Source organism: Arsenicibacter sp. R0_47 (genome assembly GCF_057652235.1).
The window spans coordinates 112,299-163,016 of the sequence record NZ_JBYFCJ010000016.1 but is presented as its reverse complement, the minus strand read 5'-3'; the positions used below and the strand labels follow the sequence as shown (position 1 = coordinate 163,016).

The following is a 50,718-nucleotide window of genomic DNA, read 5'->3' as shown; positions in this document are numbered from 1 at the left end:
AACTCAAACAAGGGTTATTGGACGATTATATGCGCCAGCAATTAGTTAAACCAACCTTAGCCTTTGCGTAAGTCCTAATAGGTATAATACACTTCGTTACGCTGATAGATCCAGCCTTTTTCCCTGCCCATGTTGAGCAGCCGAAATACGCCATATTCAGCCTTGCCGCTGAGGAAATCGCGTTGGCATAACTCCTCCAGCGTCGCTGGTTTGATCCAGAGCGAAGCGGCTATTTCCATAATATTCTCCCTTATCGTTGCCATACAGTACTTTACCTTTTACCTATCTGAAATTAACGATTTTTGATAGAAAAGGCCATCGTCGGCTCTCGTTGCCCAACCTTTTATGACCCTGTTGTTTTAATATTTCTCCCCTTGATTCTTCATTTCCTGACACCGCATTGGGTGTCAGGATTTGGTGATTATTTGTAGCGGGGCTGTCCGGTGGCTTCGTTGTACCCCTTCCACGTTTCATACGCTTTGTTGCGCTCGTAGGGGGTAAACTTCTCGTCAATCCATTTATAGCCTTCGTTTGGCAATACCAGTGAATTATACATATCTGCCGGAATCAGATAGCCTTTTCCTGCGGGATCATCTATTGAATAACCTTGGCTATTGGCTGGGCTGGCTACTTTGGTTTCAACGTAAACCTGACCGTTTGGCACATCAAAATACCGGTCGCTAAACGCCCCATTGACGTACTCTGTACCCATATGGCTATGGCGGTCCAGGTGGCGCACTTTCAGGGGTGATTCACTGGGTAAGAGGGTAAAGCCGGTCTGTTCTTCAAAGGCTTTCCAATAGTAGTTTGCCAGTGTGGCAATGGCAATTTCCTGCATCTGACGGGTAAACAGATGACGATTAAAAAAGACGGGAATAGCCCAATCGCTATCCTGCTCGTAACGATCCATCCGCAAGGCTTCCGGAATGTTTTGTTGTACGGATTCATCGACGTAATAAAACCCGTGTGTACCGTCGTCGTCGTACTCAAATCCTTTTGGTAAGATAGATGTGTTAAAGCGGCCTGTCGCTGAAATGAGTGCGTTGAATAGTCGTTTCATGGTCGTATAGAGGTTGATTTTATTGGGCTTGCTGGTACTGGTTGTTTAGTAACTCGGCTTCTTCACTGGCCACATAGTCCGGATCATTCATGTAGATCGTTGTCTGACGGGTGGGCGGTAACATATCGACCGTCGCCATGACTACTTCCAGTTCCGTAGTACCGGCTTTGGGGCGGCTGCTGTGCTGGCCAATCTGAAAACTTTCCACCGACTGACACAGGAAAATGACGTTATCGGCAGTAAACGGTAAGACCATACCGGTTTCGGATATAATCCATTTGGCTCCTGCATGATACTGGTTCAGTTCGGTGAACAAATCCTGTTCCGTTGGATACCAGCATTCAGCACTGTCCATTTTTGCCGGTCCCAGAATCGGGGCTATGATTGCCTTTACCATTCGTCGGTTGCCAGATAACGCCCTGACTTGCATTTCGTTATATCAAAGATACAGCAATCCGCCGAACCCTGCAATGGCTATTCAACAGGCACCTTCCTTTATTGACCCACTTGTTTCTATTCAAAAAGCCCTGATTTACGCCAACTACGGAGGGCGATTCAGGAACGGTTCTACCTCTCGGTAGACCATCTCAACGCTCGTCGCTGCACCCAGCAAATCCCGCTCTGAACTGGTGGGATGCCGAAGGATGCGCCGGACTACCGTATCCGTATATACGTTCAACCGGATTTCGTAGGGCACCAGCTCCATGCGCTCCATTTCAAAGGCCAGCCGTTCACGGGGGGTCAGCATTATTCGGGGAGCCATCAACAGACCTCCCACAAAGATGGATTCCAGTTCCGGATCGCCTACGGGCAGGCCGTGCCGACTCAACAGGCGTTGCAGCATCCGGCAAACGATCTCGATTTCGACCTGATCCAACTCACTCAGCGGAAACGCCATCGACTCGGTGAGGGTTGCAAGGGCGCTCTGCACGGCGGCTAACGGCCCATCGGGTTCGACGCTGGGCGACACATCGCCGGATGGGGCTGGTTCCTCCGCTTCGGCCAATGGGTAAACCTCGTCAAACTCGGGCAGGGGCGGCTCCATTTCGGTTTCGTCTGAAAAACGCACGGTAGGGGTCGAATCACCATCCATCAGGCTGTATAGTGTGATAAGCTGCGACCGGGTGAGTTCGCGGAGTTCTCTGGCTTCGGCAAGCTGATCTTCGTCGTACACGTCCCGAAAATCGGGTATTTCGACCGTGTAAGAGTAAGGCATTAAGCCCACCGATGAATCAGCCTTGAAGCACACGACCGCGTGAAACGGGGGTGGTGATTGAACCATTGCGATTCCGGTTTAACGCAACCGGTCGGCTTTAGATGAACAATTGGGATTGGGAAAGGGGCACTATCGTTTATGGAAACTGCCAGCGACGGGCTTCCGTCGGCTGACGGCTCCCCCAATGGGGCGAACGGTGGTAGCCCCTGCGACAGTGGCCGTGCTGGTGGCTCCGCCAACCGATTTTCGTTTGGCGGGAGGGGTGTTGCCCACACCGGCCTGAACGGGTACAACAAACATCAGCATGAATAGAAAGCAAAGGAACAGTTTCATAAAAAATGGGGGGGGGAATTGGGTCACAGTGGACCCGGTTCGTGTTTCGTTTACCCTATAAAGATCGGCAAAAACGCCCCCCTCATCAATAGTAAACCACTAACTGTCAGACTTTTATACCCCTTTTGATTGCGTAAGAAATCGGACAGGAACGGAATCTTTTCATTGATTTCCCCTTGTTTCTTCCCCTCCATCAGCCGTCGGACTGGCGGGGCAAAAAAAATGAACCGGCCCAAACGGAGCCGGTTCATTAGGCACTTCAACCGCTTCGGCGCGGGGCCGCCCTTGCGGTCCGATTTGATTTAAAGCCCTAATTACGCGGTTGCGTAGGTATTGAGCATCACTGGCATAGCCAGCATCAGAATATCTTCGTTCTCGTCTTTATCCAGCGGGATAATCAGACCGGCCCGATTGGGGGCTGACATTTCAAGGTTCACCATTTTGGCGCTCAGGTTGTTGAGCATTTCGATCATCAGCTTGGCATTGAAACCAATGTCTAAATCCTCTCCCTCATAATCGCATAACAGCGATTCGTTGGCTTCATTGGCATAGTCGAGGTCTTCGGCTGAAATTGTCAGCTTTTTGCCTTTGATGCTAATTCTGATCTGGTGGGTCGTTCGGTTCGCATAGATCATAATACGCTTCAAGGTGTTGAGTAAATCAGAACGGCCAATGGTCAGAATATTGGGATTATGGGTCGGGATTGCGTTTTGATAGTCGGGGAACCGCTCGTCAATCAACCGGCATACCAGTGTCGTCACCCCAAACGTAAACGAAGCGTTGCCCAGACCCAAACCAGCCGTTACCTGCTCACCGCTATTGAGGGCATTTTTAAGCAGTTGGAGAGCCTTACGCGGGATAATGACTGATTTTGGGGACACGGCACCTTCCACGCCAGCCGGAGTTTGAATGTCGGTGCGGGTGTAGCGAATCAGGCGATGTCCATCGGTGCCGACAAAGGTGGCTTTGTCGGGTTCAAAGTTCACGAATACCCCTGTCATGGCAGGGCGTAAATCATCCGTACTGGTGGCAAATGCCGTGCTGTTAATGGCACTTAACAGCGCATCTGCCGACAGTTCGACCGAACGGGTCTTGTTGACAACGGGCAGCTTGGGAAAATCAATCGGGTTCTCACCGGCCAGCTTAAAGCGGCCATTGTCGGTATTGATCGTGGCCGAAAATACGTCGAGGTCAATCTCAACATTGATCGGCTGTTCGGGCAACACCCTTAGGGTGTCCAGGAGCAGTTTCGCCGGAATCGCAATGGCTCCGCTCTCGGTGGCATCGACTTGAATTACCGTCGTCATTGTCGTTTGCAGGTCGGACGCGGTGGCCGTCAGAGTCGCATTGGATTCCTTATCTACGTTGATTCGGAAAAGGAAGTTTTCTAAGATCGGTACGATGGGGTTTGTCGCAACCACCCCGTTAATGCTGTTGAGGCTCTTTAGCAGAACCGAAGATGAAACGGTAAATTTCATGATGCTGTTCAAAAGGTTTTAAGTGTTCCTGTATCGTCTATTAAAGATCGGCATAATCCAGCCGCCAACCAAACTCGTTATGGGGTCGTCAGGCCTTTTATGACCCTGTTGATTTCAGGGAGCAACCCCTGTCCGGTTGGGAAAAAGGGAGGGAAGGTGGGGGTCTGCGATTTATTTCTCTTTTACTTCCCCTTGATTCGTCCAGTGCCAACGCCTGCGCGTTGGCCTGGTCACACCCGGCCTTAATTCGCCATCATGGGCATAACGGTTCGGGCCTCCATCGCTCGCCAGTGGCGGGATTTGGCACCCGTCAGATGGGTACAGGTTGGCTCAGGATTGACATGAAACATCAGGTTAAGAATCCGAACCTCCTGAATATTGACTGGCTGGATCATGGGTTTTTCGGCTCTGGGAGTCCAGTACCGTAACAAAAGGGTCGAGTCGTCCAGTTGCTGTAAAACGCTGGCATGAATTACCTGATCGGGATTGGAGGGGAACGTAAACCGGACTTCTCCCCGAATGCGAATGTCCAGCCCTTTAATGGCGTAAAGCTGATTGAGCAAATGCCGGTACTGTTGCCGTTGGAACTTGTACTCGTTGTTTTTGCCCTTTCGTTCCTCAAAGTTCTCTTCGAGGTCGTAGACGGGGTAAGCATCAAGTTTAGCTTCCCAGTCGGTTAGGGTCTTGTCGAGGTCGGTAAAATAAACCGGACTTCCAAAAAGGTCGAATACCTGATAAACTGCGGGTTTGGCTTCGCTGGGGCGGCTTTCTGCCGGTTGGCTCTCCGTCGTTTTCATTCGATGTGCCGCCAATACGGGGGCGGCTCCCATTTCTTTCTTCAACAAATATACGCTTTAAGTGCCTGATATGAAAGCAATTACCTGAATTAATCCACTTTTTATGCCCCTGTTGATTATGCCATTGGCTTTCTTCCCCTTGATTCAAATTCTCTTTTTTTGAGTCCCCAGCCGGAACGCCGGGGACTCCTTGCGGGGGCGTTAGCTCTGGCGAACGGCATCAATGATGCGCTGAACTTCGTGCATTTCACCCGATGAAAGGTATTTCTTAACGGTCTTAACGCCTTTTAGCTTGAAGCTACGAATCAGAAATTTCATGTCATATTCTGCGTCGTCAGCCTTCTGAAAGTTCCGGTTTAAACAGTGCTGAACAAGGCTGTATGCTTTCAATTCGAGCAATGCCTGCGGGCTGGCTGTCTTACCAATGTTTTTGGCTTCCATCTTCCAGATTTCCCCAAAGAACTGGATCGCCTGCCGGTTACCGGCTTTGGCTCCGGCGTTCACATAGTCAATATTGGCGGCTGTGTCATGAATAAAGAGTTCCTTTTGGGAAGGATCGAAAATCAGATAATCGGTATCTTCGGTGTACCGGCTTGAGCCTAAATTCCGTAATGCTGTGCCGCCAATCAGTATCGTTTCCATCGTGGTCTATTGCCTTTTGCGATGGTATAAAGATACGGCTGGAACGTCTCACATGAAACACTAACTAACTGTATATCAGCCTTTTATCTCCCAATTGATTGATTCTTTTTTCGGTTTTTCTATCGCATCGTCAGCGACTCCAGACTGACACCCGTCAGATCAAAAATCAGATTTTGCAGATGATGAACGCCGTCGAGTGGTGTAAGGTCGATGGGGGTTTCGACGGATGGGGATGCCACACAGAGCGTTGGGGGCTGCTGGCGGGAAATATCATATCGGACCAGCAGATTACGGCCCCGTTCTCCGCATTCGGCGGGTAATTTGAGCCAGACCACGGATTCCTGCTGCTGGCTGGTACTGAGCCGCAAATCCCTCAGCGCATCATAGGTGAGCGGCATGGGCTGTACGTAATCCGAGAATGGACGTTTGGTTCTGGTGTTCTCCCCAAGGGGGATCATGAAAGGTTCTTTTAGCGGCTGGTTGCAGTGTTTAACGAATACGCTATGGCATAGATTCTCACGAACCATAATAGGCGCATAGGGTTCACTGGCGTGTTGTCTGCCCAGAAAAAAGTTACCCGGACGAAGGTGATGAAAGGTAAGATTACTCATGCTTCAATATGACTTAGGGTTGCCGTTTAGGGTTTCGGGCGGCAAAATGGGCAATTGGCATGAGTTTCGGAAGGAGCCTTGAAGATAAAAGCCGCATGGGCAACAATTACCAGCGGCTCCTGATGCGGTAAGCGTTTTTTTTATCGGCCAACTGGCCATCCTGAAACAGACTAACGGTTCCTTGCCACAGATCGCCGTTGATCTTATCAAATTTGGCTTTTGCCGCTCCGGCACGATCTTTTCGCACCACAGTCCATTGGCTACTCATTTAGGATTGGTTTCTGAGACCAGACATTACCCGTGCGGGTTTCGAGTTCAACGGGGGTATCAAACCACTGAACAAGGTGGGCTTTACTTGCGAGTTCCCAATTCGACTGAACGGGGGAAACGCCCTCAGCGCAGGACAGGGTAATATGGGGAAACTCGTTGAGGCCAAAATAGGTGGCCCGGTCGATGATCAGACAGTCTACCTTGTCCGTGATCAGCCGACCAACGGCCCGAATGGTGTGGCGCAGACCGTCCAGAATTGGCTCAGCGGGCCTGAACGCTACCGTACAGTGGTGCGAAAAGATCGTGCCGTGAACAGCCCCAAATTGGGCTTGAATCAAGTTCCGGGCGGTATCTGTTAAGAGAAAAGCCGAAAAGAGCAGGCGGTCCGTCGAATCGGTTGTTGTCATGGCCGAACAGTTGGGGGGCTGGTCCAACAAAGATACCGCTTTAGCGGGGGTCTGTAAAGACCAACGCGATAAGAATCAATCCTTTACGACCCTATTGATTCGCCGTTCTCTCCCCTTGATTCGATCCTTGGGAAATCAAAAAAGAGGCCCGGAGCCTATTTTGGTGTACCCGAACATGGTCGGTTTGTTTAATTGCTCTGAGCTACCGGATCGGCAGATTTCGCAAACTGCATGATCGTGGGAGCCAGTATCCGTTTATTGCCCAGCACCCTCAAACAGAAATCAATCAGACGGGCGTAGTCCGGCTGCTTAAAGTCCACGGGTTGAAAGCCCTGTGTGTACCCTGATACTGTTCCATCGGCCCCTATCGTAGCGTCGCGGAAAATATGGAACCCCCGTGCCCGGCGGATAAGCACCAGCGGGTACTCGACCTGTTTTTTTGGCTCCTGGGCGATGAGTGAACGAAGGGGATGGTTGGCGAACGGATCATCGAACGGAAAGGCGTAGGTATCGCCCGGCTGTTGCAGGCCCCGCCGTATGATCCGGTCGAGCCGCTCTTTTCGGGGCTTTTCGACGGGATCAATAATTCGGGTGCCCTTCCCCGAATCATAGGCCGAATGAATACGGATTATGCGGTTGACATGATCGACCAGCGCCAGAAAAGGTCCAAACTGATCCTTTAATTCTTCGTTTAGATTGGCTTCAAAAGGAACGGGCAGATCAAACACCCATTCCCGGGGTTCTACCTCTTCCTTATCGTAAAACTGATACTTCCGTTTCATGTCCCTGTGACGGGGGCAAACCCCTTTTTTGAATGATTAGACGGATAACTCGACCAAATGTTCCGCCAGTACCCCGAAAAGAATCGTTTCGCCGGCTACTTCGCTAACGGTTGTCATGATTGTGAAGATGGTCGGTCCCCGACGGTAGGGACGGTTGTTATGTCTACTTTTGGTCAGCTTAATAGAGTACCTGAACAGGGTCACCCGTCCAGCCCCCGGCGAAGTAGGCAATATCAACAACTCTTGGGTTAATATATCCCCGTGATCTTGCCAGTACTTCAGCCTCTTCAACGTTCAGTGCCGATACGTTTAACATGGCATTATCAGCGTCAATGCCATATTTATTTGGACCACAATTCATATCTGGAAACGTCTATTTCGAGTCCATAGGATTAGTTATTAGGAAACATAGCTCTTAATTTTAACATATGGTGTGGTCTGACGAGCTTAAAGAACTCACATCGCCCAAAATCAATGTAATCCTGAACGCTCATTTTCTTTTGCTCAGTCGTAAGTCTTTGCGGGGAAACGCACCGTCTTTGAGGCCCTTCACCAACTAAGGCAAAATAGTCAACCTCACACTGACTATTACCTACATTTCTAGTCATTATGGCAACCAGCTCAACGTTAGTATTAATGGTTAACGTTTTACGCATTTTCTGCTCCCTTCCTTTTTTGGTTTTCTCTTATAAATTTACTTCATTCTGAGAGGACAATCAAGATAACTAAGCTCATTACCAACCGTTTATGGTCCTGTTGATTCAACGATTGTTCTCCCCTTGATTCTTTTCTTTCGTGCATAGACCAGCGTGGGGCTGATCTATGACAGATCTGGTTTTATTTCTTTTTCAGGTCGTTCATTCGTCCCCTCACAATTTTGAACACGCTCAGCCCGAAACTACCAGCCCGGTAATAGGAGCCTTTAAAAGGGTGGTACTCGGTTCCGTCCGTGCAATCCTTAAGCTGCTTTAAAAAATCTTCGGTAAGCATAAAGTAAAAAAGTTTATTGCTCTTCGACTGCACCCGAATCGGTGCGTTAGCTCGTTGGGGCCCGGGCCGTTTGCGGGTGCAGGACATCACAAAACCACCTAAATAATTGGCTTTGTTTCTTTTGATTTCCGCGACATAGACCACCCATGTTGAAGTTCAGAATATAAATAGTCTTTCGTTTCAAGGTTATCCGTTGCGGTAAAGCCACCTGTAAACACGTCAATTACTGTCCACTTATGTGAATTACATTGATCAATATAGAACAGAATATCACCTGGTGCCAGAAATTTTTCTATTAACTCCAGCTCATTTGCACCCTCAGAGGTAGTGTTTAAAAACATACAATTGTTCTCGTTTTAATATATACAAATATGCGGCTACCAAAACCAGCGTTCGGTTTAATCTGTGTGTTCATAAAAGAATTGGTTACAGGTTTTGAAGGGCTTTAAAGCAGGAGCCTTGTCGCTCTATTATTTGCATCGCTTTTTTGGTGTCTACTTTCCGGCGGATGCAGTTTTTAATATGGCGAAGAATACATTCTTTTTGAATGCCCAGGTATCCGGCAATACCCTCGGCAAATTGCTTAACAGAGCGGTTACCGCGTGAACTGTTGCACTTGGAACAACAGGTAACAAGGTTATCGGATTCGTTACTACCTCCCAAACTGTAAGGGGTTAAGTGGTCAAGGGTTAACTTAACGCCATCGGTTATACTCGTACCGCAATACGCGCAGGCTAACCCGTCCCGCATGTAGATCGCCAATCGGCGGTGTTGACTAATCCAGTTCATACCCTGATTTTTCTCTTTACGGCTTGCGGGTTTAGTCGATACACACATGATAGATGCCGGATTACGCCCCGATGCTGGCTTTACGTTGAAGGGCTTTTCTGTCCCTTTCTCATGCTATAAAGGTACGGCTAAAACGTTACACATGAAACAGCAACTACCTGTATATCAATCTTTTATCTCCCTGTTGATTGTTCTTTTTTCAACCTTTTTTCAGCATTTCGAGAAACGATTCCATGCTCTCGACCGCATGAGGGGCACGGCTGTTGGGGTTGCCGTTGCGGGGGCCATGCTCGGCGCATATCCGCTGAAGTTTATTCCAGAAATCACGGTTGGCCTTGATTGCCATATTGGGGGTTACCAGTTGGCCCGGTCGTATGGCTCGATGACGGCAGGATCTGGGTTTTTGGCGAAGATGAACTCATTCCACTGGTCATTGGTATAGCTGTTGACATTAAAATCAACAAAGTCCTGATCGGTGGCCATCCGTACTGCAACGCCATAAAGCGAAATAGACCCACTGTAAGGATTATACGGGGAGCCGGTTTTCGCTTTTCCCTGTAGTACCCGCAGGACACCCGAAGCGTGTAAAATTTCTGCGGACATGGGCGTTTCTTCGCGGACTAATGCCAATGTATGTTCTTCGATGACAACGAATTTGATTTTGTATTTTTGATGGGAGACCGGTGCTGGTTCGACTGCGTTCATGATTTGGTCGGGATTAACGGCCCCGCTGCCTTTGTTTTCTTTCCTAAAGATACCCACCAAAACGCGGCGGTAAAAGGCCGGTAGGTAGCCCTCCTGCCTTTTATAACCCTCTTGATTATTTCCTCCCCTTGATTCTTATTGTTGCCCTACCCGTCCTTCGCCATTGGGCAGGATCGGGGGGCACATTGAGTTTCAGCGTTAAATTAGACCGCCGAATCAGGCGCAAAATGCAGGGAATAATACATCGTCAGTCGAGAAAAATCACCCGTCACATACATATCATAAACGGTAGTATCCTTGTACTGATCGAGTAGAGCTGAATTGAAGCCGACCCGTTTGTATCCATTCAGGGTAAGTGCTTTGTACACCAACGGAAACGCCCTGTCACCAAATACCCGCCGTTTGTGTTTAAGCTGTTCGGCCTCGGTGGTGGGGACCTCCACCACATAGCACAAACAAACCTGGTCAAACGCATCATAGCCGTTGGGTTTACCGCCAAACCAGGCATCGTCCGGAATGCTGTTGGCCTTCATAAAATCAATCAGAGCCGCCGGTTTTACGTCTTCAATGTTGACGTACTTTGTTTCCTTTTTGGTCTGGGGGGGTGTCTTTTCGACCAATGCCAGCGTTTCCGCTAAAGGTGTTTCAATTAATTCCCGAATGGTTTTGGCGGTTGCTTCAACTACGCTCATGATTTGGTCGGGATTAACGGCCCCGCTGCCTTTACGATACAGTAAAGATACCGCCTTTTGATTGGTCTGTAAAGGGCTTTACACTGTTGGTCAGCCTTTTATACCCCTGTTGATTAAATTTTAATACATTCCGCAGGACTGTTCCCAGAGACATTCGGCGATAAGCCCCGCGTCGTCTGTATCCGTCGAAGCCATCAGCCGTTCGACCTCCCGAGCATCAAAATAAGTGATCAGGTCGTCCTTTATTTCATCTGCCGGGTGTTTGGCCAGATCAATTTCGCCCGATTCCCAGACGGGGCTATTTTCCCGGTAGCGGGGGGTACTAGTAAACCCTTCGGGGTTACGTTTATAGGCGTTGACAAACCGCTTGAACTGGCCCGGATAATTAAACCGGTCGAATTCCTTAAACTCCCAGATGTGCCGCCGGAACTGCAAGCTATCGGGGTCAATACAAATCCAGGAGCTTGCGGCCACCCCGGATTTCGTTTCGACAATGGATTGAAGGGTTGTGTTCATAAAAACGTTGCGTTTTTTGCGAATTGCTATTCCTAAAATTACGACAATTCAGCCCCTTCTTCAACTTCAATAGACTAAAAATCAACCCTTTATAGCCCTTTTGATTATAAAAAAAGAAATGGGTAGAAAAGTCGGACCGCCGAAGCGGGAGCATTTTTTCCATTTAGCCGTTTTCCCCTTGCTTCTATTTGGGCATGTACAACAAAAAATGCTGGCCTTCAGCGAGGGCCAGCATTCCCAAAAAACAACCTAAATTATGAACAATCATTCGCCTCGTTGACTTTGGCTGCAATTGCAGAGACCGCCTGGGCGGGGATTTCAGAAAAAATCAAGTAAGGTCAGGTGGGTAGCCTTGTCAGCAACCTCCTCATACATCTGCCGATTCGACCGCGCGGCGGACCGTTCGGCAATCTGATCAGCTTGCTCCTGAGTCTGCTCTGCTCCGGCAGCCCGGCCAGACTTCGATATTTCGGATAGACGGAAGCTCCCGGTTTCGTTTAATCTGCCGTTTGGCGGTAAGCTCATCCGGCGCGAAAATCGGCCCGTAGGCGTTCCCGCTGCCTTTGAAGGTGAATAGAAAGCGCCGGTTGGGGGCTGGTGGGCCGATGGGGGTGGCGTTGGTCTTTTTCATGGCCGAACGCGATTGATTTGCTCTTCGGTATATCCTTGGCCCAGAAGCCATTCCTTATGCAGCTCCAGCGTCCTGGCTTCCTCGGCTTTCTTCTCGGCGTACTTATTCTTTTCCCTTGCGGCCCAATCAAGAACGTATTGCTGCGCTGGCTGCGGTAAATTTTTGACCCGCCAGCTAATTACTTCCCCGTCTTCGGAAATATGGGCTACAATCGGATAATCCCGATTAACTTCTACGGCCCGATTCCAGATAGTCAGGCCATTGCCAAGGTGGCCGCAACCCAGCGAAAAGCCGGGTATCTCGCAGACGGGGTAAACCGGGGCGGGGGCGTTTGTTGTTTGTGTCGTGCTCATGAAAGTATCGGAAAGATCAGGGTTTCAACATCACCCGTTTGCTCATTGACCAAAATAACCCGCTGCCCGTCGGCGGACCAGATTTGGTATCCGCTCAGTAACAGTTCGGTATATTGAAACAGTGTTTGCATATCGGTTGTGTTTATCGTTCTTGATGATATAAAGGTAGGCAGATTTGCCGACCCCTACAATATCAACCATCTGTCTATCAATCTTTTATATCCCAGTTGATTCTTCTTAAAGACGGCGTTTTGTTTGGACTGAGCGGGAGAAAATGAGGGATCAGGGTGCAGTCTGAAAGTGATCCAGCATCAGCCGGTAGATCGCCAGCGGGTTTTCAAAGGAGATCTGAACGCCATTCCAGTTTTCTGCCGATACAAAGCCGGTTGGCGTGATCCGGAAATACAGTTCAAGACCATTCGGAAAGACGATCTCCGCGACCAGATCGGTGCCCGACTCGTTATGTTCTTCCTCAACGATTCGGGACTTTTCCTTGACGGCTTGCCCCCAGCGGGTAAAGGCCAGCCCGGTGATTTGTTGAATGATCGGCAGGGTAAGCCCGTGATAGATCGGCTCGTTTTCTTCGGTGGTGTTCGCTTCGTTCAGCATGGTTTTTTGATTGAAAAAAGCCGTTCCTCCGGCTGGCGCAGTTAACTACCGGATTCGTATATACGTCTGGCATTAGGCGGGTGTTTGACCTGCGTGATGGGCATCAATCAAGGCCTTTTGATTACGCCAGATAGACACGGGAACTTCATCGAATACGTATATAAAATCGGCGCTGATCAATCGAAGTCGGTCCCAGCCAACGCTTTTAACGATGACGGTAATCATACGACCCTGAAAGGCGAACAGGGTGCTATCTCCTTCCCTGATGCCCTCTGAAGGGCGCGGCTCGTCGGTTTTCTGATCCATGATTTTCGCTGCCGGTCAATGATCAAACAATCGGTTCCGGATGATCTGCTCATTGATCTGGGCGGAAAGCGCGATGAGGTATTGTAAGAACAACCCTTCAGAATAGTTGGCCATGCCGGCATCGAAGTAGTGATGAGCCAGTTTGAAACCAAGGTCATGGGCCATCTCAAAATAATCATCGAGTTGATCGGCATCCATCGGTAAGAGCAGGGCATGAAGCAGATCAGCGACGCCCAGCGGAGTCAGGATCGTGGTGTTGTGTGCTTCAGCGATTTCCTCACCTTGTCCGGTCTGGCCCTGCCCTGCCAGATGCGGATACTCCGGATGAATCCCTTGTTGAATCTGCTCCAGCCGGTTAATCAGCGCCGGTTTGTCGAGTAAGCTGGCCGTAAGGTTCCAGATTCGAATTAATGCAGCCAGGGCAACCGGATTGAAGGCATGAACGGTCATGGGTAGCTCAATCAGCTCCCGCAGTGCCCGGGGGACTTTGACAGGGATGATTGAGTGCGCTTCGTCTGTGTCTGATTCCTCGGGATGCGTCAGCAGACTATGCATCAGAGCATTATAGAGTTGTTCTTCCTGAGCAAGTGTTAAAATCATTGTTTGGGTTTGGTTAGGTCAACCAATACAGGTTGAGGAGTTTTCGATGTTTTTCGGCGGTAAATCTGGTAGGTGGGCATTTCCACGCCCGGGCGATACCATTTCTGGGTTGTGTAATTAAAGGCAATGACATCGACCAGGATCTCCTGCCACATCACATTGCCGTTTCGTTCAATAAAGTAGTTCCCATCCGAGGGGTAACCCAGCGTATGGGTCCGGTACGTTACGTCATGAGCCGTGGCACCGACAGGGCCATACGCGTCCACGACATTGCGGTGATTGATCTCCAGCACAAATTGCCAGCTTGCAGCATAGATCGGGTTGCCGGCAAAGGTATGTGGGTTTTCGTCCATAAAGAGACTGGTCGAAGCAAACCACCCCGAACCCGGGGGCAGGGGGTTCACCCAGTTCAGATTCGACAGGGTAGCCCGCCGATCATCCTGCTGAAACTCAATCACCATTCCCTCGGGCAGGAGGGAAAAGTAGCCCTGTTCATTGGGACGGATCGCGACGGCCTTTCGGCGACGACCCTTGTCGATGACGTAACACTCTCCGGCGACCCACTGGCCGTACAGCGCTGCCAGGGGCTTTTCAGACCGGACAGGTGTTGGCTGGGCCGGTCTGCCAGGGAGAACGTTCCGCTGAGTTGACTGAGTATGACTCCGTAACCCGCAAAGGACTACGAGCCATACCAACAATGGGGAATGCAATAGGGATTTCACGGTGAGCTGTCTGTTTAAAAGGCAAGGCCATTGAACCAATCCAGCCAGTCTGGATTGAGTATAAAATGCAATCGGATTTTATCTTCGAGGGTGCCGTTGATTGCATACTGTTCATCAATCTCCCGGCAGTTTTCGGCGTAATCGTCGTTGGTGAGCAGTTCATGGACAGCCATCTCAAACGCGGTCACGTCCTCCCATTGCTGCACGTCCATGCGCCGGATCAAGTCCCCGTAGCTGACCTGTTGGCGGGTGCTTTTACTTCCCAGTGAACTGATCAGGTGCAGTTCAAATTCATGCAGCACCTCAAGCTTGTGCCGCACAACCTTACCGTCGTGGCGGACATAGGTATAATGGCGACCATGCAGGCCCTGAATCTGGGTTAGGGGCAGAAGCGAATACAACTCAATCACAGTCAACGGAAGCGGTTCCGAATAATACACCGAACCAAACCCCTGTTTCACCCAAGGCTCCAGATTATCGTCGGTAAATCGTCTGCCGGTTCCTTTAGGCGTGGTGCCAATATCGACCGGACGCGTTGTAAGCTGATAGCGATATTCCATGCGTTGCTGCGCCATGACGGGGGCGGCTCCCATACGTTTTTCCTATACCCTAAAGATCGGCAGAAAAAACGCCTGATCCAACCAGAACACCCCGTGCATCCGCCTTTAATTACCCTGTTGGATTAACAGACAGGTGTTGATTATCAAGGCATTCGGATTCTTTTTTCCCCTTGATTAAGGAAATCCATCAGGAACTTCTTGAAGTTCCTGATGGATGCCCGGCCCCCTGCTTAATCACTTTCCGCAAACACGGCGGTAGTGGGGTTAATCAGTAGCCAGTAGTGGCCGTTTCCGCAATCTTTAAACTCCTGCGAGAAGTACCCGACAAAATGACCATCCCCGTTAAACTGCAAGGAAACGGTATAGTCGTACTTCTCACGCCACTTCCAGCGTCCTTCCTGCTTCTGCTCGATGGCCGTCTTGATTTCAAGTAACCATTGCTCCCGGCGATTAGGCGGCATGGTATTGCCGATCTGCGTACTCTTGTAATCGTTCTCCGAAAGAACCTCGGGCAAATTCCGCATAACGTGGTAAAACCGTAAGCTGTCATCGGATGTAGCGGCCTCGATCAGCCCGGCACGGACTGTTTCCGGATCGGCATTTCGATACCCCTGCTGGACATGGGGCCAAAGGTTGGGGTGCGCTTGTTCGGTAAACTTTTTGCGGAAATTCATGAAGTTCCGGTAGGGTTTTTCCCACGCTTCTTTGGCGCTGGTGCTGGCTCCGATTTCGCGAAACGAAACGATTCCGTTGCTGGACAGCACATAGCCATGTCGCCGGCTTTTGGGGCCGAGGTAGCAAAGATCACCCGCTGTTGAATAAAACAGACGAAGGTTTTTTTTCTCGCCGTCGCTGTACGTTAGCTGAACGGGTACAACGGCTGCGCTGCCTTTCTGGGTAATGAGTTGGGTTAACTGCTGATAAATGGATAGTTGCATGGTTGTTTACCGTTCGTTTTTAATTCAAAAATGGGTTCGATTAAGGTTAGACTTTACGGGGGGGGGGCTATCCCAAGTTGATAGCAGATGGTGAGTGTCGTCCGAACGACCTCTTCACCGTTATAGGCTAAATTGCCTTTATTGGCCAATAAACCGCAAGCGACGTACACGACAATGACCGGGTTGTTTTCGACGGCTTTCCGGGTCTTGGGGTCATTGAACATCTGAATCGCCGTGAAATAATAGATGATTTTCTCCCGCTGCTGACCAACAGTAAGCCCATTGAAGGGAACCGATGGCTGGTGGGTCACATCAAAAAAATCGCTTACACTCAGTTTGGGGGCTTTCATTTTTCTAATGGAAAGAAGGGAAAAACACACTCCCGTTCCGGTTTTTCCTTGATTCAGATTCCTCCCGGCGGGGAAGAATCTGAATCCTGTTTCCTGTTTTATGCGCGTGGCAAGGTGGTAATTAGTCCCTGTTGAATGTAGCCGTTGATCAGGGAAAGGGATTCATTGGCATGGTCCATAAAATCAGCTACGGTCAGCCAGCGATCCATCGTAGAACGACACGACTCCATTAGGTTGAAAAAATTCCAAACCGAGTGCCAGGCACTTTTGTCGTTGATCCGTAGGGGTTCAAGGTTCCAGCCGGGAACCTGCTCAAAAAAGTTTTCGAGCGTGACCGCTTCAAGCGGCTGTTGGGTTGAGGTCTGATTCATGGTCGGCACGTTGTTTTTTGGCGTTCAGGGTATAGCACATACCGCTGACGCGCATGAAAGCGATTTCGGAGATTTTCAGCGTTTGTCCGGTTCCTTTAATGTCGCTTTCGAGGGCAACCATCGGGGCATCGTTGCGGCTTTTGTTATAGAACCAGTGAACCTCCGTCAGGGCTGTTTCCCGAAGCGGGGTCCGGGCGGGGTCGGTAAACACAACATCGACGGCCAGCGGCATATCTCCGCTGGACAAAATCTCCTGTTCAGCTCCACTATCCAGCCCGAAATCATGCAGAAAAAGTAGGGGATATGTACCGGTTGAGGTCATGGTCTGTGGAAAGCTTAACGGCCTTTCCTGCCCTTTTCAATGAGAATTTGATTACAACTCAAGCACGATCCCAAAGGGTTTCAAATCCTTTATGTAGATCATCATTTCGGACAACTCCTGTTCGATGGACCAGCGAATATCCTCGGCCTCTTCCCGGTTATTGGCCGGGGTGGCTTTCCAAATCTCCAGCCGTCCTTTGGCTTCGTTAAACAGCTTCGTCGTCAAATCAATAAACGCCTGTTGTTGTTCGGAGAAAGCCGGGACCGGGCGAAGAAACTCCGGCAGCTCAAAGGCGAGGCTGCTGTCTTCGTTGAACAGGCTGGAAAAATCAAGTGCTGGAACCATGACGGCTAGGGCGGTTTGCTGTGCGTTTAATTCTTGTATAAAGATACTCCCTTTTTAAGGCCCTCACAACCAATAACTATCTGATAAACAACTTTTTACACCCTATTGATTCTTACCTGAAAAGGTTGTATTTTTAATGATAAAACCATGAATATGATGCAGGAATCTACAGCCTTAGACGGTATCCCTGACCACGAACTTACCCTGTTAAGCCAGGCCAACACATCAGCCGCAAACCTTTCGTTTGCCGAAATCTGCTATCTGATCGACTTCAATTTCCTCTCCGAGAGAAAAGATACCTATGTGTGGAATCTACAGAACAAGGAAGCGCAGACCTGGCTTAGTCCGGTTTTCAGCGAAATAGCCAATCAGAACTCCGACATCCGTCTCTATCACTACACCCTGATCCACGCGATTGCCTTGTTTTATACTGCACATCAGACAGGTATCATCAAAGCCTATTGTGATGAGCCGGAAAACCTGTCGGGAAGACACCTCCTGGCGCTGGCGGATCGTTCGTCAATGACCATTAAGCAGATTAGAGATGCGCTTAATCTGGATGGACAGCAAAAAAACCTCCAGAAGATACTCTGGACTTACGCAGTATACAAGGTGCCCTATCTGGAATTAATGCACCATCAAGTTGTTGTTGACCACATTTGGGCGGTTTTCAAAACCGACCCCGCGCTTGTGGGGCAAAAGACGCAGGCGCTTCTGGATCAACTGTTCCTGAGTATATAGGGATACTTTGGGTCGCCGGCTTTCCCCTTGGTTCATTATTGCCGGCGATTGCAATCTAACAAAAAAATGCACCAGCTCAACCCGACTGGTGCATTCCGTTGACAATCATGTAATTTTCCGGATCGGAGAATTAATAAAAGAAAGCCACGATCCGGAAAGTGAAAGTTTTTAACAGAATGTCAGTTTGAAGGAGTTGAGGTGGTTATATGTCTTCCCGTCGCTGTTGCGGGTGTTGATAAAGTGGTTGCCTTCTACCTCCAACAACTCGCCGGTCTGAATCACGCTTTTCAGCTTGGTATGGCTGGTTCGTACCGTAAACCATGTTTTAGTATCCTTACCATTCTCGTCTTTACCATTGACACACAAGTCAAAAGCTAAGAATTCATCGCCTTCGCGGTTGGTCTGGATGGTGGCGTTCTCCATGTTGCCCGCATTACCTTTCAGTGTCTTGCGCCCAATTTTCTGGCTGGTATACTCGCCTTTGCCAGCCGTTGTATCTACGCGTATCGTAGCGGTCTCTGGGGTAGCCTGAACCATAGGGGTTGCAGTAGCGGTTTCAGATTTTGCAGAAGTGGTTGACTTTGCCATAGTAGTGATGGGACATAACGGCATCCCGGGCCAGTGTTGTGTTTAACGGTCCGCCGTAGCGGTTGTTTGTGTGACTCATTTAACTTGTAATAAAGATAGCAGGTTTTTGCCCCCCTAGCAATAGTAATGCGTTGTGAATCAGCCTTTTATTGCCCGATTGATTCGAATATTCGTACATGCACCCTTCAGCAATCCGGTTCCTGTACGAACCGGCAAGGCTTTTTCCCCTTGATTCTTATTGATTAAAGATTAGCCCCCGCCCGAATGGGTGGGGGCAATACTGAGTCGAACTAAAACAACTACATGATAGGAGTAGGGGGCCGTGCCCCCGGTATCTTAGCAGAACGACACTTTATAGGCGTTCAGTCGATTGTATTTCTTTCCGTCGGTATTGCGGGTATTGATGAAGTGGTTGCCTTCTACCTGTAGCAAATCCCCTTTCCGAATCACTTCCTGCAATTTTACATGGCTGGTCCGAACGGTGTACCACGTTTTAACATCCTGCCCGTTTTCATCTTTACCATTGACGCACAGATCGAAGGTCAGGAATTTTTCGCCCTCGGCGTTGGTGTGAACCGTCATGTTGTCGGTGTTGCCGACATTCCCCTTAATGACTTTATGGCCAATTTTCTCGGAAGTGTATTCAGCCGGTGCCGCTGTTGACGACGTGACCGGCAAGGCTGTTTCTACCGGCATGGTAGCGGCCTCTGGCTGGGCCTTAACAGTTCTTGTTTTTTTAGGCTTTGCAGTGGCAGGGGTAGCAGTAGCAGAATTGGCGGTCGTTGCAGTTGACATTTCCATGATTGTAAGGGGGGGACTTAACGGCATCCCGGGCCGATGTTTGTGTTTGTCTCTCTTTGAACTTGATATAAAGATAGTGGGTTTTTGCCCCCTCAGCAATAGTAATGCGTTGTCAATCAGCCTTTTATTGCCCGGTTGATTCAGGATATTTTTTCATGCACGCTACAGCATGATCCGCTTTTCGTAGGATTGAGACGGGCCATTTCCCCTTGATTCCCATTTTTTTGATCATCCGTCCGGCATATCCGAACGGATGAATATATACGTCAGGCGCTGGCTGATCTGAAACAGGGCATCAGCAATGTACGTCAAAGTAGTAATACGGAATGCCGTCCTCCGCTTCCCTGCGGATTTGCCGGATGGTTTCGGGGTTCTCCGGAACAATATTATCCCTCTCCTCTAACAGTGAAGCCAGATTATCGACAGTAACGCGGTAGAAGTGGCCGGTATGACCATCGAACTCATCCTTAATCTCCTGTAGCCTTTGCTCCGGTATAATGTTCTGACACAGGTGAATTTAAATAACGTGCATGGCGTTGCGGTCGTTTTGGGGATTCTGATCGGTTAGTGAGTTGAAACTAAATCGGTGATTCTATTATCCCGTTTAGGGGGCGCTTGCAGCTCATCCAGCACAATGATTCGGCTGTATCCCCCCAGACGGGTCAACTTGGACAGATAGCCCCAGTTGATAAGCCGCCCGTGCGGGAAGGCTACCATAACCGGTTCATCCTGACAGTGCGGCAACCCCAGTATCTCTGCAACCTTTATTGCAGAGTCTCCATAGGCTTCATACTTGCCATCTAAACCGAATAAGATCACGGGCAAATAGTCCTGATCATTAATTCGGTTGGTGTGAGCGTCCTGAAGTTTGGACATTGCCGCAAGGCGTTGTTCTCGGGTTTTCATCAGATAAAGGGGTAAACAAATGGTCGAATCACCGAAGGCTCTGGGATAAACACCTAAACGGGTCAGGCTCCGGTGAAACCTGACCCGATTGGTTAAGCTCTTAGCAGAACGTCACTTTGTAGGCGTTCAGGCGGTTGTAGCTCTTGCCGTCGCTGTTGCGGGTGCTGATAAAGTGGTTGCCTTCCACCTCCAACAACTCGCCGGTCTGAATCACGCTTTTCAGCTTGGTATGGCTGGTGCGTACCGTGTACCACGTTTTGGTGTCCTGACCGTTCTCGTCCTTGCCATTCACGCAAAGATCGAAGGCTAAGAACTCAACGCCCTCCCCGTTGGTCTGGATGGTGGCGTTCTCCATATTGCCCACATTGCCTTTGAGGGTCTTGCGGCCAATTTTCTCGGTGGTGTACTCGCCGTTGCCGGTCGTTGTTTCAACGGGCATCGTGGCGGTTTCTGGGGTAGCCTGTACCGTAGCAGTAGCAGTTGTAGATTTTGCGGAAGTGGTTGACTTTGCCATAGTAGTAAGTGGGACATAACGGCATCCCGGGCCAGTATTGTGTTTAACGGTCCGCCGTAGCGGTTGTTTGTGTTTGTGTGACTCATTTAACTTGATATAAAGATAGTGGGTTTTAGCTCCCACGGCAATGGTAATGCGTTGTGATTCAGCCTTTTATTGCCCTATTGATTCGGGTATTCATTCAGGCACTTTACGCACGATCCGCTTGCTGGACGAATCGGCAGGCTCTTTTCCCCTTGATTGGATTGGGTCCGAACGATAAAGAGCCGACCTGACAGGTCGGCTCACGATGGCTGAATTTGAAAATGGAAAGTTAAATTTTAAATTGGGGGGAATCCCTGATATATTTTGTGTGATCTCTAAAACCCTTTTCCTTTAAGAGATTGACCAACTGCTCCTGGGTGAATGCATCGGGCAAGGTCGTCAGAGATTGTAGAATCGGCTGAAGCTCCAGTAACAAGCTAAAAGTTTCGCTATAGCATTCCAGCCGTGGAATCATTTGATTGCCAAGCGTATACCAGCGTATGGCCATTTCTCCTTCGCACCCTCCCTCTTTATAATACCGGCCAAACATCACTTCGGCGGGATGATCGACCGTATCGACGTACCATGCTTTGGCGGTCCAGACATAAGCCAGTTGGGGTTTTTCCTCTTCTTCAGAAGGTGGACCACTCAGCAGTACAATCAGCCCCGCTTTCCAGGCCTCAAAGTCGGCAAAGCGCATGGCGTAGTCAAACGGCACCAGAAACAGCAGCGAAATGCGGTCCCTTGAGTTATCATCGCGCAGAATCATGCCCCCTATTTCGGCAAAGAGCGGATCGAGTGTTTCCTGGATAGTTGCTGCGGCCTTTTCGGCGGCTTCTTCGTCCGGATATAATCCTTCTTCGCCATCGGTAGAGGCTGCATTGAGCCAATCGAATTCCATCGTCGGGGCCAGCCACTTCCTGCCCTGGTACACCACACTGTAGCCCATGTAGGCCCATGCTGTAGTTCCTTCTGCCAGGTCTTCGCCTATGTAGACGCTTTCCTCTTTCGTGAGCGGATAAAATTCACCATCGAACTCGCCCCCGGAGAGTCCCAACAGGGCAAACAGTTCCGGACTGCCCCAGGCGTTTTCACAGGCTCCACTGGTCAGAAAGACAGGCGTTTTACGCTGTGAACTGGCCAGATCGTTGGGGTGGGTTGATAAACAATGTGTAGCCATGATAAAGGGGCCAGCCAACCTCATGGGTTATGACTGGCTATTGTAATGTCGATAAAAAAAGATTGATCCTGCAAAAAAACACCCTTTCAAGCCTTTGATGCGTCGATCATCAGGGTTTCGGGATTTATGACCAGTGGCCTGAGAAAATCGCTCAGGGCCTCAGAAATACCGCAAAAAGTCAGCCCGGAAATATCACGCCGGTTGAAACTGTCTACGGTTGGGTATACTGTAACGCGATCCAGCCACCCGTCGAGTGACGTCTTATGCTGACGGATATATAGCTTACCTGTTTTGCCTTCAAAAACAGGGGTATCGGTTGTTCTGGCTGCGGTCTGTTTCATACCACAAAGCTATTGATTAATTACCCGCCAGAACAAGTAAGCCGGTTGACCCTTACTGGATGGTGATGGGGTTGATACACAAATGGTCAAACCGGGCTGGATCGTTACGGTATGGTCAATGATCGTTTTTCCGGGTGGACCGTCATGGCTCCGCTTCCGGCGACTGGCCGGATACTCGGAATGATACGTATCGAAATAGGCCTTGATGGCGGCTTCCTGCTCCTTGCTGAGGAGCTGAACAGATGCCCTTTCCCATTTTCGAAGGGCTTTAAGCGTAGCTCCATCGTAAGCCTCTATAAACTCGTTGGTGGCTTCATTGCGCCCTTCCGTGATCAGGTAGCCTACCGGCTGGCCAACAGGCGCTACCGTCCGCAACCCCGACACAATCACCTGGTTGTCCAGCGGTGAACCGGCCTCGCTGGAGAGTTTTGAGGTGTCTACCTCAACAACCGTCCAAACGCGGCCTACTTCCGTCTCGTGCATGGAATCGACGTATTGCCGCTGTGGGCCTTCTACGGCAAACAGACAGTTGTCAATAAAAGGGGTTCCGGCAGGCTCCGTCCGAATTGGGTTGGGAATAGGCCTGTATATCTGTTGCCATTGGTCTTTGGTAATCTGCTTGTACAAGCGTTGTTTCATTTTTCTTTGCTTTCCAGTTATATAAAAATAACCATTATATCACTTCTATTCAATACAACCAATTCCAAATCAACCATTTATAACCCTCTTGATTCGATCATCCGCTTTCGGTATACTCGTCGGTATATGCTGCCACAACCAGATCACACACCTCTTTCAAGGTCAGCTTCAGTTCGTAATCAGACGGGTGCTGGAAAAAGCCGTTGAAGTATTCATCGAGTCCGTCCAGTTCATCTTCGTCTACTCCGGCATCCCGAATGCGTTGTTCAACATCCTTATAAACCGCTGTCATGCCCTCGCCATACAGGTTGTAGAGAAATGTATAGTGTTTGTCCCGCCCGGCTTTCCGGAGTTTGGCAAGCTGCCTGTAATGGGCTTTGTCGGCAGGAGCCGCGTTGGCAGCTTCACCATTGGCCTGCTCCTCCAATTTATCAAAGGGCAACACGTACCCATCATAGAGCCGGTAATACAGCGAAATGATGTCGTGCAGGGTACGGATGTACCAGTCGGCAGGAGTGCCGATCTCTTTCTGTAACCATTCCTCCTGACTTTGACCCTGCCCGGCCTCATCCGGCCCTTCGGCGGTCGCGCCGGCTTCGTGAGTGGGAAGAAAGAGGTTCAGTTGAAACGGGGCGGCTGCGCTGGATCGGGCACTACGCCCATGACGGGATTTCATAGCCGGGGGCGGTTAGGGTTGGTTTTCCAGTCGGTCATCAGGGCCGCAACCCCGACGATCACCATAAAAATGAGCAGTTTCATCGGGCGGGGGTATTATCAACAGATCGGGTGAAGACAAGATCAATCCGTTCGGCATTGGCCTCGACGGGTTCAGCCGTCAATTCGTCCCGGTTCAGGGTCAACAAACGGTCGAGAGCGCCAAAAAGCCGTTGCAGAACTTCCTCACGGGAGGGGGCAACAGCGATCACTGGCCGAATCTCCAGCAGGAATGCCGTATACAGACCCGTTTTCGGGTCAAACGACACTTCTGCCGTCAGCTTCAGTTCAGCACCCGCTTTGGGTGTCGGCAACACCTGGGCAACGAAAGCGGCCCCCTGCGGTCGGGGAGGGAGCGGCCCGGCTGGCACCAGACAGCAATAGGGTTCTACATTCATCAGGCCGACCAACCGGCCCTCAGCGGTAACCCCTTTGCAGGTTTGCAGCACCAATGCCTTTGTCGCGGCATCGCGGCAATTTGTAGCAATAAACAGATCGCCTTTCTGAACGGGGGCCGTCAGCGACAGCACCGGCACAAAGAGCGCTTCGAGGGGTTGATCCCGGCAATCGTCGTAGACGAAGGCCAGACGCTGAGCTTGAACAGCAGACATAGGTATGACAGAAAAGGGATGTTGAAAACCTGTCCTGGACGGTCGGGATTACGCGCCCGTTCGCCTGTTTGGATACCCTAAAGATCGGGCTTTTAGCCCGGTTAGGCAATCGCTCAGGCGACTGCGCTGACCTTTTATACCCCTGTTGGTTGGGGGCGGATGTGGTGAAAACAGGAGGGCCGCTGGCGAAGCGGCCCCTGCTTATTCGTATCTGTTTGATACCCTTCCCGGCTGATTTCAATTGAGAAGTCGGTTCGACAGCCCCTTTATCGCGTTGAGGTTTTCCGTTCCGGCTAAATACTCGACCTCGACGGGATTGAAGTTGGGCAGCTCATCGTAAATTTCCATCGCGACAAGGCCTTGAGTGGGTTCAATCCGAATCAGGTAGTAGTCTTTGGCGAGGTGGTCCATGAATCTCTCCAGAAACGCCGGGTCCGTGACGATCCAGTCGGGACCGGACGGGCGCGGTATGTCCTTTTCTTTCAACTCAACGGTCAGCAAACCATGTTTCTCACCCGTGCGAAAGCCTTCTTCCCTGAACTCCTCTATTAGCGCTTCCCGTTTCCGAAATGCCAGATCGACGGATGGGTATGTCTCGGAACGAATGACGGTATGGACAGGCCGTTTATCTTCTTTTCTCACTTGGGTTAGGATCAGCCGGGTTTCGCCCGTGTAGGCATTGTCCAACTGCCAGACGAGTCGTTGGAGTTCGACGAGCGAAAATTGCTCCAGGCGTTTGTGTCTATTGTCTGTCGTGAACGCCAGAATAACCGGGCCGGCAAAGCCGTCAATCCCATCCCGATAGATGGCCAGCGAAATGGTTAATTCGGTCTTAACGTCCCTGTAATCCCGATCCAGACTATCTTTTGTCGTTGGTGTTTCGTCAACGTCAAAATAATCATCGTCATCGTGGTCGTCGTCTTCGTCGCCTTCAGACAGCGTTTCGTCTACCCCGAAGAGATAGGCGTTGACGGGACTGGCGAGCAGAATGCTTTTAAGCCGATTGAAATACTGCTGATGCAGGGTGGCAATCTGCTGGGTCAGGTCACTGAACTGTGCCTGGTGCGTTGGTGGTGTAAAAGGCATGATTTGAGTATTGGAAATGGTTTAACTGTGTTTTCCCCTTGATTCATCAGAGCCGCCGATGCGTCGGCGCGGGGGCCGTTACATCGGCACGAACTACCAGCCTTGCTCTTCGGCAGTTAGTTCGCTCTGGTATCGTCGCCAGTCGGCCCTAGCCTGCTGATCCGAGACGCCCGATTCGTCCCAAAGATCAATGAATTCGTCGGCAAGATCATGGGGTGTGCTGAATAGACTCAGATCGTCCCATTCGTTGCCCTGGCTATCGACTACGGTCACCGTGTTGGCCTCCGGATTGATCGTTACCGATACGACCTTGAGCGAACAATGCTGAAGCCGTTCGTTGATCGCATATACGCAGTCGTCGGCCATGTCAGGTGTAAGCCGGGGCATCGACTGGATCAGCCCATCGAGTAACACCTTCAGCGCTTGGGCAGTCAGGTTATCGCTGGTTTTCAGCGTCCCCCCCCATGCGAACAGGGCATTTTTGACCTTGATCTCTCCGGAAGCCTCGCCGGTCTCTGGGTTCTGATCGAGGGCCAGATACGTAAATGCCGCCGAAAAGTTGTCATCCCCTCCGGCATAGCCGGTCAGCGAAAGGAGTACCGGCATCAGATCGTGAAGCGGATGATGCGCGGCAGGACCGCTGTAGCGAACGACCGGATACGAGCCGCCCGAATCCAGGCTGATCAAGGCCGGGGTTTGACCGTTGTTTGGTTCCTGTACCAGTTCCAGCATAGAGGTAGTTGTCGTCCGGAAATAGACCCGCTGGGAATGAGTGAGGGGTTCCATTACCCAGATCGAAGTAACGGGATCGCGGAGCAGGGTTTCGGTCAAAGTTTCCAGGCCATTCAGAATGGCACCAATGGTCAAACGTTGCATCTGTCAGTAATTTTGCGTGTTTTGTTGGGTATTCCGGTATCAATTTACCACCATAATTTCCCTTGCGGAAGGGTCAGGATGGCGACTTCCATCCTTTATGACCCTATTGATTATGTGTTCCTCGTCACCCCTTGATTCGTTTAATTCCTATCCCGGAAGGAGAGGTTTTTTTGTCAAAGCGCTTCTAAGTATTGTAGAGGAGCGTTTACTGAAACCTAAAGAACTTAAGCCACCTAAAGTGGATTATCAGAACTTTTTAGATCTGTTGAATGAAAGGGTAGCCGCTTCACAGTATGAAGGGAATCCTGACCCGTCCATTATACGGATTCCTGGCTTTCAGTTGCTCTGCTACTTAACAATCCATCATACAAACGGGTGATTGAGCCGATGAACTGAGAGACGTGTATCCTGATGAATCCGGATACATAGTGACATATCCTTGAGGCGACGTCAAATACGTATGAAAAGGCTTTGCGTAGTGATAGTAATAATCTTTTTAACAGGATCTTATATATGCAGGAATCTGCCTGGTAAGGCCTGTGATCGTGCTCTCAGAATACTCTCGGGCAGAAGTTATGTTTATCTTCGGTCAGGGTATGTAAATGAAAAGCCGGCTATTTACATCATCAGAAAAGAGAACGCAGAGATCGTAGCTATTTATAATGGTTATGTTTCGACCGGGAAAAATGACGGAACGATTGATCACTGCCGTTGTTCAGTACAGCAATTCCAGGAACTACTGCAATTTCATCCTGAATACCTCAAAAAGTTTCAAGCGCCACCCATGTAGACTCAGGTTACTCTTGCCTCTGGAATACCTTGTTAGCGGCTGGTTTTCGGCCTTTACCAGCCGGTTGCAGAAAAGGTTATATCCCTGAACGGGGATGATCTGTTTAAAACAGCTCCTGACCTTTTCCCCTTTAAAGCTATGCCATTACTTCAGCCCCCTGTTAACCAAAGACCAACTTAACAGGGACTGGATCTGTTTTTTAACGGAGGCTCAGCACCGACACAGGTTGACGGGTCTGATTGATACCCTCCCCTGGTTTCAACTCTTTCGTTGGGAAAACGTTTTTCATCCAGCCGGCAAGCGCAATCCCCGCATAGGACAAATACATGCCAATATCATGGTTGACTACCGAATAGGAGTGCTCGTGTGCCACATGGAGCTTGCCATCTTTCGCCAGGTAACCGTATTCGAAAGCCTGTAGACAGTCGCCAAGAAAAGCGGCTACCATAAAGAGCCTGTGATCAGGTATGAAATTCTCTTTGGGCATGTTCCCGATCTGATGCAACACTTTTGAATCCTCCGGACTTAAAATGCGGAATGTGTACTGGACACCGGTAACCATCCCTGAAGAGGTATCCTCTTTGAGCTTAGCTAACACGGTTCCGCTCAGGTTTGGCAGATTCTTAATAGCCTTCCAGAGTGTATTTCTCAGAAAGTCGTCATGGTCAAAGCGCTCAGCAACTCCACGAGTCAGATAAATATTCCTGTTGGGGAAAAAACCTTCCGGCCGAAGAATCCGGTCCTTTATTTTTTCTTCCAGATTCGCTCCCTGATACCTGTCTGTGTCAAACAACGTTAACAGCGATTGAAATGCGGTACTTTTGCTTACAAAGTCTGCTCCACGTTGATTGAACAGGGCAATGGGAAGCGTCTCCGGAGTTTTTCCAGCCGGATAGCCTGTCCATTCGAGGAGCGGAAATTCGTTTTCTGTTATCATGCGTTATTTTATGGTTGGGTTCACCTTGTTGCTTCTGGTTTGGGTAGCTGAACTTAACAGAGACAAAAAAAGCTAAAATTTTACCCTTTACCTCTTTCACCAGTAAATTTACAGCGTTCCCATAATCATGCTTCTGTTCAACCCGGACGCATGATAAATCAGTCTCATGCAAAAATTGTACTTGCTGCCTCCACGAATTAAAAGTGCAGACAACCTTTTTAACAAGTTGCCGTCACAACCTTTTATCGCCCGTTAGCCTTTTACAGTACGATGGCCCGAGAGCCTACAGTCATTGGTTTAAAATATGCAGGAGGGCTGAATTACGCTTAATTTCAGCAAGCCCGGGAAAATCATCCGGATCTATGATGTTATCAGTTAATTTATTGTAAATGTTCAATTCGGTTAACTCTGTCTGAATCTGCTTTTCACTGATGGTAAATTGTTTTCTTGGTATATAGAAATTAGGCGATAGGGCAACGCAGGGGCTGACTAACTCCTGATCCCTGAAATACGATTCAATCCTGTTTTTTGCTTTCAGATATAAGTCAGCCTCCAGTTCCATTTTCCGCAGCTCCTGCATAAAGCCGGCAAACAGACTGTACCGATCAACACTGTCATTCTCCGGATTAAGATAACCTTCCAATAATCCGGACAGAATGACCAGTTTTTTTTTAAAAGTCTCAGCACTAAGAACAAAGGTGTCGTTTAGACTTGAAAATGAGTTTAACCCGGATGCCATAATGTACAGTATTTCTGAACTCAGGAGCAAATTACATACGCAGCCCCTTTTGGCACAAAATAACATCCGGTTTATCAGAAAAAACAACTAAATAATCATTTAAATGGATAAATATGCAGCGTCTACCCTTAATTAAGTTACCAATAACGAGCACAATAAAACAATAATAATTATTTTTTCTGTTGCAGGTAATTATCAAGCATAGTATGGATTTGATTTACATCAACTGCTTGTGCCAACCGGTATGGGGGCTTGTCTTCTTTTTTATAAAATGCATTAAATAACAAGCCACACAGTACTGGCTTTTCATCAACGAGCTTATATACAGCTGATCCTGAACATCCTTTATAAGAGTCAATTGCGAGTGTAAATATGCCTTCTATCGAATCGCTTCCGGTGACAACACCTTTAAAAGTTTCCGGATCATTTACCTGATGTTGCCTGTTATTCTCATCCTGTTTAATTGGCATACCGGCATAGACGATACTGTCTCCGGCATTAATCGTAGTTTTTATTGAAAGGGGTAAAGTCTGATACGAAAAGGGAAAATTCCGATAACTACCTACATCGATAGCGGCAATGTCAAGCCCCCTACGCTCTATCAGGGACTGTTTGAGCGTGGTAGTAAAGTTACCGGAGAACTTCAGTTTCATGGCAGGATTACTGAGGGTATCTGTTACACTTCGGTAAACCTTTGTGTTGTTTATAATGTACGTAAATTCGTTTTCAGCATTTTGCGTTTTGTGATCCAGCTGAGTGAAGCAGTGCCATGCCGAAAGCAGAAACACATGATCCTTATACCTCAAAAAAAAACAGGTGCCACCTGTAACTGCAATTGTATTCAAATAACCCTGAATATGATAGGCGTTTTGAGTCGGTGATGACTTGTTAATTAAACCTTGATTTTGGGTGCTACAAGATCCGGCAATCATTGACAGGACAATGATCAGGGTTCGATAACAGGTGCTATACATAGTAGTGAATTTAGTCGTCAATAATGCTGGTATTGACGAAATGAGCTGTCATCAAAAAACATATGGCGAGGGATTAAGGTTCTCCCCTTGATTCCCTATTCAGGTCTAATCATCTTTTAGACGTTCAGGTTTTTGAGAACGTTGGAATGCTTAAATGAAGAAGAACCGGACAGAAAAACCTGATTAGGGTCTCCTGTCTGGTTTAACAGAGATCAAATCAGTTTTTGCGCTTCATAATCGTAGCGCCATGAAACTTCCTGTAGCGGCATTGCAATTACATATAGCTGGTGAGGGATTCCATCTGAACTATCAAACAAAACCGTCATTTGATCGGCATCCTCGTCGATAATTTCAATAAAGTTAAGTCTGGCAACCGGCTTACCTGCCGGCTTTGACCGGATCGTCTTTTCTTCAATAACTCCCGGAAGACTCTTCAGGTAATCGGGGAACTCAAAATTGCAGTCAAGCTCCTGCATTTTCTCCCTTAAAAAAGCCTCCAGTCTTTTTGATTTAGCGGAATGGGTAAAGTCAGGCCGTTTAGTTGATAATTCAGGTTCAATGTTCATGATAAAAAATTTGGTGGTCTCAGTGGATGAAAAAACGAGGGGTCACTTGTTTATACCAGGGGCAAATCTGCCGTAAAAGGTTCAGGGCTGTGACGGCGGCTTTAAACCGGTAGTAAACGATTTTTGGGTTCTCTCCGGCATAGGCATAAGCCTCCTGCATGTTCCGGGTAATGATGGTTTTAAGGTGCCGTGCAACATCTTCGACGGCTCCCTCAAAAAAGCACTGCCCCTTTTCCCAGCATTCGGCATATAACCTAGCATCGTCTAAGAGCGCATCTAACTGCTCCTGCGCCATTGACCGGCGTTCCTCGACACTCAGACCCGTGTACTCTTTCAGTTCCGGATCGAAGCGGTTGGTGTAATAGGCAAGGTCGTTCCGGGCCGCTTCAATCATGCTGCTTAACACCTCGCGCATGGTATTACAGTAGTAGGGGTGGAAGTACATCAGCATTCAATGATTTCTTTACACACCACTATATCCTTCTCATAGCGTTCTGCGGCCAGACTGATCAGATTTCCCATCTGTTGCATGAGCGTATGCTGCGCCTTCAGTTGCTGGGCAATCAACAGAAGCAAATCCGCCTGCTCGCCTGTCAGCATACTGTTCACTACGCTGGTATTGACAACATACTTTAAAGAATTTCCGTTTAAGCGGTGTTCAACCGTATATTGACCGGTATTCATCAATACCAGTTTGGTAATACCCTTATCATCTTGATCCCGACATTCGTATTCCCAAAAAAAGTCGGCTTCTCTGGTTTTGGTATAGCCACGGTTCTCCAACAGGGAATCCGTTACTTTCCGGCTAATAGGGCTTAACGTGCTCATCGTTGTGTGGGGATTTATACGGCTTCCCTGCCATTTTTCTTTAATTAAAGATACGACAATAGGAGTGTCCCCACAAACCGCATTTTACTCATCCTGACCTTTTTGTACCCTCTTGATTGCTAAATTTAAAGACTTTGAGCGCAATGGAGTTTAAAAGATGATCCATCCTGAAGACTTGCATTGACTGACCAGATAGAAGACCCGTTCAGCGTATTTGACTTTTGCTTCATGGGTGGCTGCTTTGTTAATAGTTTTCTGGATGTTCTCCCTTTGATTCCAAATGTTCGGACATTGAGGGGTAACAAAAATCAACCCCACGTTAGCATTTTTTCCATTAACACTTTTTCCCTTTATTCTATTTTTTTGAACACTCTTGGTTATTGGACATCTGTTAATTACCCTTTACATCCTCAACGAGAACTTATTAGTCAACCGTATTGGAACTGAAGCAGGCATTCATAGTGGATACGAAAGCAGCAGTGAATAATCTTGTTAAACGCTCTGAATCCCATTTCAGTGGTTTTCGATTTACGAAGAGGCAGAATCAGTAAGATATACTACTGAAAATATGTAATTTAACGCGAAGAACAGCTTGCCTCCCGTGAGCAGAGAGTCACACAACGATTGTAATAGCCCATTACCAGAACAATGAGAAACAGCCTGCTCAGTAAACTGAAGATCTTTTTCACATCAAGACAAAACATCAGTAAATCACCACAAGAGGAATCCCACCCATACAAATCTTTATCACCCAGTGATGAAGCAGAGGGTTTTGAGGATTACAACAAGGCATTGCTTTGGGCTATATCGAATTCAAAAGAAAAAGCAATCACCAACATTGCCTTAACAGGACCATATGGGTCTGGTAAGAGTAGTATAATCAGGACGTTTAAAAAGCAGAATACTCAATATGAGTTATTAGAAATCTCACTGGCTACTTTTCCCAATCCAGAACATAGAAACAGTTCATCAGCAAGTGATACAGACAAAAAAGGTGAAGGAAACGATAAAAATACTGAATATTCATATCTGAATCAGATTGAACTCAGCATTCTGAATCAAATATTCCATAGGGATAAAAAAGATAAAATTGGTATATTATCTGATTCACGATTTCATAAAATTCAGGAAACAAAACCTAAGTATATCATTATTTTTTCATTTTTATTACTTCTTTGGTTAACATCACTTTACTATCTGGTAAATGAAGAAGGTTTTAAAGTGGCATTCAGATTCCTGAAAAATTCTTTTTGGAATGAATGGAGAAAAGAGTACCTGAACTGGTTTAATTATGCCATACTCATATATATAGCTGCCGGATGCCTCACATTAGTATATTTAATATTTAAAATTCTGTACAAAATCAAACTAAACAAAGTAAATATTTTTGACGCTGAGATAGAAATATCAAGTTCGGCTAATAAATCAATATTAAATCAGTACATTGAAGAAATAATATATTTTTTCGAGAGAAATGACAATTACTCAATAGTTGTAATTGAAGATCTTGACAGGTTTGAACGGCCGGAAATATTCACCAAACTAAGGGAAATAAACTATATCCTGAATACTTCAAGTAAAATAAAAGACAGAAAAATTATATTTCTATATGCAGTCAGAGACGATATGTTTAAAGAAAAGGATAGAGCAAAGTTTTTTGATTTTATCATTCCGGTCATTCCAATCATCAATTATTCGAATTCGCGTGATAAACTTATAAACATAAACAAATTATATAATTATGGATGGGATAAATATCTTATACAGGACATTGCTTTTTTTGTTGATGATATGCGCCTCCTATATAATATATGCAATGAATTTAACATATATCGTTTAAAAATATCCGGCAAGCTTGATCCGAATAAGATGCTGGCAATATTGGTATATAAAAATTTATATCCAAGGGACTTCTCGGAACTTTCAGAAAATAAAGGGGTGCTTGCAGGATATTTTCAGAAAAAGGCTACTTATTTAAGCATTGTGGGGGAAAATTTAAACATTCGCTTAAATAACCTGAAGGAAAATATTAACAGTTTAGAAAAAGAGTATTCAGGTAATATAAAGGAGCTGAGAAGTATTTATATTTATAATTATATACTTCATTTTGGTTCAGGAATGAAATTCTATTTCAATCAATATCCGATCCAATTAGAGAGCTTATTTGAAGACGAGAATTTCAATAGACTAATCAATAATGAATTACAGTATAGATTATCTGATTATGACAGCTATAGGTATCTTAGGGGGTTTGATATAATTGAGGAAAAAGTTAATTCAGATCGAAAATATTTAGATAGATATAATATATTAGTCAGTGATAAAACTAAACTAATACGCGATAATCAACTTAATCTTATAAAGGTTGAAAAAGAATTAAGAGAAATAAACCGGAAAAACTTAAAAGATTTGCTAAATGATGACAGTATTGCAATAAACTCTGACGAAGAAAATAGAAAAATCAATGAATTTCTATTGCTTTTACTTAGAAAAGGATATATAGATGAAACATACTTAGATTACATTTCAATATTCCATGAAGGAACTTTTACTCGGCAGGATCACGAATTTATTCTGACATTAAAATTAAATCGAAAACCTTTGCCATACGATTATAAACTTTATAACCATGAAAGCGTCATAGATGCTTTGGATCAGGAAAACCTAACAAGCAAATATGTCTTGAATTTTGGACTTATAGAATACCTGATTACAAAACATAGAAATAAAAATATTGCGGAATCAATATTTCGGAAACAGCCAACCCTTAACTTTAATTTACAGGACTTTATTCTGAAATATTTTGATTCAGGTAATGATAAAGTCTCTTTTGCGACGATGCTAATGAAAGTATCACCCCATCATATAAATATTATTGCATGGACTAATACACTTGATGATATAAGAAAGAGAAATATTATCGGAGAATTACTGAACAATTGGACAAATCCAGTAATTGATAATCCCGATAATTACACCAATTTAGCTGAATTTATAACTTCAGATAACAGATACTTTAGTTTATTGGATGATAAAAAAAAATTGTCTGACATTGCCAGTCAACTGGATGTTAGATTTTATAATCTTGATCCTGATCCTTCAATAACCCCTGATGACTGTACTCGTTTTGTTTACAAGGGAGGGCTGTATATGGTCAATAATCATATGCTCCAAATGATTATTGAAACCTGTTTTAAAGATGACTATCAAATTCTTGAGTATCAGAAAAAGAACTATTCCTATATCAAAACAATTGACAAAGATAAACTTCTTAAGAAAATTCAAGAAAACAGCAATGATTACTGTGAAAAAGTATTATTAATTGAGACTCAATCCATAGAGGATTCCGAAGAAAATTTTTGTGAATTAATACAATTACCAGGCTTAACGGATGAAAATAAAAAAAGATTAATTGATAAAAGAAAAATAAAGGTTAATGATATTCGCCTTATCTCAGACCAAATGATACTGGAATATATGCTTTTTAAGAAAGGATTTAAAGCAACATGGCCTAATTTAATTTATATTTTTGATACAATAGGAGAGGATCATGACTATGCAACATTCATTAATGCCTACTATAATGAACTTGATCATTATATAGAAACTACAGAAAAAGAAAAGGCCAGCGTAGAGTTTTGCAACTTTCTTTATAATAATATAGAACTAAACAACCAAGCCTATAGGATTATATGTAAAAACACTTCTCAATTTTACAATGACTATAATTTTAATCTTTTAAGTGACTCAAAGGTTATTATTATAATTGAGGAAGAAGCACTTGCCGAATTAATTGAAAGCTATACTGTGCTAAAGAATCACAAAAAAATATTAGGTTATCATTATTTAGCATTAACTGAATCTCTATGGGATGAAAATATGGAATCTTTATTCAATAATGAAAATGAATTATTTGAGTTTTTGAAAAAAGCATTAGAGTTGGAGGTTGAGATTTTCCCTATGATTTTCTCGAATTATAAGCATGAATACTTTAAAGCCTCTCAAACTCAGTTCCTTATATCAGAACTACTATCGAAGGAAATGAAACCGGATTTTCAGGATGGTTTTGTAATTGATATGTTGGAAAATAACGTGTTTAAATTTATTGGAGATAGTACACGCATTGAATATCTGCATATTTACAAAAGACTTTTCTCAAATGAAAATCTTAATAAATTTATTGAAAATATGAGTGATGAATATTCAGTCTTGTTAAATACAGGCAGAAAACCTAAAATCCCTGCTAATAGTAGTAATGAAGTTCTGTTGCAGATATTAAAAGAAAAGTCATTTATTTCGAGTTTTCAATCGGATGGTAAAGATATGTTTAAAATTTATTTTAGGAGAGCATAAAGTAATATACTATATCAATACTATTTTAATGATTAGGAAACCTTTAAATTCAGAATGGCTTTAATTCATCGGCAGAGTAGTAAAGCCCATCATTTAATAAAATTCCCTGTGGTTCAACAGCAATTACAATAGCATATCGCCGATTGATAACCGGCCAATATTTGCCAAATACATTAATAAATCTTTTTTTATGGACCACAACGAGATCACCAGCCTTAAATGGACTTATTTTCATGTATTTTCTTTAAATAAAACTTTACTCTACCTGCGAAGAAAACCAATACAAATGAAAGTAAAGACGTACAGATATAAATCCTGTTATCTTTGATAAATCTCATGATGATCTCCCCCAAGGAAGGGGAAGTGACTATCAATAATCTTATGGTTACTAATATCAATAACAGATGCATCAAGATTAGATAGATTAAAAAAAATTTATTTTTCATGATGAATATTACAAAAAAAAATTAACAACCCAGTTCTTTCATGAACTCGTACATCTGATTTTGCTTACCCTGTAGCTGCTCCTCAAGCATTTTTTGCAGTGTATCCCAGTTCTCGACCAGGTTCCGCCACACTGGCCCTGCCTGTTTCATCTGGCCCAATCGCTGCCGGAACTGAGGAACTGCCTGTAGGAGCCATTCACACCGTTTGAAGTCGTCGGGATCGACCGGCGTACCAAACGGTTTAGGCGCATTGATGAGGTCTTTCAGAAACGGATCGGCCAGCATATGCGCCATTGTTTTCGAGCTTCGGCCTTGTTCGCCATACTCCAGCCACCAAAGGAGATTACCCCGTTCGGTCATGTGCCCCGCATTAGCATTCACGGGCTGTTTCCAGACCGGCGCACAGTGTCGATGCTCCTTGTTAAAGTCCTCTATCATCGTTGCCATATTCGTAACGGATAGCGGAACAGGCACGGGCATGGAAGTCCCGCAGTTAAAGCAAAACAGGGCTTCGTTGCGAAACCCCGTATTGGGTTGTTTTTTCTTGGCCATTCTTGTGAAAATTTGAAAGCGTTTCCCCGTTGATTCCAGCCTTCTTCCGCAACGGAAGAAGGCTAAATCCGCCCTTAAAGGCCCATCTCTACGCGGAACTCGTTGATAGCTTTATCCAATTCCTCACGGGTTCTTGGTGGATCAGGTTTGGTCTGATAACCAAATCCCAGCGTAAAACCGGCCTTTTCATCGTCTTCCTCCCAGTTGGATACCTGCACAACGGACAAATCCGGAAAAAACAGATTCATCGCATACATGGGATCGCCCGGATGGTCGTAATCCTGCTGATAGGAGAATTCGGGGTGCTTTTCGAGTAAATCGGCGATTTCGGCATTGGTATGGCCCTGACAAAGGGCTATGAATGCTGCGCCCTGAGACCCGCCAAGGTCTATTTTCTGCACTTCGCTTTGCTCGTATGGGCCAATGACAAATTGAGCTATCATAGAAAAGTAGAGTTTTTACGGCCGCTTCGGCGGTCCGATCCCGTTGCCATATTGTCTGTTTACTAAAGATAATGCAAAGACTCCCTCCGATCAATACCGATGACGCGGCATCCGCCCTTTTAGTCCCCTGTTGATTTATTGAATTGTATTTCCCTTGATTCGACCGTTTTCGGGGAACAACGGATTGCTGTTCCCCGACTGGCTCTACTCTTCCAGAATAAAGGCATCCATTGAAATAGACGTAAACCCGGGACCGTCGCCCTGCTTGGGTGGCTCGGCTCCGTCTGGAATGCCGTATAGGGTCGGAATCGTGCGGTTTAGAATGGCTTCGCCCTGTAGCCATGAATCCAGCCCTTTTGTACTATCGGGGGCAACCGTCAGCGTTTTATCCCCGTCCTGAACCTTTAGATGGGCTGCTGCCGCAAACCCGTTGTAATAGCAGAACTCGCGGACAGTTTGCCGCTCTCCCTGGCGGGTGGGGTTGTACCAAATGGGGTGTTCGCTCGTGCGTAGGCGTTCATACAATGCCTGCGGAGTCTGGCACATGGTCAGCGTTGTGGGGTGCATATTGACCATAAACGCCTTTTGCTTTTCGGTCAGGTCTGCCCCCTTCGGCCAGCTTCCGGAAAACAGTTTGGAAAATTCCTCCTTTAGCTGGTACTCGGAAAAACGCAGTTCATAAGCATATCCCCGTTCTCTGGTTTCCGATGGGCCTTGCAGGTTCCACCGCTGAATATGACCGTATAGTTCATTCAAGGAGCCAACAGCCGGTAGTGTGTCCGGTGTTTTAAACGAGATTGCATCAACAACCCTGTCGAGAAAACGAAAATACTGGCTCCGAAAATAGAAATAGTTTTTGAAATGCCGGGGCTTCAAGATCGACTGAAAGGCGGGACGGGCTGACGACGAACGGGGCGCAAGGGCAGTCATGGAAACACGTCAGGTAACGCCCTGACTGGCTTTTTGTTACACTTAAAAGTACGACAATTTAACTCCCCCGGCAAGAGTCGTGAGCGAGGGTCGAACCTTTATTTGCCCTCTTGATTCAGTCATTCCGAACGGATGGTACTATACGTCAACCCTTTCCCCTTGATTGATTGATCCTGATTCCGCTCCCGCATGGGGCAGGTGTAGAATCAGGTCGGGCCGCTTCAGGTGAATGAAATGCCTTCCAGTTGGGCCAGTAAATCCTCTTTGGCATCGGTATCATCGGTTAATTCTGCATCCGCCAGTAGAGCGATTATATCTTCGAGTTCATCAATTCCCGACCGAAGATTTTCGGCCTCCGTTTGATCCTTGAGCTGGATGGCTTTGAACCGGTTCAACAGTTCATTTAACCGGGGCATGTTAATTGATTCGTCGGCTTCCTGATTGGTCGCAAAGTTGGTTAGTTCGACGTTTAAATCTTCGATCTCTTGGATTGTGTTCATGAAAAGTATGGGGTTACTCTGGAAATGGGTAATTCGTTACCGACCAGTCACCGTACTGAATGCCGTTATAGACAAGACAATCATCGGCCATTTCGAAATCGCCTTCCTTCTCTAAACCGTACCGGTTTTTGTAATCAAAGAATCCCTCGGAAAACGCATATGGTCGGCTTCAGTGGACTGGCTATTCGCTATCGACCATTTCGTATCGGTAGCTGTTTGTTTCGTTGCGGTCGAAGCCTTCGCGGTAGCCCTCCGCTATCTGGTCAGCAATTTTGGCCAGTTCAACCCCAAAATCGGGTTCTTCCTCGGTCGATGTGAGGGTGATGGTGACTGTCTTTGGCATAATGGATTCGTTTAAAGGATTTTACCTAATTTTCGATGAAGGGCCTTTCCTGCATCGGACAAGGGAGAGGCCGGAATGATGGGCAGTTGAAAAATGGATTCAGCGGCCCGGTAGAGCGTCGTGCCGATCCCTCGTTTCTGGTAGTCGGGTAGCACGTTCACACTTTCAACCCAACTGGCTCCCTGCAAATAGGTAGCCCCGGGGTCGATAGGCTGGGTGAGTGTAAAAACCGGCGAATTGGAAAGCCCATAGGCATTATCGCCCGTCACGGTGAAGAAATAGGCTTCGCCAATGACCTCGGGCACCTCCTGCACTTTGATAGCGTAACAGAAGTCCGTCCACTCGGTTTTTCGAATGCGTTTGCGGTGGCCGAACTGCGCCGTGAACTGAGCCATGACCCCTTCAACAGTGGCTTCTTCCAGGTATAACGCGCACTCCCGCCGGCACGATTGGGCCAGGGTGTCAGCCGGGACGGTAAGCGTTTCGAATGCTTGAGCGTGAAAGAGCTTAAACCACAGGCCGGTAAACAGACCCGTCCGGTTCACCACTTCGACTCTACGGGGTCTATCATAACTGCCTTCAAAGGCCCGGATGCCCCAGTTGGGGTTGCCCGGATAGGGGAGTGTTGACGAGTGCATCCGGTTTAGCCGATGTTGTTAAAAAATTGCGTACAAAGAGCAATTTCCGTAATCCGGCTATCGGGCTGGTTTTCTTCACTGGCCCCGCAGACCGGGCATTCGGTGCGGTTCTTCTTCAGGTGAATGTAGTGGCGCTCACATTCACAATCCCAGTACTGTTCATCGAGAGTCGGAGCAAGTGCATTGTCCTTAATTTCGCAGTTGAGATTATGCCGGATCGGATCAAGACCGAAGGTTTGCCGCAAATTATTCAGGGCATTTACCATACCCTGGATTTCCCATTCATCGAGCGTATCTAAGATGTCCGTGTTGAAGCGACGAACCGCATCAATAATCGTCTGCCGGGTGTAGCTGGCGACGTTTTCTGCGGTCATAGCCAATGGCTGTTCCATGTTCTGTTCAGGGACTTCAAGGTCGTTTTGCATACTTAAAAATACCACCAAACCGACTGACCTACAAGCCATTATGACATTGGGCCAACCTTTTATGACCCTATTGATTCTTGCTGAACGGATCGATTTTAGAACGATCCCGGAAGGGATTAGGAACGATTCTGGAATGCAGACGGACCCAGTTCAACCCTCTTGATTCAATCATTCCGAACGGATAGTAGTATACGTTCGCCCTTTCCCCTTGATTGATTGATCCTGATTCCGCTCCCGCATGGGGCAGGAGTGGAATCAGGTCGGGCCGCTTCAGGTAAAGGAAATGCCTTCCTTAGGGGCAAAGGAAAGCCCGGTTGTTGGAAGCAGACCTCCTTCGGGACTTCTCTGCACTCCAGTGTTATCCTTACTGCCCTAGCTGCAATTTACTGCCTATTCCAAATAATAGTTTTCCTTGTTGTTCATAGCGCACCCAGAAAGCCTGTGCTGCTTGTCCGGGACTGATTGAAACAGCATGTTTGATGATGGGTGAATCTTGTGAGGAGGGGACGCTGCCACAACTCCAAATAGAGCGATCATGCCAACTTCCATCTTTTAGCGTAGCCAGTTGCAACGAACTACCCTTACCCGTAGCACAAAAAGAAACCCAGTCGCCACCATAAGGTAGATTCGGATTGCCTCCTATATATACCTCTTTCCCACATAATGATGTTAAGGAAATTGGAATACATCCTGAAAATAGGTTATTACTTAACCCCAGTAGTTTCAAAGAAGAGAATTTACTAAAAAAAGAGGGAATAGGACCTGTTATTTTATTATATGATAAATCGAGTTTTTGTATACTATATAAATTATTAAAATTATTCGGAATGACATCACTTAGGTTATTAAAACTAAGATACAATTCCCTTAGTTTATTTAAATTACCTAAAATTGCGGGAATAGCACCTGAAAGTTCATTTCCATACAAACTTAACATGGTTAAATTCATTAATTTACCCAACTCCTCAGGAATCGCTCCAGTAAGTCTGTTTGAGGAAAGATCAATTTGCTGAATACTATTTAAGTCCCCTAAACCTTTAGGTATAACCCCTGTTAGCAGGTTACCTCGAAGATATAGAGCTTGTAGATTGTTTAACTTAGAGAATGTTGAAGGTATGGAGCCTTCTAAACGATTATGATTTATAACTAAAGCAGACAAACCACTTAGCTCTCCAAAACTATCTGGAATTACACCACTTATTGAGTTATAGTCTAACCAAATAGAACCTAATTTTTTAAGCTTTCCAAGACCAGATGGAAGTTCACCACTTAATTTATTATTATCAAGATATAGTTCTCCTAAATTAATTAAATTGCTGAAACTATTTGGAATACTACCTGTAAGAAAATTAGTTCTTAAGTAAATATAGGACAATGACCTTATAAAGCCTAACTCCTCTGGAATTTGCCCTGATAATAGATTATGTCCTAAAGATAATTTTGTTAATTTTTGTAATACACTTAAACTTGACGGGATTGTTCCTCTTATTGAGTTGTCAGACATTTCTAAAATAGCAAGTTCTGACAAATCACTTAATTTATTGCTAATAACACCTCGAAGATTATTGTTTTGTAATTCTATTTTTATTACTCTATTATTACTACAAGATATTCCATACCATCCGCTACACGGATCACAGTTTATTAACCAATTTATTTTTTTATTCCAGTTCATGCCATCTGAAGAGTAAAATAAATCTGCCAAAGCTTCAAAATCCGGATGAACAACAGTGGTTATAGCTAAATTAAACGTGGAGGTTGTCAGTGCGTTACATGTACTGGTAATAATTGCATAATAATTACCCACACTTCCGGCTTGAACATCAAGGACAGTGAGGGTAGCCGTTGTAACACCAGTAAGTTTCAATCCATTGGTTAAGGCTATTCCATCTTTATACCATTGATATGCTAAAGGCTGAGCACTTGTTACACTAGCCGATATGGTTACAATACTTCTCGCGCAGACGGCGGAAAAAGATGGAGGTTGAATAGTAATTAAAGCATCGCAGCCTCCACAAGCTCCTATGCCATATTGACAAAATATTGACCAATTACCACCCTCCGCTAGTTCAGGATTATTGGAAATATCCACTTGCTTCGAGCATAATGCGGTTAACGAAATGGGAATGCAACCTGATAGTTGATTATTTTTTAGATTTAACTTTTGGATCTGGGTCAACTGAGAGAGCTGTGCCGGGAGTTCTCCTTTAAGGTTATTATTAGGTAGTTGTACATCTGTAACCCGCCCATTACTACAAGTCACACCAAACCATCCGTTACAAGGATCGCAGGAGGTTAGCCAATTACTTCGGTTCGTCCAAGAAAGGCCTTTTGTGTTGTAGAAAAGAACGGATAAAGCAGCATAATCAAGATGAGTTGGCATTTCTACTTCCAGATTAAATGCTTTTGAAGCAATACTATTACATGCGTTTTTGATGACAATATAATAATTGCCACTATTTACTTTTTGTGCATCGGTAATGACTAATGTAGCAGAATTTATTCCACTTATGGTATTTGAATTGCTCAACTTTACACCATCTTTATACCATTGATAGCTAATAGGCTCAGTGCTTGTGGCACTGACAATAAAGGTAACAATACCTCTTTCATAAATGATCGTGGAAGAGGGTGATTGAGAGCTAATAACTAAGTTACATTGTCGGCACGAGCCAAGGCCATTCATACAAAATGAACTCCAATCTCCACCTCCAGGGAGTTCAGGATTAAAATATAGTGAAACTTCTTTTCCACATAGTACTGATAGAGATGGCGGAATGCAACCAGAAAGCTGGTTTTGGCTTAGTGTAAGCCCATCTAATTGTCGTAAATTTCCTAAGCTTGAAGGTATACTGCCAACCAACAAGTTGTTATGTAAATTTATAGATTTAAGTCCTCTTAAGTTACCCAGATTTTCAGGTATTTGTCCACTTAGTTGATTGTTAAAAAGTTCCAGGTACTTTATTCCTTGTAAATTACCTATTTCTTCTGGAATAGAACCCGTTAGCTGATTATCCTGTAACCATAATCTAAATAATTGTTTTAACTTACTAAAACTCGCGGGGATACTACCTGATAGCTTATTGCCATTTAAAAAGATTTGATATACTTCAGCTAGATTCCCTATACTTTCAGGTATTTTCCCGCTTAATCTATTATTAGTTAAAAAAAGTTCTAATAATTGAGTACATTTTCCAATGCTTTGTGGAATTTCTCCTGTTAATGCATTTGAACTTAAATCTATTGTATTTACCCTTCCTCCTCCTCCACAGGTCACCCCATACCATCCACTACAAGGGTCACAGTTAGTAAGCCAGCCTGTTTTATTAGCCCAGCCAAGGCCGTTGGTGGCATTGTAGAGGTCAACTAACGGCAGGTAATCGGGATGCAGTAAGCTACTCACAGTAGCCATTGCACTGGCCGAACAGCTACAAATAGCATTTGTTACAACTACCGAATAGGTTCCTGGCGCGCTTACACTTAATAAGCCAGTAGTATTTATAGCCGAGAAATCATTAGGCCCCGTGAAAAGGTAACTTGATTGTCCTTCAACGTTTAAGGCTGTAGCACTTAGAGTTACACCCAGTTGTCCGCAAGCTAACGTTCCACTACTTGTAAGCCCAACAGTTAAAGATGAAGCATGAGGGGTTTCTTCGGAGCTTCCAAAGACCGGTGCAATAAAAAGCAGTGATAGAAGGCCAAAGACAATGAAAAGCCGTAAGTGGCTTGAAGATTGGCAGAGTAGAAAATTCATTGATAATGGATTATACGCAAATCAACGACAATATTACTTACGAGCTAACAAATAGCCAAATTGACTTACAAAGAAAGAATTACTCTTCCTGATGAAAGGTAAAAACAAGTTTACTGAAAATGAGTGCAAAAATCATTTTTTGGCGGGCTAAGTGCCAGCGGGTTCCGACTTGCCGGGTAGCCGATTGGAAGATTTTTTCTACATTTTAGGAGTAATGCTTAATCATTACGGGGCTGGGATTTTGTTGCTTGGTCGCTACAAATTTCCAGCCTTTTTATTGGTTTTATATTTCATCATGTAGAGTACCCAATTACCTACGCCTGCCGAAATTCCAAATCAACCAAAATTTATTTCACCCCGAACGAAAATTCCTACAGCCTGCGGGGTTTTATGCTGGAAGAGGAGTTGAAGATTTTCACGACGGCAGACCTGATCCAGGCCACTCAGGATTGTCCGAAATCCTAAGCGGGCCATCGCTGCCCTCCCCTTGATTCAATCATTTTTTTGGCCGTGGCCAAAACAACAAAAGCCCCGATTGGCGGGGCTTTTGTTGTTGGCTTTGACCTGTCTGACGCTTCGGAGTCCGTCAAAAAGGAAGATCATCGTCTCCCCCGCCCTCAAAACCGGCTGGTGCTGGCTGTGGGCTGCGTTTGGCCGGTGCGTTGGCTGGTTTGGGGTTGGCCTGTACCGTCTTGGGGGCTGCGGCTGGTGCTGCTGCCTGCGCTGGTGCTGCATTGCCTTCATTGCGCCCCCCCAGCATAATCATGTTGTTGCCCCGAATGCGGGTAACGGATTTCTCCTGACCGTCTTTGTCCGTCCACGTTTCGGTTTTCAATTTGCCTTCAACGCAGACCGGGCTACCTTTTTTAAGGTACTGCTCTGCTACCTTAGCCTGTGCATCCCACAACTCGATCCGGTGCCATTCGGTCTGTTCGACCTTTTCACCGGCTTTGTTGGTGTACTTCTCCGTCGTTGCAACGTTGAAACGGGCGACACAAGCCCCACTGTCTAAATAGCGAACTTCGGGGTCTGAGCCTAAGTTACCGATAATTGTTACGCGATTCATCGAAGCCATAATCTTAAAAGGTTTACAAGTGATCTAAAAGTGAATGTTTTATTGAACACTATAAAGGTAGTCATAAAGGGAAAAACCAGCAATACACGACTACGGAACAGGCCGCTTTTTTGCCCCATTTGATTGATTACCAGTTATTAATTTTCACGTTTACTTTGTATAAAACATACAATTTATTTAATAAAATTTTCGTTGCTGAGGCGGTTGATCTGCCCCTTGATTCGTCGTTAAAACGACGCTTTCCCGCCCTGAGTGGTGGCTTTTTCGGGCATTGGCTTTCCTTGCCTGGAATCTGTACACACTCGCGTAACTATCTGATTAGCAAAAACCTGTTACTTGCCTGAAATCCTGACAGCCAAACCCGGTGGGCGGTCAGGATTTCAGGCGTGATGGGCCTATCAAACCAATGCAGCTGCTGAATTATCGGCATAGACCCACCCGCTTGATCCGGCCTTGGCGCTGGCGGTGCCTTTAATGGCCTGGGTCAAGAGGCTAAGCTGCTCGGGGGTAAGCTGAAATGCGGTCATTTTACCATTGGCCCGGTCGATAGCCAGATGGGCAAAATAGGCCCCTCCTGAATGGGTCGCTGACAGGCTCCCGGCTCCGGTTGTCAGGTTGAGGGTGCCAATGCGTTTGTCGGATTGAATGATGATTACATCCGTGCTTCCCCCTTTTCCCATCGGGACCACATTAAATGCTTGTGGGCTACGCATCCCGCCAATTTTCAGATCAAATTGAGCGGTTCCCAAGATATTTTTCTTGAAGTTGTCGATAACTGGGGCGGTTGTAGTTGCCATGTTCGGTATCGGGTTTTTACGGCTCCCGTGCCTTTGATTGCTTACCTAAAGATCGGGAAAATCCCCCGCTGGGGCAATAGCCATTCATATGGATTGGCCCTTTTATTGCCCGGTTGATTCGGCAATTTTCATTCCCCTTGATTCTAATTTCCCCGGTAGGGGAGGCCCGATCAGGCCCAAAGCCAGTCGTTGGGATTGATGACAGTCACGCCATCGACCGCCAACCCGTCGAATCGGGGGGCAACGCCGATTTTGGTGAAAACAGGTCTACCGAATAAATAGCCGCATCGGCGGACCGTAGTTTTTGCAAAGCACACCGTTGGGATTGACGAACAACATAGCCGTATGATTTTTTAATCAAAAATGAGAAAAAGCGGCCCCGGACTGGCTCGGTCCGTCCGGGTGCCCTGCATGGTATTATGGCTTTTTAAGAAAGAGCGAATTCGGATGGTCGCCGTACTGGCGGTACTCACCAATTAAGCCGGTTTCGGCCAAAATCGTATCAATATCTGACTGTTTGTAGGGCTGCACAAACCAGCTCCACCAGTAACAGTCATAATCAAGTCCAAGGCTCTTGCAGAGTTCAATAAACGCCTGTTCCGTAATCAACTCACGGGCAATATAGACCACGGGTAGGGGCAATTCGACAGGCTTTCCGTTAATGCCTGCCCGTTCTACCTTTTCTGCCTTATCGGCCCGGCATTTGCGCTGATAAGCCGCAATCTGCGGTAAACCGCTTGTGTCGGCTCCTGTTTTGAGGGTGTACATCCGGCAGGGCAATTGAAATTCAACGGCTCCCTGACCAACGGCCCGGCTCTGGCTGAAAAACCAGACCAGCCCCTCTTTCACTTCGTCGGTCAGTTCAATATCCGAACGGACTACCCCACTGTCCAGGCTACCCGAATAGCTCAACTGCCCGTTCTGGCACAGAAAGTACCGGCTACCGGCATGACCACCGGTTTGTAACTGGTCGTCGTAGCTCTCCGTAAACCGGGTATACTCGCCGTGGGGTAATTTGAGATAGTCGCCGACGCGGGGGCCTTTGATCGCGTCAAAAGCCGCTTTGCCGGTCTCAAATAGGGCCATATTGGTCGGGTCGTTGGCCCGGACTTCTTCTTCGGTCGGTTCAATCAGTAGCGTGTTCATGTCGATCAGGTTTTTACGGCTCCTGTGCCTTATTTGCTATACCCAAAGATACCGCTTTGGGCCGGGGTGGGCAATAGCCGTTCGTATAGCCCTGATCTTCTATTGCCCAGTTGATTGATTTAAACCGGATTCAACACGGGCCGGAGGTCATCTTCCCGAAAATGAAACCGCTGACCGTCTGCCAGACAACAACAGGCCCGGTTGGGGCCGATGGATTCGATGAGCGCTGTTTGCCCGTTCGGCATCAGGATCGTCTGCCCCTCGCCAAAGGAATTCTCGTCCCAGACAAAGCCGTCTCGTGGTTCAAACCAGCCGGGGGCCGAACCCATGCCGGGAAAATACACATAGCCCACGTCGATCCGTGCCTGCCCGTGTTTGACGTAGACGTTTTCGACGGTATAGGGTTTGCCGTCCGGCCCCTGAAACCGCTGGTATCGGAAAATGTCTTTGGCCGCACGATCCCCAAAGAGTTGGCTGGCCGCAGAGGTATACAGGTGATCTTTTTGGAGTGTCGTCATGGTTTAGAAGAGGTAAATAGGGTTGGGTTGGTTATTAGGATTCCAGCAGAGCCAGAATCTGAATCAGCGACTCGACCGGCAGTTCGTCCAGTTCATAGGTTACAAAATCGTCGGTATCACTCTCCTGATCGGAAACCAGGGCACCGGCTTCGTCAAAGCCCGTAAAGGTGACCGAGAACAGCCCGTCGATAGTGGGCAGATCCAGCGGCTCGGCAAAGGTCCGGGGCTGGCCCTGCAACCGGTTTACGATGGCTTCACTGGCGGTCTGATGGGTGATCTGGTCAGCCGTTTCGATGCGTTGCTGAAGGGTTTGGGCAAGGGTAGTTTCTGCGCTCATGGGAACGTTTATCTTTATCTAAAGATACGACCATCCATTCGGGGGAAAAAGGGCCATCGCAGGCTGATCAACCTTTGATGACCCTCTTGATTCAGGCAGGTCTATTGTTGATCGACCAGGTTACTGATTCGTCTCTTGATGATCTCAGCAATTTGCTGCATGGAAATCGAATCCCGACGATACTGGAGGACCATTGCCGTCAGGCTAAAGATCGTGGTGGTCATCTCTGATTCGGAAGTACCACTAACCGAAAAACGCACCTGTTCGAGTTCCTTATGTTCATTTCGCTGAGCATCGCCCTCCCAGTTTGTGCAGCCGTGGTTTTTAATAAGTACCTCGATCTTGTCGCCGTCCTTATAGCCTGTACCTTCTTCAAAAAAGATAGTCAGGCCCATAACATTGTGATTGTGAAATGTGAATGTGATTCGGTTTTCTTCGACCGATTCGACGTATAAACCCTTGTAATTGATCATATAAATAAAAATAAACGAATAAATAGACCATTCCGAAGGCAAAACCTTTGCCCGGCAACCCACCTAAGTAACTAAATACCCATCACATATTTAATAGAAAAAACGGGTTATTTTTTCCCCTTGATTCTTCTCATTCGTTCAGCCCCCGCCGGGGGCTGAACCTGGATAAGGGCGGCATCAAAAGAATTTGATTTGAAAACCCCGGATATTATGAAACTGCTTACCCGTCTGGGTGTCCGTCCGGACGATATAATGGCCGGTCACTTCGACGGTTAGCCCACTGGTCAGGATAGGAAATAAAAACGTTTGGGGGATGCTCACACTGTACCAGATAACGGCTTTGGGGTCGTCGGCTGTAGGCGCATTCTGGCACAGATTAAACGTCACGTAATCGGATTTACCGGGTTCGCCTTCGCGGATTTTTATCGTGTCCTGGGTTCCGATTTTTCCTTTGATCGATTGCCGGCCATGATCGGTTTCGGCGTAGCGGCTGGCTGTTTGGCTGGCGGTTGCTGTTGCAGTCATGATTGTTTGGGGTTTGGCGCTCCGCTGGGGAGCGCCCTGGATGGTAGAAAAGGTATAGGGGCGGTTAGATCGCCCGGCGCTGGCAGAAATGACCCTGTGCGTTTTTGGTAAACTGGTAAACCAGTCGTTTGCCCTGGCTATCGCGGTCGTCTCCTTCCGCGAATAAAAAACCGGTTGCCCAGCAGGAAACAGGGGGCAATAGGTCTAAATAATGCTCGTAAACGTGAGGCTTAACCTGTACCGTCTCTCCGGCATCGACCCGGGCGAAAAAATCCGTGTAGGCGGCTTTTTCGGCGGCTCTGATCTCTTCCTCGAACCAATGATTATTAACCTCCTGCGTGGCCGTTTTCACCGCTTCATCCATCATTTCGCGGAACTCCTTCATAAACTCCAGTTGGGCGGCTTTCATGGCCTCGCCTACGTCGCGCCCGTTCCGGTAGGCATCGCCGTTGTTGATGGCTAAGGTGGCTAAATAGTCGGCGATGGCAGTTTTATCGAACATGACAGGGGTCTCAGATAACGCTCTGAGGGGCTTATCATTGGGTCTTGTACTCGTGCCGTCTCCGGCCTTTTGTTGATATAAAGTTACCCAATTGTGGGGGTGCTGGCAAGACCATTGAAAGGTGCCCTGATCTTTTATTGCCCAGTTGGTTCAGGGTATTTATTTATTTTTTCAACAATATGTTCTATGGTCTGACTTGGACTAAACAATGCTTTTCCCCTTGATTCCAATTGATTTCCCCACCCATCCAGGTTGGGGCGTTATAGCAAGTTCGAGTGTGTATCCAGGTCTTTTTTTTAAACACTGTATTCACTGATCAGGAACTCATACCGGCTTCTGTCGGTATCAGCATTGTTCGGATTTCCCATATCTGTTCCCAAATACGACCATTCGATACGCCCGATTGGTGTTTTAATGAAATTAGGGCCTTTGCTGATCCCTTCTTTTTCCATTGTTGCCAAAACAAAGGCGTCGTGGCCTTTCTTGTCGCCGGTTACACCTCTTTCACGGATGGAAAATTTTAACGGGAATAAACTATTGGCCTCTTTCCGGATATTATCCAGCGTTTTCTCAAATAGACTATTGACGCGTTTAATAAACCGTTGCGGTTCAGTTTCTTCTTCAAAGGACATTTCAGTGGGAGCATCGCCGAATACAACGACCGTGACAGTCATCTTGGTTATTATTTCATACTCACGGTCAATTGAATTAAGATAGGCAATTACGGCATCCCTTACCTCCCATTCCGTTTTGTATAACTCATGAATTTCCGGTCTCTCGTTGCCAAAAATTTTACCCGCATGTATGAGGGTCCGGATTTCAACATAGCCGTATTCGTCGGTAATATTTACGTTGCCTCTTGGGCTGGTGGTGATGTAGACGGTATTAGCCGTACCGGTCAGCGGCTCAATGAATTGAATGACAATCATGGTCTTATTGCATAAATGTTTCCGCGTGTTCTGCTTCAATTGTTCGGGGCAGTCCTAACTGCCAGGCGATTTCGATTGTCGTATAGATAACCTCCTCGCCGTTAAATTTAAGCCCTCCCTTACTTGCCAGACTGCCACATGAGATAAGTACCAGTGCTACCGGATGTCTTGAAACCGTAAGCCGTGTAGCCGGATGTTGATAGGTTCTGATAATATTCATATAACAGTCGATTGCGTCTCTTTGGGCCTGCACTGAAGCATATGTGGCCAATGACGGCAGGTAGGTTATGGTGTATAGGTTTTCCATTATTGAAATACTGCGGTAAACGCTGATCGGCTGGTGTTATTGAATTTGTTTGTCTAAATGGTAAAGAGCTAAGTTGTTATTGCAATCGACTAGCCATTTCCGGAACTCCTGTAGCCGTTCCTGCGAAAACGTTACCGAAATAGTCGCCTTATTGATTGAATAAGACGACGGACCGACATCTTCAGTTGATACAACAGTATGTATACTGATCCCTGGTACACCTTTATCCTGCGAATAACCAGTACGGGCTAATTCACGTTCAACGGCTTCCCTGAACCGGCTGACCGGCGTTTCTTCCATCTGGAACAGGTCAAATGAGTTGTACTCTTTCTCGATCTCTTCTTTTGTAGGAGCAGGAACTCCTTCAATAACGGGGCGCTTTCTCAACGTTTCGCGTTGCTGTTCATAAATCTTTTCAGCAAAATGAATAGCCTCTGCAACAACGGGATCTTTAATCGAATCCAGATCTCCCTCA

The 50,718-nt window shown here is 46.7% G+C and carries 72 protein-coding genes (1 of these 72 cut by a window edge); 2 read left to right on the top strand and 70 right to left on the bottom strand.

Annotation, left to right across the window (positions count from 1 at the left end):
• Positions 1-74 precede the first annotated feature (74 nt).
• The 33 genes from AC23NW_RS23205 to AC23NW_RS23045 all read right to left on the bottom strand — a co-directional run bounded on the left by AC23NW_RS23205 (position 75) and on the right by AC23NW_RS23045 (position 17,395).
• Positions 75-263, bottom strand: a complete 189-nt coding sequence (locus AC23NW_RS23205) for a hypothetical protein (protein ID WP_487452415.1) — start codon at positions 261-263, stop codon at positions 75-77.
• Between the two features lie 158 nt (positions 264-421).
• Positions 422-1,060, bottom strand: a complete 639-nt coding sequence (locus AC23NW_RS23200) for a DUF7007 domain-containing protein (protein WP_487452413.1) — start codon at positions 1,058-1,060, stop codon at positions 422-424.
• A 19-nt stretch (positions 1,061-1,079) separates the two neighbouring features.
• Complete coding sequence (locus AC23NW_RS23195; RefSeq protein ID WP_487452412.1) at positions 1,080-1,457, bottom strand: hypothetical protein; 378 nt, start codon at positions 1,455-1,457, stop codon at positions 1,080-1,082.
• A 144-nt stretch (positions 1,458-1,601) separates the two neighbouring features.
• A complete protein-coding gene (locus AC23NW_RS23190; RefSeq protein ID WP_487452410.1) occupies positions 1,602-2,342 on the bottom strand; it encodes a hypothetical protein in 741 nt (246 codons plus the stop codon).
• A 63-nt stretch (positions 2,343-2,405) separates the two neighbouring features.
• A complete protein-coding gene (locus AC23NW_RS23185; protein ID WP_487452409.1) occupies positions 2,406-2,609 on the bottom strand; it encodes a hypothetical protein in 204 nt (67 codons plus the stop codon).
• A gap of 314 nt (positions 2,610-2,923) precedes the next feature.
• Positions 2,924-4,087 carry a DNA polymerase III subunit beta gene (gene dnaN, locus AC23NW_RS23180; RefSeq protein WP_487452407.1) on the bottom strand — a complete coding sequence of 388 codons (1,164 nt, stop codon included), beginning with the start codon at positions 4,085-4,087 and terminating at the stop codon, positions 2,924-2,926.
• 242 nt (positions 4,088-4,329) lie between these two features.
• A complete protein-coding gene (locus tag AC23NW_RS23175) occupies positions 4,330-4,884 on the bottom strand; it encodes a hypothetical protein (protein ID WP_487452406.1) in 555 nt (184 codons plus the stop codon).
• 201 nt (positions 4,885-5,085) lie between these two features.
• Positions 5,086-5,526 carry a hypothetical protein gene (locus AC23NW_RS23170; protein WP_487452404.1) on the bottom strand — a complete coding sequence of 147 codons (441 nt, stop codon included), beginning with the start codon at positions 5,524-5,526 and terminating at the stop codon, positions 5,086-5,088.
• Between the two features lie 119 nt (positions 5,527-5,645).
• Positions 5,646-6,137 (bottom strand): hypothetical protein, encoded by a 492-nt coding sequence (locus tag AC23NW_RS23165; protein ID WP_487452402.1) that lies wholly within the window; start codon positions 6,135-6,137, stop codon positions 5,646-5,648.
• Positions 6,138-6,243: 106 nt separating this feature from the next.
• Entirely contained in the window at positions 6,244-6,405 is a 162-nt protein-coding gene (locus tag AC23NW_RS23160) for a hypothetical protein (protein ID WP_487452401.1), read from the bottom strand.
• The gene (locus tag AC23NW_RS23155) at positions 6,398-6,814 is read right to left on the bottom strand and encodes a hypothetical protein (RefSeq protein ID WP_487452399.1); all 417 of its coding nucleotides are present in this window, start codon (positions 6,812-6,814) and stop codon (positions 6,398-6,400) included. The genes AC23NW_RS23160 and AC23NW_RS23155 overlap by 8 nt, the downstream gene beginning before the upstream one ends.
• A gap of 188 nt (positions 6,815-7,002) precedes the next feature.
• Positions 7,003-7,596: a hypothetical protein gene (locus AC23NW_RS23150; RefSeq protein WP_487452398.1), complete on the bottom strand. Its 594-nt coding sequence runs from the start codon at positions 7,594-7,596 to the stop codon at positions 7,003-7,005.
• A gap of 178 nt (positions 7,597-7,774) precedes the next feature.
• Positions 7,775-7,957: a hypothetical protein gene (locus tag AC23NW_RS23145; RefSeq protein WP_487452396.1), complete on the bottom strand. Its 183-nt coding sequence runs from the start codon at positions 7,955-7,957 to the stop codon at positions 7,775-7,777.
• Positions 7,958-8,433: 476 nt separating this feature from the next.
• Positions 8,434-8,586, bottom strand: a complete 153-nt coding sequence (locus tag AC23NW_RS23140; protein ID WP_487452394.1) for a hypothetical protein — start codon at positions 8,584-8,586, stop codon at positions 8,434-8,436.
• 98 nt (positions 8,587-8,684) lie between these two features.
• Positions 8,685-8,927 carry a hypothetical protein gene (locus tag AC23NW_RS23135; protein ID WP_487452392.1) on the bottom strand — a complete coding sequence of 81 codons (243 nt, stop codon included), beginning with the start codon at positions 8,925-8,927 and terminating at the stop codon, positions 8,685-8,687.
• 85 nt (positions 8,928-9,012) lie between these two features.
• Positions 9,013-9,336: an HNH endonuclease gene (locus tag AC23NW_RS23130; RefSeq protein ID WP_487452419.1), complete on the bottom strand. Its 324-nt coding sequence runs from the start codon at positions 9,334-9,336 to the stop codon at positions 9,013-9,015.
• Between the two features lie 238 nt (positions 9,337-9,574).
• Complete coding sequence (locus AC23NW_RS23125) at positions 9,575-9,721, bottom strand: hypothetical protein (protein WP_487452390.1); 147 nt, start codon at positions 9,719-9,721, stop codon at positions 9,575-9,577.
• 8 nt (positions 9,722-9,729) lie between these two features.
• On the bottom strand, positions 9,730-10,080 hold the full coding sequence (locus AC23NW_RS23120) for a hypothetical protein (RefSeq protein WP_487452389.1): 351 nt from the start codon (positions 10,078-10,080) through the stop codon (positions 9,730-9,732).
• 203 nt (positions 10,081-10,283) lie between these two features.
• Entirely contained in the window at positions 10,284-10,772 is a 489-nt protein-coding gene (locus tag AC23NW_RS23115; protein WP_487452387.1) for a hypothetical protein, read from the bottom strand.
• Between the two features lie 120 nt (positions 10,773-10,892).
• On the bottom strand, positions 10,893-11,288 hold the full coding sequence (locus AC23NW_RS23110) for a hypothetical protein (RefSeq protein ID WP_487452386.1): 396 nt from the start codon (positions 11,286-11,288) through the stop codon (positions 10,893-10,895).
• Positions 11,289-11,703: 415 nt separating this feature from the next.
• Positions 11,704-11,919: a hypothetical protein gene (locus AC23NW_RS23105; protein WP_487452385.1), complete on the bottom strand. Its 216-nt coding sequence runs from the start codon at positions 11,917-11,919 to the stop codon at positions 11,704-11,706.
• Positions 11,916-12,272: a hypothetical protein gene (locus tag AC23NW_RS23100; RefSeq protein ID WP_487452383.1), complete on the bottom strand. Its 357-nt coding sequence runs from the start codon at positions 12,270-12,272 to the stop codon at positions 11,916-11,918. The genes AC23NW_RS23105 and AC23NW_RS23100 overlap by 4 nt, the downstream gene beginning before the upstream one ends.
• Positions 12,269-12,403, bottom strand: coding sequence for a hypothetical protein (locus AC23NW_RS23095; protein WP_487452381.1), 135 nt, complete (start codon positions 12,401-12,403; stop codon positions 12,269-12,271). The genes AC23NW_RS23100 and AC23NW_RS23095 overlap by 4 nt, the downstream gene beginning before the upstream one ends.
• Positions 12,404-12,554: 151 nt before the next feature.
• On the bottom strand, positions 12,555-12,881 hold the full coding sequence (locus tag AC23NW_RS23090) for a hypothetical protein (protein WP_487452380.1): 327 nt from the start codon (positions 12,879-12,881) through the stop codon (positions 12,555-12,557).
• A 72-nt stretch (positions 12,882-12,953) separates the two neighbouring features.
• The gene (locus AC23NW_RS23085) at positions 12,954-13,187 is read right to left on the bottom strand and encodes a hypothetical protein (protein WP_487452379.1); all 234 of its coding nucleotides are present in this window, start codon (positions 13,185-13,187) and stop codon (positions 12,954-12,956) included.
• Positions 13,188-13,202: 15 nt separating this feature from the next.
• Complete coding sequence (locus tag AC23NW_RS23080; RefSeq protein ID WP_487452377.1) at positions 13,203-13,787, bottom strand: hypothetical protein; 585 nt, start codon at positions 13,785-13,787, stop codon at positions 13,203-13,205.
• Positions 13,784-14,509: a hypothetical protein gene (locus AC23NW_RS23075; protein ID WP_487452376.1), complete on the bottom strand. Its 726-nt coding sequence runs from the start codon at positions 14,507-14,509 to the stop codon at positions 13,784-13,786. The genes AC23NW_RS23080 and AC23NW_RS23075 overlap by 4 nt, the downstream gene beginning before the upstream one ends.
• A 14-nt stretch (positions 14,510-14,523) precedes the next feature.
• Positions 14,524-15,102 (bottom strand): defense against restriction DarA-related protein, encoded by a 579-nt coding sequence (locus AC23NW_RS23070; protein ID WP_487452375.1) that lies wholly within the window; start codon positions 15,100-15,102, stop codon positions 14,524-14,526.
• Positions 15,103-15,299: 197 nt separating this feature from the next.
• Entirely contained in the window at positions 15,300-16,007 is a 708-nt protein-coding gene (locus AC23NW_RS23065; RefSeq protein WP_487452374.1) for a hypothetical protein, read from the bottom strand.
• A 53-nt stretch (positions 16,008-16,060) separates the two neighbouring features.
• Positions 16,061-16,357, bottom strand: a complete 297-nt coding sequence (locus AC23NW_RS23060) for a hypothetical protein (RefSeq protein WP_487452372.1) — start codon at positions 16,355-16,357, stop codon at positions 16,061-16,063.
• A gap of 98 nt (positions 16,358-16,455) precedes the next feature.
• Positions 16,456-16,728, bottom strand: coding sequence for a hypothetical protein (locus AC23NW_RS23055; RefSeq protein ID WP_487452371.1), 273 nt, complete (start codon positions 16,726-16,728; stop codon positions 16,456-16,458).
• A complete protein-coding gene (locus AC23NW_RS23050; protein WP_487452369.1) occupies positions 16,697-17,050 on the bottom strand; it encodes a hypothetical protein in 354 nt (117 codons plus the stop codon). The genes AC23NW_RS23055 and AC23NW_RS23050 overlap by 32 nt, the downstream gene beginning before the upstream one ends.
• A 51-nt stretch (positions 17,051-17,101) precedes the next feature.
• Positions 17,102-17,395, bottom strand: a complete 294-nt coding sequence (locus AC23NW_RS23045; protein WP_487452368.1) for a hypothetical protein — start codon at positions 17,393-17,395, stop codon at positions 17,102-17,104.
• A gap of 153 nt (positions 17,396-17,548) precedes the next feature.
• On the opposite strand from AC23NW_RS23045, the gene AC23NW_RS23040 reads away from it, so the two are divergent.
• Positions 17,549-18,136, top strand: coding sequence for a hypothetical protein (locus AC23NW_RS23040; RefSeq protein WP_487452366.1), 588 nt, complete (start codon positions 17,549-17,551; stop codon positions 18,134-18,136).
• A gap of 168 nt (positions 18,137-18,304) precedes the next feature.
• On the opposite strand, the gene AC23NW_RS23035 is transcribed toward AC23NW_RS23040, so the two are convergent.
• The 17 genes from AC23NW_RS23035 to AC23NW_RS22955 form a co-directional block, all read right to left on the bottom strand.
• Complete coding sequence (locus AC23NW_RS23035) at positions 18,305-18,673, bottom strand: hypothetical protein (RefSeq protein WP_487452364.1); 369 nt, start codon at positions 18,671-18,673, stop codon at positions 18,305-18,307.
• A gap of 387 nt (positions 18,674-19,060) precedes the next feature.
• On the bottom strand, positions 19,061-19,525 hold the full coding sequence (locus AC23NW_RS23030; protein WP_487452362.1) for a hypothetical protein: 465 nt from the start codon (positions 19,523-19,525) through the stop codon (positions 19,061-19,063).
• A gap of 564 nt (positions 19,526-20,089) precedes the next feature.
• On the bottom strand, positions 20,090-20,431 hold the full coding sequence (locus AC23NW_RS23025; protein WP_487452361.1) for a hypothetical protein: 342 nt from the start codon (positions 20,429-20,431) through the stop codon (positions 20,090-20,092).
• Positions 20,432-20,531: 100 nt separating this feature from the next.
• Positions 20,532-20,945, bottom strand: a complete 414-nt coding sequence (locus tag AC23NW_RS23020) for a hypothetical protein (RefSeq protein ID WP_487452359.1) — start codon at positions 20,943-20,945, stop codon at positions 20,532-20,534.
• 313 nt (positions 20,946-21,258) lie between these two features.
• Positions 21,259-22,149, bottom strand: a complete 891-nt coding sequence (locus AC23NW_RS23015) for a hypothetical protein (RefSeq protein ID WP_487452358.1) — start codon at positions 22,147-22,149, stop codon at positions 21,259-21,261.
• Positions 22,150-22,235: 86 nt separating this feature from the next.
• On the bottom strand, positions 22,236-22,490 hold the full coding sequence (locus AC23NW_RS23010; protein ID WP_487452357.1) for a hypothetical protein: 255 nt from the start codon (positions 22,488-22,490) through the stop codon (positions 22,236-22,238).
• Between the two features lie 9 nt (positions 22,491-22,499).
• Entirely contained in the window at positions 22,500-23,129 is a 630-nt protein-coding gene (locus AC23NW_RS23005; protein ID WP_487452355.1) for a hypothetical protein, read from the bottom strand.
• 97 nt (positions 23,130-23,226) lie between these two features.
• Complete coding sequence (locus tag AC23NW_RS23000; RefSeq protein WP_487452354.1) at positions 23,227-23,805, bottom strand: hypothetical protein; 579 nt, start codon at positions 23,803-23,805, stop codon at positions 23,227-23,229.
• A 79-nt stretch (positions 23,806-23,884) separates the two neighbouring features.
• The gene (locus tag AC23NW_RS22995) at positions 23,885-24,454 is read right to left on the bottom strand and encodes a hypothetical protein (protein ID WP_487452353.1); all 570 of its coding nucleotides are present in this window, start codon (positions 24,452-24,454) and stop codon (positions 23,885-23,887) included.
• Positions 24,455-24,691: 237 nt separating this feature from the next.
• On the bottom strand, positions 24,692-25,540 hold the full coding sequence (locus tag AC23NW_RS22990) for a hypothetical protein (RefSeq protein WP_487452352.1): 849 nt from the start codon (positions 25,538-25,540) through the stop codon (positions 24,692-24,694).
• 93 nt (positions 25,541-25,633) lie between these two features.
• Positions 25,634-26,416, bottom strand: coding sequence for a hypothetical protein (locus AC23NW_RS22985; protein ID WP_487452351.1), 783 nt, complete (start codon positions 26,414-26,416; stop codon positions 25,634-25,636).
• Positions 26,417-27,405: 989 nt separating this feature from the next.
• Positions 27,406-28,143 (bottom strand): hypothetical protein, encoded by a 738-nt coding sequence (locus AC23NW_RS22980; protein WP_487452350.1) that lies wholly within the window; start codon positions 28,141-28,143, stop codon positions 27,406-27,408.
• Between the two features lie 289 nt (positions 28,144-28,432).
• The gene (locus AC23NW_RS22975; protein WP_487452349.1) at positions 28,433-28,882 is read right to left on the bottom strand and encodes a hypothetical protein; all 450 of its coding nucleotides are present in this window, start codon (positions 28,880-28,882) and stop codon (positions 28,433-28,435) included.
• 170 nt (positions 28,883-29,052) lie between these two features.
• Complete coding sequence (locus AC23NW_RS22970; protein ID WP_487452347.1) at positions 29,053-29,814, bottom strand: hypothetical protein; 762 nt, start codon at positions 29,812-29,814, stop codon at positions 29,053-29,055.
• Positions 29,815-30,068: 254 nt separating this feature from the next.
• Complete coding sequence (locus AC23NW_RS22965; RefSeq protein ID WP_487452346.1) at positions 30,069-30,422, bottom strand: hypothetical protein; 354 nt, start codon at positions 30,420-30,422, stop codon at positions 30,069-30,071.
• A gap of 19 nt (positions 30,423-30,441) precedes the next feature.
• On the bottom strand, positions 30,442-30,837 hold the full coding sequence (locus AC23NW_RS22960) for a hypothetical protein (protein ID WP_487452345.1): 396 nt from the start codon (positions 30,835-30,837) through the stop codon (positions 30,442-30,444).
• 29 nt (positions 30,838-30,866) lie between these two features.
• Entirely contained in the window at positions 30,867-31,250 is a 384-nt protein-coding gene (locus tag AC23NW_RS22955) for a hypothetical protein (protein WP_487452344.1), read from the bottom strand.
• Between the two features lie 648 nt (positions 31,251-31,898).
• Between AC23NW_RS22955 and AC23NW_RS22950 the strand changes: the two genes are divergently transcribed.
• Positions 31,899-35,603: a YobI family P-loop NTPase gene (locus AC23NW_RS22950; RefSeq protein ID WP_487452342.1), complete on the top strand. Its 3,705-nt coding sequence runs from the start codon at positions 31,899-31,901 to the stop codon at positions 35,601-35,603.
• Between the two features lie 49 nt (positions 35,604-35,652).
• On the opposite strand, the gene AC23NW_RS22945 is transcribed toward AC23NW_RS22950, so the two are convergent.
• The 20 genes from AC23NW_RS22945 to AC23NW_RS22850 all read right to left on the bottom strand — a co-directional run.
• Entirely contained in the window at positions 35,653-35,838 is a 186-nt protein-coding gene (locus AC23NW_RS22945) for a hypothetical protein (protein ID WP_487452341.1), read from the bottom strand.
• A gap of 232 nt (positions 35,839-36,070) precedes the next feature.
• The gene (locus tag AC23NW_RS22940) at positions 36,071-36,496 is read right to left on the bottom strand and encodes a hypothetical protein (RefSeq protein ID WP_487452339.1); all 426 of its coding nucleotides are present in this window, start codon (positions 36,494-36,496) and stop codon (positions 36,071-36,073) included.
• A 179-nt stretch (positions 36,497-36,675) separates the two neighbouring features.
• Entirely contained in the window at positions 36,676-37,044 is a 369-nt protein-coding gene (locus AC23NW_RS22935; RefSeq protein ID WP_487452338.1) for a hypothetical protein, read from the bottom strand.
• Positions 37,045-37,248: 204 nt separating this feature from the next.
• Positions 37,249-37,974 (bottom strand): hypothetical protein, encoded by a 726-nt coding sequence (locus tag AC23NW_RS22930; RefSeq protein WP_487452337.1) that lies wholly within the window; start codon positions 37,972-37,974, stop codon positions 37,249-37,251.
• Between the two features lie 221 nt (positions 37,975-38,195).
• Positions 38,196-38,474 (bottom strand): hypothetical protein, encoded by a 279-nt coding sequence (locus tag AC23NW_RS22925; RefSeq protein ID WP_487452335.1) that lies wholly within the window; start codon positions 38,472-38,474, stop codon positions 38,196-38,198.
• 181 nt (positions 38,475-38,655) lie between these two features.
• Positions 38,656-38,817, bottom strand: coding sequence for a hypothetical protein (locus tag AC23NW_RS22920; RefSeq protein ID WP_487452334.1), 162 nt, complete (start codon positions 38,815-38,817; stop codon positions 38,656-38,658).
• Between the two features lie 11 nt (positions 38,818-38,828).
• Complete coding sequence (locus AC23NW_RS22915) at positions 38,829-39,455, bottom strand: GNAT family N-acetyltransferase (RefSeq protein ID WP_487452332.1); 627 nt, start codon at positions 39,453-39,455, stop codon at positions 38,829-38,831.
• Positions 39,456-39,460: 5 nt separating this feature from the next.
• On the bottom strand, positions 39,461-39,880 hold the full coding sequence (locus AC23NW_RS22910) for a hypothetical protein (protein ID WP_487452330.1): 420 nt from the start codon (positions 39,878-39,880) through the stop codon (positions 39,461-39,463).
• A 364-nt stretch (positions 39,881-40,244) separates the two neighbouring features.
• A complete protein-coding gene (locus tag AC23NW_RS22905) occupies positions 40,245-43,634 on the bottom strand; it encodes an immunoglobulin domain-containing protein (protein ID WP_487452329.1) in 3,390 nt (1,129 codons plus the stop codon).
• 586 nt (positions 43,635-44,220) lie between these two features.
• Positions 44,221-44,709: a single-stranded DNA-binding protein gene (locus AC23NW_RS22900; protein WP_487452328.1), complete on the bottom strand. Its 489-nt coding sequence runs from the start codon at positions 44,707-44,709 to the stop codon at positions 44,221-44,223.
• A gap of 398 nt (positions 44,710-45,107) precedes the next feature.
• On the bottom strand, positions 45,108-45,506 hold the full coding sequence (locus tag AC23NW_RS22895) for a hypothetical protein (protein ID WP_487452327.1): 399 nt from the start codon (positions 45,504-45,506) through the stop codon (positions 45,108-45,110).
• Between the two features lie 417 nt (positions 45,507-45,923).
• Entirely contained in the window at positions 45,924-46,652 is a 729-nt protein-coding gene (locus AC23NW_RS22890) for a hypothetical protein (RefSeq protein ID WP_487452325.1), read from the bottom strand.
• Positions 46,653-46,771: 119 nt separating this feature from the next.
• Positions 46,772-47,170 (bottom strand): hypothetical protein, encoded by a 399-nt coding sequence (locus tag AC23NW_RS22885; RefSeq protein ID WP_487452324.1) that lies wholly within the window; start codon positions 47,168-47,170, stop codon positions 46,772-46,774.
• 34 nt (positions 47,171-47,204) lie between these two features.
• Entirely contained in the window at positions 47,205-47,507 is a 303-nt protein-coding gene (locus AC23NW_RS22880) for a hypothetical protein (RefSeq protein WP_487452323.1), read from the bottom strand.
• A gap of 101 nt (positions 47,508-47,608) precedes the next feature.
• Positions 47,609-47,980, bottom strand: coding sequence for a hypothetical protein (locus AC23NW_RS22875; RefSeq protein WP_487452321.1), 372 nt, complete (start codon positions 47,978-47,980; stop codon positions 47,609-47,611).
• Positions 47,981-48,157: 177 nt separating this feature from the next.
• Positions 48,158-48,505, bottom strand: a complete 348-nt coding sequence (locus AC23NW_RS22870; RefSeq protein WP_487452319.1) for a hypothetical protein — start codon at positions 48,503-48,505, stop codon at positions 48,158-48,160.
• Positions 48,506-48,569: 64 nt separating this feature from the next.
• The gene (locus tag AC23NW_RS22865) at positions 48,570-49,007 is read right to left on the bottom strand and encodes a hypothetical protein (RefSeq protein WP_487452317.1); all 438 of its coding nucleotides are present in this window, start codon (positions 49,005-49,007) and stop codon (positions 48,570-48,572) included.
• 296 nt (positions 49,008-49,303) lie between these two features.
• Complete coding sequence (locus AC23NW_RS22860; protein ID WP_487452315.1) at positions 49,304-49,936, bottom strand: hypothetical protein; 633 nt, start codon at positions 49,934-49,936, stop codon at positions 49,304-49,306.
• A gap of 4 nt (positions 49,937-49,940) precedes the next feature.
• A complete protein-coding gene (locus AC23NW_RS22855) occupies positions 49,941-50,156 on the bottom strand; it encodes a hypothetical protein (protein WP_487452313.1) in 216 nt (71 codons plus the stop codon).
• A 123-nt stretch (positions 50,157-50,279) separates the two neighbouring features.
• Positions 50,280-50,718: the 3' portion of a hypothetical protein gene (locus tag AC23NW_RS22850; RefSeq protein ID WP_487452311.1), read on the bottom strand. It continues 29 nt past the right edge of the window; the window shows 439 of its 468 coding nt (coding positions 30-468); its start codon lies off the right edge, out of view — the gene reads right to left on this strand; it ends in the stop codon at positions 50,280-50,282.

Excerpts from the sequence above, each read along its gene's own strand:
- AC23NW_RS23205 (WP_487452415.1), bottom strand. The coding sequence starts at position 263 with ATGGCAACGATAAGGGAGAATATTATGGAAATAGCCGCTTCGCTCTGG.
- AC23NW_RS23200 (WP_487452413.1), bottom strand. The coding sequence starts at position 1,060 with ATGAAACGACTATTCAACGCACTCATTTCAGCGACAGGCCGCTTTAAC.
- AC23NW_RS23195 (WP_487452412.1), bottom strand. The coding sequence starts at position 1,457 with ATGGTAAAGGCAATCATAGCCCCGATTCTGGGACCGGCAAAAATGGAC.
- AC23NW_RS23190 (WP_487452410.1), bottom strand. The coding sequence starts at position 2,342 with ATGGTTCAATCACCACCCCCGTTTCACGCGGTCGTGTGCTTCAAGGCT.
- AC23NW_RS23185 (WP_487452409.1), bottom strand. The coding sequence starts at position 2,609 with ATGAAACTGTTCCTTTGCTTTCTATTCATGCTGATGTTTGTTGTACCC.
- dnaN (WP_487452407.1), bottom strand. The coding sequence starts at position 4,087 with ATGAAATTTACCGTTTCATCTTCGGTTCTGCTAAAGAGCCTCAACAGC.
- AC23NW_RS23175 (WP_487452406.1), bottom strand. The coding sequence starts at position 4,884 with ATGAAAACGACGGAGAGCCAACCGGCAGAAAGCCGCCCCAGCGAAGCC.
- AC23NW_RS23170 (WP_487452404.1), bottom strand. The coding sequence starts at position 5,526 with ATGGAAACGATACTGATTGGCGGCACAGCATTACGGAATTTAGGCTCA.
- AC23NW_RS23165 (WP_487452402.1), bottom strand. The coding sequence starts at position 6,137 with ATGAGTAATCTTACCTTTCATCACCTTCGTCCGGGTAACTTTTTTCTG.
- AC23NW_RS23160 (WP_487452401.1), bottom strand. The coding sequence starts at position 6,405 with ATGAGTAGCCAATGGACTGTGGTGCGAAAAGATCGTGCCGGAGCGGCA.
- AC23NW_RS23155 (WP_487452399.1), bottom strand. The coding sequence starts at position 6,814 with ATGACAACAACCGATTCGACGGACCGCCTGCTCTTTTCGGCTTTTCTC.
- AC23NW_RS23150 (WP_487452398.1), bottom strand. The coding sequence starts at position 7,596 with ATGAAACGGAAGTATCAGTTTTACGATAAGGAAGAGGTAGAACCCCGG.
- AC23NW_RS23145 (WP_487452396.1), bottom strand. The coding sequence starts at position 7,957 with ATGAATTGTGGTCCAAATAAATATGGCATTGACGCTGATAATGCCATG.
- AC23NW_RS23140 (WP_487452394.1), bottom strand. The coding sequence starts at position 8,586 with ATGCTTACCGAAGATTTTTTAAAGCAGCTTAAGGATTGCACGGACGGA.
- AC23NW_RS23135 (WP_487452392.1), bottom strand. The coding sequence starts at position 8,927 with ATGTTTTTAAACACTACCTCTGAGGGTGCAAATGAGCTGGAGTTAATA.
- AC23NW_RS23130 (WP_487452419.1), bottom strand. The coding sequence starts at position 9,336 with ATGCGGGACGGGTTAGCCTGCGCGTATTGCGGTACGAGTATAACCGAT.
- AC23NW_RS23125 (WP_487452390.1), bottom strand. The coding sequence starts at position 9,721 with ATGGCAATCAAGGCCAACCGTGATTTCTGGAATAAACTTCAGCGGATA.
- AC23NW_RS23120 (WP_487452389.1), bottom strand. The coding sequence starts at position 10,080 with ATGAACGCAGTCGAACCAGCACCGGTCTCCCATCAAAAATACAAAATC.
- AC23NW_RS23115 (WP_487452387.1), bottom strand. The coding sequence starts at position 10,772 with ATGAGCGTAGTTGAAGCAACCGCCAAAACCATTCGGGAATTAATTGAA.
- AC23NW_RS23110 (WP_487452386.1), bottom strand. The coding sequence starts at position 11,288 with ATGAACACAACCCTTCAATCCATTGTCGAAACGAAATCCGGGGTGGCC.
- AC23NW_RS23105 (WP_487452385.1), bottom strand. The coding sequence starts at position 11,919 with ATGAAAAAGACCAACGCCACCCCCATCGGCCCACCAGCCCCCAACCGG.
- AC23NW_RS23100 (WP_487452383.1), bottom strand. The coding sequence starts at position 12,272 with ATGAGCACGACACAAACAACAAACGCCCCCGCCCCGGTTTACCCCGTC.
- AC23NW_RS23095 (WP_487452381.1), bottom strand. The coding sequence starts at position 12,403 with ATGCAAACACTGTTTCAATATACCGAACTGTTACTGAGCGGATACCAA.
- AC23NW_RS23090 (WP_487452380.1), bottom strand. The coding sequence starts at position 12,881 with ATGCTGAACGAAGCGAACACCACCGAAGAAAACGAGCCGATCTATCAC.
- AC23NW_RS23085 (WP_487452379.1), bottom strand. The coding sequence starts at position 13,187 with ATGGATCAGAAAACCGACGAGCCGCGCCCTTCAGAGGGCATCAGGGAA.
- AC23NW_RS23080 (WP_487452377.1), bottom strand. The coding sequence starts at position 13,787 with ATGATTTTAACACTTGCTCAGGAAGAACAACTCTATAATGCTCTGATG.
- AC23NW_RS23070 (WP_487452375.1), bottom strand. The coding sequence starts at position 15,102 with ATGGGAGCCGCCCCCGTCATGGCGCAGCAACGCATGGAATATCGCTAT.
- AC23NW_RS23065 (WP_487452374.1), bottom strand. The coding sequence starts at position 16,007 with ATGCAACTATCCATTTATCAGCAGTTAACCCAACTCATTACCCAGAAA.
- AC23NW_RS23060 (WP_487452372.1), bottom strand. The coding sequence starts at position 16,357 with ATGAAAGCCCCCAAACTGAGTGTAAGCGATTTTTTTGATGTGACCCAC.
- AC23NW_RS23055 (WP_487452371.1), bottom strand. The coding sequence starts at position 16,728 with ATGAATCAGACCTCAACCCAACAGCCGCTTGAAGCGGTCACGCTCGAA.
- AC23NW_RS23050 (WP_487452369.1), bottom strand. The coding sequence starts at position 17,050 with ATGACCTCAACCGGTACATATCCCCTACTTTTTCTGCATGATTTCGGG.
- AC23NW_RS23045 (WP_487452368.1), bottom strand. The coding sequence starts at position 17,395 with ATGGTTCCAGCACTTGATTTTTCCAGCCTGTTCAACGAAGACAGCAGC.
- AC23NW_RS23040 (WP_487452366.1), top strand. The coding sequence starts at position 17,549 with ATGATGCAGGAATCTACAGCCTTAGACGGTATCCCTGACCACGAACTT.
- AC23NW_RS23035 (WP_487452364.1), bottom strand. The coding sequence starts at position 18,673 with ATGGTTCAGGCTACCCCAGAGACCGCTACGATACGCGTAGATACAACG.
- AC23NW_RS23030 (WP_487452362.1), bottom strand. The coding sequence starts at position 19,525 with ATGGAAATGTCAACTGCAACGACCGCCAATTCTGCTACTGCTACCCCT.
- AC23NW_RS23025 (WP_487452361.1), bottom strand. The coding sequence starts at position 20,431 with ATGAAAACCCGAGAACAACGCCTTGCGGCAATGTCCAAACTTCAGGAC.
- AC23NW_RS23020 (WP_487452359.1), bottom strand. The coding sequence starts at position 20,945 with ATGGCAAAGTCAACCACTTCCGCAAAATCTACAACTGCTACTGCTACG.
- AC23NW_RS23015 (WP_487452358.1), bottom strand. The coding sequence starts at position 22,149 with ATGGCTACACATTGTTTATCAACCCACCCCAACGATCTGGCCAGTTCA.
- AC23NW_RS23010 (WP_487452357.1), bottom strand. The coding sequence starts at position 22,490 with ATGAAACAGACCGCAGCCAGAACAACCGATACCCCTGTTTTTGAAGGC.
- AC23NW_RS23005 (WP_487452355.1), bottom strand. The coding sequence starts at position 23,129 with ATGAAACAACGCTTGTACAAGCAGATTACCAAAGACCAATGGCAACAG.
- AC23NW_RS23000 (WP_487452354.1), bottom strand. The coding sequence starts at position 23,805 with ATGAAATCCCGTCATGGGCGTAGTGCCCGATCCAGCGCAGCCGCCCCG.
- AC23NW_RS22995 (WP_487452353.1), bottom strand. The coding sequence starts at position 24,454 with ATGTCTGCTGTTCAAGCTCAGCGTCTGGCCTTCGTCTACGACGATTGC.
- AC23NW_RS22990 (WP_487452352.1), bottom strand. The coding sequence starts at position 25,540 with ATGCCTTTTACACCACCAACGCACCAGGCACAGTTCAGTGACCTGACC.
- AC23NW_RS22985 (WP_487452351.1), bottom strand. The coding sequence starts at position 26,416 with ATGCAACGTTTGACCATTGGTGCCATTCTGAATGGCCTGGAAACTTTG.
- AC23NW_RS22980 (WP_487452350.1), bottom strand. The coding sequence starts at position 28,143 with ATGATAACAGAAAACGAATTTCCGCTCCTCGAATGGACAGGCTATCCG.
- AC23NW_RS22975 (WP_487452349.1), bottom strand. The coding sequence starts at position 28,882 with ATGGCATCCGGGTTAAACTCATTTTCAAGTCTAAACGACACCTTTGTT.
- AC23NW_RS22970 (WP_487452347.1), bottom strand. The coding sequence starts at position 29,814 with ATGATTGCCGGATCTTGTAGCACCCAAAATCAAGGTTTAATTAACAAG.
- AC23NW_RS22965 (WP_487452346.1), bottom strand. The coding sequence starts at position 30,422 with ATGAACATTGAACCTGAATTATCAACTAAACGGCCTGACTTTACCCAT.
- AC23NW_RS22960 (WP_487452345.1), bottom strand. The coding sequence starts at position 30,837 with ATGCGCGAGGTGTTAAGCAGCATGATTGAAGCGGCCCGGAACGACCTT.
- AC23NW_RS22955 (WP_487452344.1), bottom strand. The coding sequence starts at position 31,250 with ATGAGCACGTTAAGCCCTATTAGCCGGAAAGTAACGGATTCCCTGTTG.
- AC23NW_RS22950 (WP_487452342.1), top strand. The coding sequence starts at position 31,899 with ATGAGAAACAGCCTGCTCAGTAAACTGAAGATCTTTTTCACATCAAGA.
- AC23NW_RS22945 (WP_487452341.1), bottom strand. The coding sequence starts at position 35,838 with ATGAAAATAAGTCCATTTAAGGCTGGTGATCTCGTTGTGGTCCATAAA.
- AC23NW_RS22940 (WP_487452339.1), bottom strand. The coding sequence starts at position 36,496 with ATGGCAACGATGATAGAGGACTTTAACAAGGAGCATCGACACTGTGCG.
- AC23NW_RS22935 (WP_487452338.1), bottom strand. The coding sequence starts at position 37,044 with ATGATAGCTCAATTTGTCATTGGCCCATACGAGCAAAGCGAAGTGCAG.
- AC23NW_RS22930 (WP_487452337.1), bottom strand. The coding sequence starts at position 37,974 with ATGACTGCCCTTGCGCCCCGTTCGTCGTCAGCCCGTCCCGCCTTTCAG.
- AC23NW_RS22925 (WP_487452335.1), bottom strand. The coding sequence starts at position 38,474 with ATGAACACAATCCAAGAGATCGAAGATTTAAACGTCGAACTAACCAAC.
- AC23NW_RS22920 (WP_487452334.1), bottom strand. The coding sequence starts at position 38,817 with ATGCCAAAGACAGTCACCATCACCCTCACATCGACCGAGGAAGAACCC.
- AC23NW_RS22915 (WP_487452332.1), bottom strand. The coding sequence starts at position 39,455 with ATGCACTCGTCAACACTCCCCTATCCGGGCAACCCCAACTGGGGCATC.
- AC23NW_RS22910 (WP_487452330.1), bottom strand. The coding sequence starts at position 39,880 with ATGCAAAACGACCTTGAAGTCCCTGAACAGAACATGGAACAGCCATTG.
- AC23NW_RS22905 (WP_487452329.1), bottom strand. The coding sequence starts at position 43,634 with ATGAATTTTCTACTCTGCCAATCTTCAAGCCACTTACGGCTTTTCATT.
- AC23NW_RS22900 (WP_487452328.1), bottom strand. The coding sequence starts at position 44,709 with ATGGCTTCGATGAATCGCGTAACAATTATCGGTAACTTAGGCTCAGAC.
- AC23NW_RS22895 (WP_487452327.1), bottom strand. The coding sequence starts at position 45,506 with ATGGCAACTACAACCGCCCCAGTTATCGACAACTTCAAGAAAAATATC.
- AC23NW_RS22890 (WP_487452325.1), bottom strand. The coding sequence starts at position 46,652 with ATGAACACGCTACTGATTGAACCGACCGAAGAAGAAGTCCGGGCCAAC.
- AC23NW_RS22885 (WP_487452324.1), bottom strand. The coding sequence starts at position 47,170 with ATGACGACACTCCAAAAAGATCACCTGTATACCTCTGCGGCCAGCCAA.
- AC23NW_RS22880 (WP_487452323.1), bottom strand. The coding sequence starts at position 47,507 with ATGAGCGCAGAAACTACCCTTGCCCAAACCCTTCAGCAACGCATCGAA.
- AC23NW_RS22875 (WP_487452321.1), bottom strand. The coding sequence starts at position 47,980 with ATGATCAATTACAAGGGTTTATACGTCGAATCGGTCGAAGAAAACCGA.
- AC23NW_RS22870 (WP_487452319.1), bottom strand. The coding sequence starts at position 48,505 with ATGACTGCAACAGCAACCGCCAGCCAAACAGCCAGCCGCTACGCCGAA.
- AC23NW_RS22865 (WP_487452317.1), bottom strand. The coding sequence starts at position 49,007 with ATGTTCGATAAAACTGCCATCGCCGACTATTTAGCCACCTTAGCCATC.
- AC23NW_RS22860 (WP_487452315.1), bottom strand. The coding sequence starts at position 49,936 with ATGATTGTCATTCAATTCATTGAGCCGCTGACCGGTACGGCTAATACC.
- AC23NW_RS22855 (WP_487452313.1), bottom strand. The coding sequence starts at position 50,156 with ATGAATATTATCAGAACCTATCAACATCCGGCTACACGGCTTACGGTT.